General features: G+C 50.6%; 63 protein-coding genes (2 of these 63 cut by a window edge). 23 read left to right on the top strand and 40 right to left on the bottom strand.

The window, feature by feature from the left end:
- The 4 genes from ACTL32_RS11520 to ACTL32_RS11505 form a co-directional block, all read right to left on the bottom strand.
- Positions 1-324, bottom strand: the 5' portion of a protein-coding gene (locus tag ACTL32_RS11520) for a hypothetical protein (RefSeq protein ID WP_441341622.1). It extends 54 nt beyond the left edge of the window; the window shows 324 of its 378 coding nt (coding positions 1-324); its start codon is at positions 322-324; its stop codon lies off the left edge, out of view.
- A 254-nt stretch (positions 325-578) separates the two neighbouring features.
- On the bottom strand, positions 579-1535 hold the full coding sequence (locus ACTL32_RS11515; RefSeq protein WP_441341621.1) for a phosphoglycerate dehydrogenase: 957 nt from the start codon (positions 1533-1535) through the stop codon (positions 579-581).
- Between the two features lie 84 nt (positions 1536-1619).
- Positions 1620-1979 carry a hypothetical protein gene (locus tag ACTL32_RS11510; RefSeq protein ID WP_441341620.1) on the bottom strand — a complete coding sequence of 120 codons (360 nt, stop codon included), beginning with the start codon at positions 1977-1979 and terminating at the stop codon, positions 1620-1622.
- 159 nt (positions 1980-2138) lie between these two features.
- A complete protein-coding gene (locus ACTL32_RS11505; protein ID WP_441341619.1) occupies positions 2139-2570 on the bottom strand; it encodes an Hsp20/alpha crystallin family protein in 432 nt (143 codons plus the stop codon).
- 394 nt (positions 2571-2964) lie between these two features.
- Between ACTL32_RS11505 and ACTL32_RS11500 the strand changes: the two genes are divergently transcribed.
- Positions 2965-3705, top strand: a complete 741-nt coding sequence (locus ACTL32_RS11500) for a hypothetical protein (RefSeq protein WP_441341618.1) — start codon at positions 2965-2967, stop codon at positions 3703-3705.
- A gap of 488 nt (positions 3706-4193) precedes the next feature.
- Here ACTL32_RS11500 and ACTL32_RS11495 read toward each other — a convergent pair whose 3' ends face one another.
- From ACTL32_RS11495 to ACTL32_RS11460, 8 genes are all read right to left on the bottom strand, one after another.
- Positions 4194-5792: an FMN-binding glutamate synthase family protein gene (locus tag ACTL32_RS11495; RefSeq protein ID WP_441341617.1), complete on the bottom strand. Its 1599-nt coding sequence runs from the start codon at positions 5790-5792 to the stop codon at positions 4194-4196.
- A gap of 35 nt (positions 5793-5827) precedes the next feature.
- Positions 5828-6454: an NAD(P)H-binding protein gene (locus ACTL32_RS11490; RefSeq protein WP_441341616.1), complete on the bottom strand. Its 627-nt coding sequence runs from the start codon at positions 6452-6454 to the stop codon at positions 5828-5830.
- A gap of 74 nt (positions 6455-6528) precedes the next feature.
- Positions 6529-7965 (bottom strand): amidase, encoded by a 1437-nt coding sequence (locus ACTL32_RS11485; protein ID WP_441341615.1) that lies wholly within the window; start codon positions 7963-7965, stop codon positions 6529-6531.
- Positions 7966-8190: 225 nt separating this feature from the next.
- Positions 8191-8529, bottom strand: a complete 339-nt coding sequence (locus ACTL32_RS11480; RefSeq protein ID WP_441341614.1) for a hypothetical protein — start codon at positions 8527-8529, stop codon at positions 8191-8193.
- A 180-nt stretch (positions 8530-8709) separates the two neighbouring features.
- Positions 8710-9267: a hypothetical protein gene (locus ACTL32_RS11475; protein ID WP_441341613.1), complete on the bottom strand. Its 558-nt coding sequence runs from the start codon at positions 9265-9267 to the stop codon at positions 8710-8712.
- The gene (locus ACTL32_RS11470; RefSeq protein WP_441341612.1) at positions 9171-9458 is read right to left on the bottom strand and encodes a helix-turn-helix domain-containing protein; all 288 of its coding nucleotides are present in this window, start codon (positions 9456-9458) and stop codon (positions 9171-9173) included. Before ACTL32_RS11470 ends, ACTL32_RS11475 begins: the two co-directional genes overlap by 97 nt.
- A gap of 145 nt (positions 9459-9603) precedes the next feature.
- The gene (locus ACTL32_RS11465; protein WP_441341611.1) at positions 9604-9792 is read right to left on the bottom strand and encodes a hypothetical protein; all 189 of its coding nucleotides are present in this window, start codon (positions 9790-9792) and stop codon (positions 9604-9606) included.
- A 252-nt stretch (positions 9793-10044) separates the two neighbouring features.
- Complete coding sequence (locus ACTL32_RS11460; protein ID WP_441341610.1) at positions 10045-10518, bottom strand: DinB family protein; 474 nt, start codon at positions 10516-10518, stop codon at positions 10045-10047.
- Positions 10519-10675: 157 nt separating this feature from the next.
- Here ACTL32_RS11460 and ACTL32_RS11455 point away from each other — a divergent pair, with 157 nt between their 5' ends.
- The 3 genes from ACTL32_RS11455 (at position 10676) to ACTL32_RS11445 (ending at position 13763) form a co-directional block, all read left to right on the top strand.
- The gene (locus tag ACTL32_RS11455; protein WP_441341609.1) at positions 10676-11392 is read left to right on the top strand and encodes a 3-ketoacyl-ACP reductase; all 717 of its coding nucleotides are present in this window, start codon (positions 10676-10678) and stop codon (positions 11390-11392) included.
- Positions 11393-11523: 131 nt separating this feature from the next.
- Positions 11524-12426: an alpha/beta fold hydrolase gene (locus ACTL32_RS11450; protein WP_441341608.1), complete on the top strand. Its 903-nt coding sequence runs from the start codon at positions 11524-11526 to the stop codon at positions 12424-12426.
- Between the two features lie 194 nt (positions 12427-12620).
- Positions 12621-13763 (top strand): CapA family protein, encoded by a 1143-nt coding sequence (locus ACTL32_RS11445; protein ID WP_441341607.1) that lies wholly within the window; start codon positions 12621-12623, stop codon positions 13761-13763.
- A gap of 81 nt (positions 13764-13844) precedes the next feature.
- Here the strand turns inward: ACTL32_RS11445 and ACTL32_RS11440 are convergent, their stop codons facing one another.
- Genes ACTL32_RS11440 through ACTL32_RS11430 form a run of 3 tightly spaced genes read right to left on the bottom strand, consistent with a single transcriptional unit; the run spans position 13845 to position 17257 of the window.
- Positions 13845-15230 carry a dihydrolipoamide acetyltransferase family protein gene (locus ACTL32_RS11440; protein WP_441341606.1) on the bottom strand — a complete coding sequence of 462 codons (1386 nt, stop codon included), beginning with the start codon at positions 15228-15230 and terminating at the stop codon, positions 13845-13847.
- A 25-nt stretch (positions 15231-15255) separates the two neighbouring features.
- Positions 15256-16275, bottom strand: a complete 1020-nt coding sequence (locus ACTL32_RS11435; RefSeq protein ID WP_441341605.1) for an alpha-ketoacid dehydrogenase subunit beta — start codon at positions 16273-16275, stop codon at positions 15256-15258.
- 22 nt (positions 16276-16297) lie between these two features.
- Positions 16298-17257 (bottom strand): thiamine pyrophosphate-dependent dehydrogenase E1 component subunit alpha, encoded by a 960-nt coding sequence (locus ACTL32_RS11430; protein WP_441341669.1) that lies wholly within the window; start codon positions 17255-17257, stop codon positions 16298-16300.
- A 292-nt stretch (positions 17258-17549) separates the two neighbouring features.
- Here ACTL32_RS11430 and ACTL32_RS11425 point away from each other — a divergent pair, with 292 nt between their 5' ends.
- Positions 17550-18086: a hypothetical protein gene (locus ACTL32_RS11425; RefSeq protein WP_441341604.1), complete on the top strand. Its 537-nt coding sequence runs from the start codon at positions 17550-17552 to the stop codon at positions 18084-18086.
- Positions 18087-18134: 48 nt separating this feature from the next.
- Here the strand turns inward: ACTL32_RS11425 and ACTL32_RS11420 are convergent, their stop codons facing one another.
- From ACTL32_RS11420 to ACTL32_RS11400, 5 genes are all read right to left on the bottom strand, one after another.
- Positions 18135-19259, bottom strand: a complete 1125-nt coding sequence (locus tag ACTL32_RS11420) for a zinc-dependent alcohol dehydrogenase family protein (protein ID WP_441341603.1) — start codon at positions 19257-19259, stop codon at positions 18135-18137.
- Positions 19260-19284: 25 nt separating this feature from the next.
- On the bottom strand, positions 19285-20733 hold the full coding sequence (locus ACTL32_RS11415; RefSeq protein ID WP_441341602.1) for an aldehyde dehydrogenase family protein: 1449 nt from the start codon (positions 20731-20733) through the stop codon (positions 19285-19287).
- Positions 20734-20758: 25 nt separating this feature from the next.
- Positions 20759-21868 carry a zinc-binding dehydrogenase gene (locus ACTL32_RS11410; RefSeq protein WP_441341601.1) on the bottom strand — a complete coding sequence of 370 codons (1110 nt, stop codon included), beginning with the start codon at positions 21866-21868 and terminating at the stop codon, positions 20759-20761.
- A gap of 153 nt (positions 21869-22021) precedes the next feature.
- On the bottom strand, positions 22022-22882 hold the full coding sequence (locus ACTL32_RS11405; RefSeq protein WP_441341600.1) for a PPK2 family polyphosphate kinase: 861 nt from the start codon (positions 22880-22882) through the stop codon (positions 22022-22024).
- A gap of 118 nt (positions 22883-23000) precedes the next feature.
- Positions 23001-23453, bottom strand: coding sequence for an MEDS domain-containing protein (locus tag ACTL32_RS11400; protein WP_441341668.1), 453 nt, complete (start codon positions 23451-23453; stop codon positions 23001-23003).
- A gap of 354 nt (positions 23454-23807) precedes the next feature.
- On the opposite strand from ACTL32_RS11400, the gene ACTL32_RS11395 reads away from it, so the two are divergent.
- Genes ACTL32_RS11395 through ACTL32_RS11380 form a run of 4 tightly spaced genes read left to right on the top strand, consistent with a single transcriptional unit; the run spans position 23808 to position 26095 of the window.
- A complete protein-coding gene (locus ACTL32_RS11395; protein WP_441341599.1) occupies positions 23808-24230 on the top strand; it encodes an SRPBCC family protein in 423 nt (140 codons plus the stop codon).
- Between the two features lie 23 nt (positions 24231-24253).
- Positions 24254-24484, top strand: coding sequence for a helix-hairpin-helix domain-containing protein (locus ACTL32_RS11390; protein ID WP_441341598.1), 231 nt, complete (start codon positions 24254-24256; stop codon positions 24482-24484).
- Positions 24484-24861: a YidH family protein gene (locus tag ACTL32_RS11385; RefSeq protein WP_441341597.1), complete on the top strand. Its 378-nt coding sequence runs from the start codon at positions 24484-24486 to the stop codon at positions 24859-24861. The genes ACTL32_RS11390 and ACTL32_RS11385 overlap by 1 nt, the downstream gene beginning before the upstream one ends.
- 16 nt (positions 24862-24877) lie before the next feature.
- Positions 24878-26095, top strand: coding sequence for an EAL-associated domain-containing protein (locus ACTL32_RS11380; protein ID WP_441341596.1), 1218 nt, complete (start codon positions 24878-24880; stop codon positions 26093-26095).
- 48 nt (positions 26096-26143) lie between these two features.
- Here the strand turns inward: ACTL32_RS11380 and ACTL32_RS11375 are convergent, their stop codons facing one another.
- On the bottom strand, positions 26144-26608 hold the full coding sequence (locus tag ACTL32_RS11375) for a putative immunity protein (protein ID WP_441341595.1): 465 nt from the start codon (positions 26606-26608) through the stop codon (positions 26144-26146).
- Positions 26609-26652: 44 nt separating this feature from the next.
- On the bottom strand, positions 26653-27402 hold the full coding sequence (locus ACTL32_RS11370) for a phosphatase PAP2 family protein (RefSeq protein ID WP_441341594.1): 750 nt from the start codon (positions 27400-27402) through the stop codon (positions 26653-26655).
- 138 nt (positions 27403-27540) lie between these two features.
- Between ACTL32_RS11370 and ACTL32_RS11365 the strand changes: the two genes are divergently transcribed.
- Positions 27541-28086 (top strand): hypothetical protein, encoded by a 546-nt coding sequence (locus tag ACTL32_RS11365; protein ID WP_441341593.1) that lies wholly within the window; start codon positions 27541-27543, stop codon positions 28084-28086.
- Positions 28087-28090: 4 nt separating this feature from the next.
- On the opposite strand, the gene ACTL32_RS11360 is transcribed toward ACTL32_RS11365, so the two are convergent.
- The 3 genes from ACTL32_RS11360 to ACTL32_RS11350 form a co-directional block, all read right to left on the bottom strand.
- Positions 28091-28642: an MFS transporter gene (locus ACTL32_RS11360; protein WP_441341591.1), complete on the bottom strand. Its 552-nt coding sequence runs from the start codon at positions 28640-28642 to the stop codon at positions 28091-28093.
- Positions 28639-30069, bottom strand: coding sequence for an FAD-binding oxidoreductase (locus ACTL32_RS11355; protein ID WP_441341590.1), 1431 nt, complete (start codon positions 30067-30069; stop codon positions 28639-28641). Before ACTL32_RS11355 ends, ACTL32_RS11360 begins: the two co-directional genes overlap by 4 nt.
- 104 nt (positions 30070-30173) lie before the next feature.
- Positions 30174-31118, bottom strand: a complete 945-nt coding sequence (locus ACTL32_RS11350; RefSeq protein WP_441341589.1) for a hypothetical protein — start codon at positions 31116-31118, stop codon at positions 30174-30176.
- 252 nt (positions 31119-31370) lie between these two features.
- Here ACTL32_RS11350 and ACTL32_RS11345 point away from each other — a divergent pair, with 252 nt between their 5' ends.
- Positions 31371-33188, top strand: a complete 1818-nt coding sequence (locus ACTL32_RS11345; RefSeq protein WP_441341588.1) for an LTA synthase family protein — start codon at positions 31371-31373, stop codon at positions 33186-33188.
- A 232-nt stretch (positions 33189-33420) separates the two neighbouring features.
- Here ACTL32_RS11345 and ACTL32_RS11340 read toward each other — a convergent pair whose 3' ends face one another.
- The 3 genes from ACTL32_RS11340 to ACTL32_RS11330 form a co-directional block, all read right to left on the bottom strand.
- Entirely contained in the window at positions 33421-34053 is a 633-nt protein-coding gene (locus ACTL32_RS11340) for a CPBP family intramembrane glutamic endopeptidase (protein WP_441341587.1), read from the bottom strand.
- The gene (locus tag ACTL32_RS11335; protein WP_441341586.1) at positions 34050-34844 is read right to left on the bottom strand and encodes an alpha/beta fold hydrolase; all 795 of its coding nucleotides are present in this window, start codon (positions 34842-34844) and stop codon (positions 34050-34052) included. Before ACTL32_RS11335 ends, ACTL32_RS11340 begins: the two co-directional genes overlap by 4 nt.
- Positions 34845-35060: 216 nt before the next feature.
- Positions 35061-35330, bottom strand: coding sequence for an RNA polymerase sigma factor (locus ACTL32_RS11330; protein ID WP_441341585.1), 270 nt, complete (start codon positions 35328-35330; stop codon positions 35061-35063).
- Positions 35331-35581: 251 nt separating this feature from the next.
- Between ACTL32_RS11330 and ACTL32_RS11325 the strand changes: the two genes are divergently transcribed.
- A complete protein-coding gene (locus ACTL32_RS11325) occupies positions 35582-36118 on the top strand; it encodes a DinB family protein (protein ID WP_441341584.1) in 537 nt (178 codons plus the stop codon).
- A 47-nt stretch (positions 36119-36165) separates the two neighbouring features.
- Here the strand turns inward: ACTL32_RS11325 and ACTL32_RS11320 are convergent, their stop codons facing one another.
- From ACTL32_RS11320 to ACTL32_RS11295, 6 genes are all read right to left on the bottom strand, one after another.
- Positions 36166-36603: a DMP19 family protein gene (locus tag ACTL32_RS11320; protein WP_441341583.1), complete on the bottom strand. Its 438-nt coding sequence runs from the start codon at positions 36601-36603 to the stop codon at positions 36166-36168.
- A gap of 211 nt (positions 36604-36814) precedes the next feature.
- Positions 36815-37873 carry a Gfo/Idh/MocA family protein gene (locus ACTL32_RS11315; protein ID WP_441341582.1) on the bottom strand — a complete coding sequence of 353 codons (1059 nt, stop codon included), beginning with the start codon at positions 37871-37873 and terminating at the stop codon, positions 36815-36817.
- An 11-nt stretch (positions 37874-37884) separates the two neighbouring features.
- On the bottom strand, positions 37885-38859 hold the full coding sequence (locus ACTL32_RS11310) for an ABC transporter permease (protein ID WP_441341581.1): 975 nt from the start codon (positions 38857-38859) through the stop codon (positions 37885-37887).
- Complete coding sequence (locus tag ACTL32_RS11305) at positions 38852-40366, bottom strand: sugar ABC transporter ATP-binding protein (RefSeq protein ID WP_441341580.1); 1515 nt, start codon at positions 40364-40366, stop codon at positions 38852-38854. The genes ACTL32_RS11310 and ACTL32_RS11305 overlap by 8 nt, the downstream gene beginning before the upstream one ends.
- Positions 40367-40431: 65 nt before the next feature.
- The gene (locus ACTL32_RS11300; protein ID WP_441341579.1) at positions 40432-41412 is read right to left on the bottom strand and encodes a substrate-binding domain-containing protein; all 981 of its coding nucleotides are present in this window, start codon (positions 41410-41412) and stop codon (positions 40432-40434) included.
- A gap of 109 nt (positions 41413-41521) precedes the next feature.
- On the bottom strand, positions 41522-42511 hold the full coding sequence (locus ACTL32_RS11295; protein ID WP_441341578.1) for a LacI family DNA-binding transcriptional regulator: 990 nt from the start codon (positions 42509-42511) through the stop codon (positions 41522-41524).
- 199 nt (positions 42512-42710) lie between these two features.
- Here ACTL32_RS11295 and ACTL32_RS11290 point away from each other — a divergent pair, with 199 nt between their 5' ends.
- The 3 genes from ACTL32_RS11290 (at position 42711) to ACTL32_RS11280 (ending at position 45756) form a co-directional block, all read left to right on the top strand.
- Positions 42711-43679, top strand: coding sequence for a sugar phosphate isomerase/epimerase family protein (locus tag ACTL32_RS11290; protein ID WP_441341577.1), 969 nt, complete (start codon positions 42711-42713; stop codon positions 43677-43679).
- A 124-nt stretch (positions 43680-43803) separates the two neighbouring features.
- Complete coding sequence (locus tag ACTL32_RS11285; RefSeq protein WP_441341576.1) at positions 43804-44715, top strand: GNAT family N-acetyltransferase; 912 nt, start codon at positions 43804-43806, stop codon at positions 44713-44715.
- Between the two features lie 216 nt (positions 44716-44931).
- Positions 44932-45756, top strand: coding sequence for an STAS domain-containing protein (locus tag ACTL32_RS11280; RefSeq protein WP_441341575.1), 825 nt, complete (start codon positions 44932-44934; stop codon positions 45754-45756).
- Between the two features lie 43 nt (positions 45757-45799).
- On the opposite strand, the gene ACTL32_RS11275 is transcribed toward ACTL32_RS11280, so the two are convergent.
- Together ACTL32_RS11275 and ACTL32_RS11270 are read right to left on the bottom strand one after the other, a co-directional pair.
- Positions 45800-46597: an SDR family NAD(P)-dependent oxidoreductase gene (locus ACTL32_RS11275; protein WP_441341574.1), complete on the bottom strand. Its 798-nt coding sequence runs from the start codon at positions 46595-46597 to the stop codon at positions 45800-45802.
- 142 nt (positions 46598-46739) lie between these two features.
- Complete coding sequence (locus ACTL32_RS11270) at positions 46740-47198, bottom strand: SRPBCC family protein (RefSeq protein WP_441341573.1); 459 nt, start codon at positions 47196-47198, stop codon at positions 46740-46742.
- A 316-nt stretch (positions 47199-47514) separates the two neighbouring features.
- On the opposite strand from ACTL32_RS11270, the gene ACTL32_RS11265 reads away from it, so the two are divergent.
- Positions 47515-48426 (top strand): DMT family transporter, encoded by a 912-nt coding sequence (locus ACTL32_RS11265; RefSeq protein WP_441341572.1) that lies wholly within the window; start codon positions 47515-47517, stop codon positions 48424-48426.
- Between the two features lie 48 nt (positions 48427-48474).
- Here ACTL32_RS11265 and ACTL32_RS11260 read toward each other — a convergent pair whose 3' ends face one another.
- From ACTL32_RS11260 to ACTL32_RS11250, 3 genes are all read right to left on the bottom strand, one after another.
- The gene (locus ACTL32_RS11260; RefSeq protein ID WP_441341571.1) at positions 48475-48627 is read right to left on the bottom strand and encodes a hypothetical protein; all 153 of its coding nucleotides are present in this window, start codon (positions 48625-48627) and stop codon (positions 48475-48477) included.
- A 145-nt stretch (positions 48628-48772) separates the two neighbouring features.
- Positions 48773-49204: a VOC family protein gene (locus tag ACTL32_RS11255; protein WP_441341570.1), complete on the bottom strand. Its 432-nt coding sequence runs from the start codon at positions 49202-49204 to the stop codon at positions 48773-48775.
- Between the two features lie 224 nt (positions 49205-49428).
- Entirely contained in the window at positions 49429-50031 is a 603-nt protein-coding gene (locus tag ACTL32_RS11250) for a YdcF family protein (protein WP_441341569.1), read from the bottom strand.
- A 276-nt stretch (positions 50032-50307) separates the two neighbouring features.
- Between ACTL32_RS11250 and ACTL32_RS11245 the strand changes: the two genes are divergently transcribed.
- The 3 genes from ACTL32_RS11245 to ACTL32_RS11235 all read left to right on the top strand — a co-directional run bounded on the left by ACTL32_RS11245 (position 50308) and on the right by ACTL32_RS11235 (position 52189).
- Positions 50308-51072 carry an SDR family NAD(P)-dependent oxidoreductase gene (locus ACTL32_RS11245; protein WP_441341568.1) on the top strand — a complete coding sequence of 255 codons (765 nt, stop codon included), beginning with the start codon at positions 50308-50310 and terminating at the stop codon, positions 51070-51072.
- An 87-nt stretch (positions 51073-51159) separates the two neighbouring features.
- On the top strand, positions 51160-51684 hold the full coding sequence (locus tag ACTL32_RS11240) for an NUDIX hydrolase (protein ID WP_441341567.1): 525 nt from the start codon (positions 51160-51162) through the stop codon (positions 51682-51684).
- On the top strand, positions 51674-52189 hold the full coding sequence (locus ACTL32_RS11235) for an NUDIX domain-containing protein (protein ID WP_441341566.1): 516 nt from the start codon (positions 51674-51676) through the stop codon (positions 52187-52189). The genes ACTL32_RS11240 and ACTL32_RS11235 overlap by 11 nt, the downstream gene beginning before the upstream one ends.
- 43 nt (positions 52190-52232) lie before the next feature.
- Here the strand turns inward: ACTL32_RS11235 and ACTL32_RS11230 are convergent, their stop codons facing one another.
- Positions 52233-52679, bottom strand: a complete 447-nt coding sequence (locus tag ACTL32_RS11230; RefSeq protein WP_441341565.1) for an SRPBCC family protein — start codon at positions 52677-52679, stop codon at positions 52233-52235.
- A gap of 381 nt (positions 52680-53060) precedes the next feature.
- Between ACTL32_RS11230 and ACTL32_RS11225 the strand changes: the two genes are divergently transcribed.
- The 4 genes from ACTL32_RS11225 to msrB all read left to right on the top strand — a co-directional run.
- A complete protein-coding gene (locus tag ACTL32_RS11225; RefSeq protein WP_441341564.1) occupies positions 53061-53900 on the top strand; it encodes a DUF4097 family beta strand repeat-containing protein in 840 nt (279 codons plus the stop codon).
- Positions 53901-53915: 15 nt separating this feature from the next.
- Positions 53916-54755, top strand: a complete 840-nt coding sequence (locus tag ACTL32_RS11220; RefSeq protein ID WP_441341563.1) for an alpha/beta fold hydrolase — start codon at positions 53916-53918, stop codon at positions 54753-54755.
- A gap of 244 nt (positions 54756-54999) precedes the next feature.
- Positions 55000-55506: a TlpA family protein disulfide reductase gene (locus ACTL32_RS11215; protein WP_441341562.1), complete on the top strand. Its 507-nt coding sequence runs from the start codon at positions 55000-55002 to the stop codon at positions 55504-55506.
- 18 nt (positions 55507-55524) lie between these two features.
- Positions 55525-55908, top strand: the 5' end (the start) of a protein-coding gene (gene msrB, locus ACTL32_RS11210; protein WP_441341561.1) for a peptide-methionine (R)-S-oxide reductase MsrB. It continues 735 nt past the right edge of the window; 384 of the gene's 1119 nt are visible here — the first part of the coding sequence; its start codon is at positions 55525-55527; the stop codon falls past the right edge of the window.

Genomic DNA, 55908 nt, shown 5'->3' with positions numbered 1-55908 from the left:
CCGGCGCGGCCTTTTTTCCCGAGGCAGGACCCGGTATGCTCTTTCCAGCAGCAAGAGCCGTTCCTCTTCAAGCGCCGCATCCTCCTGCCAGCAGTGTTCATCCAGGAAATAGCGAGTCAACCGAATCGCTTCGAGGCACCCCTCCAGGTTCGGCGGCAGAAGAAGGGCAATGTCGAGCATCAGGATTGCCGCGTCATCATCTTCTTCCATATCTTCTCTTTGCGGACCGTAGGTTAAACAGAATGCTTTCATTTCATTGAGAAGCGTTTGCAATTCTTCTAAAACCAAGGCAGCAGCATGGTCGTGATTCGGACTGATCAACATTACCCTTCCCCCTTTATCGAATTCGGCATGTGCAACTCGGATAGGCATTTCGAACTTGGTCCATACAAAACCTAAGCTCTTTTGCCTAATGTTAATAAATAAATTCGCTAAAATTTTTAAAACTCCTTTTATATTTATTACTCCTTTCGAATATTTATTATTTATTTTTCTCTTTTTAAAAATCGTTGGATAAACAGGCATAACGGAAAAAAAGACGCAAGGAAGCTCTCCCTCGCGCCTTTTCCGCCTGCCTTCTATTTTGTCACCGGTTTTATTTCATGTTCCAATTCTTTGCCGGTTAGCAGCCTTTCGATATTCAGGACCGATAAATCGCTGATCCGCTCGACCGCCTCAAAAGTAGCGCCTGCGATATGCGGCGTGGCAACCACCTTTTCCATTGTCGGCAGCCGGTTCACCGGCGGTTCGTTTTCAAAGACGTCCAATGCCGCTCCTTGGATTTTTCCTTGTTCAAGAGCTGCCATCAAATCTTCTTCATTCACCAAACCGCCCCTTGAGGTATTGATAAGAAAAGCGCTTGGCTTCATCATTCCGAGAGTTGCCTTATTGATCATATGCCGGTTTTCCGGGGTCAATGATGTGGCCACTATGATGAAATCGGCTTCTTTGAACAATTGCTCTTGTTCGACAAATTGCGCGTGGAGCTGCTGGGCAGCGGCATGATCTTTGTGATTGCCGAAAACCAGTGTCCGCATACTGAATCCTGTCGCCCGCTTCGCAAGTTCTTTGCCGATGGCGCCGAAACCGATAATGCCTAAGGTCTTGTTTGACACTTCAACGCCCATTGCGGTCGTCCAGCGGCCGGCCTTCAAGTCATTGTCCCTGGCAGGGATGTGCCTTGCAGCCGCAAGCATCAAGGCAAAAGCGTGATCCGCTACTGCAGGTGCGTTGAGCCCCGGCGCGCTTGTGACGCGGATGCCTTTCTCATGGGCATAGGCGATGTCGATGTTGTCGACACCGGCGCCGTATTTGACGATGAGCTTCAGATTCGGAGCTGCGTCCATCACCTCCCGGTCAAGTTTCACGATATTGACTACGATAATATCGGCGTTTGCGACTTCCTCCTTCAGCTGCTCTTTTTCAATGCCTTGGTCTGTATGGAGGGCGGACACCGCTCCGAACTCCTTCAATTTATCGATCAGATGCGGATCCGCTTCATAGAACGCTTCCTTCAACATCAATACGATATTCATAAAATCCCTCCTTAGTTTTATGCAAAAAATAGGTGAAGTACGGCGTATCAATAAAGGGCCATTGCTGCCTTTCTTACCGGTCCTTCACCGCGCTATAAATTTCCGATGCTCATGAATCACAAGCTGAGTGAATTCAGCTTGTGATTCCGGCAGTTTTAGGAGCAGCGAGATATTTTCGTCATCCGCCAGGTATTTCCCCACTTTGCCATTGTTCCATATAATATAGCCATACCGATAGTCTGCTTCGAGTTCGTTAAACCACTGTTCCCCCTGGAGTTTATTAATTTGCTGTTCCAATTTCTTTTTGGGATCGAGAGACTCTTCCAAAACACTGCCAAGCTTCTCTTCAAAAAATGAGCCAAGGAGCCACGCGGCCAGCCTTGACAGAATGCCCAAAACAAACGCCGCCGCTTGGTAAAGCAAACCGAAAATCGCCTCTGCCATCTCTAGCACCTCTTCTCTCCTTCTTGCCGATTCTGCTGTTTCTACTATATCCATATGCCGGCGATATTTTCAATCCCAAAAAGCCCGAGGTTCCACGGCAAAACGAAAAAAGCCATCCAGGCTGTGCACTACCTGAATGGCTTTTCCCTATTTGAAGATTTACTGAAGTTCGATCCGTTTAACTTTCTCCGTTTTCTCTTCTTTCGCTTTCGGGACCTGCAGCATCAGCATGCCGTCCTTGAAAGAACCTGAGATGCTGTTTTCATCGATATCCCCTACATAGAAACTGCGTTTGAACGATCCGTAAGAGCGCTCTTTGCGGATGTAATGGCCATCCTCTTCCTTCGTTTCCTTCTTTTCTTCGTGCTTGCCCTCCACTTCCAGATAGCCGTCCCGGTATTCGACTTTCACATCTTCCTTCGAGAATCCGGGAACATCCATATCCAGTTCATACCGGTCTCCTATGTCCTTGATGTCGACTTTCGGATAGTTGCTTTCTTTGAAAAAGCGATCGAACAGATCCGTTTCAAAACCGCTTCCGAATAGATTCGGGAAAAAATCATCACGTCCGCCCGGCAACATTTTTTTCATTTTTAAAACTCCTCCTCTTTGAATTTTGGCATTCACACCGGCAGGCAAATGGAACGGCAAGGCAAAAAAGCGCTCGTAAGGTTCCCCTCCCTCCATTGCAGGAACCTGAAAGCAAGTATGATAGAATAAACTGAATACTTGCTTAATTCATCCAAATTATAGCTCTCCATCACTCCTTTGTCAATAAAGCGTCATCCATAATATCTATTTGACACACCGGTGTTTAAGCCAATGGTTCCCCCTTTACTGTTTAAAGCCTGCGTTTTCCAGTCACTTCCTTCGCAACCCGTCTTTAATAAAATAAGAAGCTCCATGCCCGAACAGGAATTACGCAGTGCTTGATATGGGTATACAAAGTTAATCGCTGCAGTAGGCAAACAAAAGGAGTGATTCCATGTTCATCGTCAGCTTGCTTGTCATTTCCGGTTTCATGTTGGTCCATATCTTCACAGATAAAATAAAATATTTCCATGAAAAGCTGACCAATCGGATCATCTCTCTGGTCTCTGGCGGTTCCATCGCCTATGTACTCCTGCACCTTGTCCCTGAATTGACCCATTACCAGGAAGTGGCGGAAAAAGCCTATCTGGGCACCCGACTTGAAAATATAGACTATATAACTTATATGTCAGCGTTGTTGGGCATCGCCGTGTTTTACGGCATCAACCAGCTAAGCGAAAAATCCGAGCGGGAGAACAGAAAACGGGAGAACCTCACCCGGCCATCCAAACCTATATTCATTATGGAAATAACCGTTTTTGCTATGTATAACGGTTTGATCGGTTACCTCCTGAATGAACTGACGGGTGACAATATCGGAGCGTACGTCGTTTATTTCATCGTTTTTTCTTTCCATTTCATCGCCAACAACCGGATTCTTCACTTGACGCACGAAGATTTGTATACGCAGGCCGGCAGATGGATTTTGGCGCTATCGGTACTGGTTGGCTGGATTTTATATGAGACCACCCATGCCAGCGAATTAACGCTTGCCTTCCTCTCTTCATTCCTGACAGGCGGCGTTGTGCTCAATATTCTCAACGATGAATTGCCGGAAGAAAAAAAGAGCAGCTTCCCATTTTTCTTGATCGGCATGGCATTCATCGCCATCTTGCTGCAGATCATTACCACATAGAAAAAAGGACCTCAAGGGTCCTTTGAGCTTGTAGACAAAAGAATTATTTTTCAAGTAGATGAATAAAACTAGCGAAAGCTGTGTTGGATCCTCCACTTCAGGCGGACGCTTTCCGCGGGCTCGCGCCGAACTAACTCGGACTGGCGTCCGAGTGGATTTCGGCACTTCGCTATCCCGCAGGAGACGCCGCCTTCCGTTCCAGATCCTGAAGCCAGCAGCTTACACCCAGTTGGTCAAAGCATGATTAGCGCCCCAACCTTATCCTTTTGATACAGGTGACACGCCCGACCGGTCTGGCCACGAGACTCCTGTGGGAGCAGCGAAGCGACTCGAGCTGAAGACCCTGGACTGAGCGAAGCGAGGGAAGCGGCTGAGGCCGAGCCCACGGAAAGCGAAGTGGCCAGCCCGGTCGGGCTTATACATCTCTATTCATTCAAATAAAACTTTGTCTACAGTATGAAAGGACCTCAAAGGTCCTTTTTAAGTGTTTATTTTTCTAGAGCACCAGTAATTTTTCCGAGCATGTTTTCGACATCCGAAATCCGGCCGTTGCCGTCTTTGAACAGGATATGCTTGCGTTCAAGTTTTGTCGGCGAATCGACGCCTGCTGCCGCAGCGATGTTGAAGAGGCCAGCGCGCAGCGACGTGACGTAATTGGTCGTGCGGTACATTTTCTCTTCTACTACCAGGCCGCTCTGCAGGTCCGGATCCGTTGTCGCTACTCCGGCCGGGCAAGTGTTCGTATGGCAGATTTCAGCCATGATGCAGCCGACGCTGATCATGAAGCCACGCGCAATCTGTACCAGGTCCGCGCCCATAGCAAGAGCAATCGCCGCTTTGTCCGGCGTGATAAGTTTGCCCGAAGCGATCAGCTTCACTTGATCACGGACGCCGTATTCACGGAGCACTTCATCGACAATCGGGAGTGCCGTCATGATTGGAAGACCGACCGAGTCGGCAAGTTCCTGATATGTAGCACCTGTTCCGCCTTCTCCACCATCGATGGAGATGAAATCCGGGCCGCTCTGCGGGCCTCGCTCTTTCAAGATCTGGGCCATTTCACGCAAACCTTCGATATCGCCGACCACAATTTTCATGCCGACCGGCTTGCCGCCCACTTCGCGCAGCTCGTCAATGAAATCGAACAGTTTCGGAAACGTATCGTATTCCACAAAACGGTTCGGGCTATTGACTGTCTTGCCGGGTTCGATCAGACGGATGCGTGCAATCTCTTCCGTCACTTTCTTTCCTTCCAAATGTCCGCCTCGGGTCTTCGCGCCTTGGGCAAGCTTCACTTCAAATGCTTTCACTTGGTCAATCGCCGCTTTTTCCTTGAATGCATCAATCGAAAACTCGCCAGCCGGTGTCCGGACACCAAAAAGGCCTGGGCCAATCTGCATGATGATGTCGGCGCCGCCCTTGAGATGATAATCCGACAATCCGCCTTCCCCGGTGTTCATCCACGTGCCTCCAGCCAGCGCCAAGCCTTTCGATAAGGCGGAAATGGCATGATCGCCAAGAGCGCCATAGCTCATGCCGGCTTGGCCGACAAGCCCTTTCAGGCGAAATGGCTGGCGCACACGACCCTCGCCAAGGACCACAGCATCTTCATCCCGGAGGTAGTACGGGTCGATCTGCACTTCCTCGCGGTGCTCTTTGCGCGTCATCAGCCCTTCTTTGTCGATGACGTATTTATACGTATTGACTTTCTTCGAGTTGTCGACGCGGAGTTCGGTATCCAGCCGAGGAAACAGGCTGTTGCGGATATAGAAGCCTTCTTCTTCAAAATCCCGGTTCGAACCGAAGCCGATGAGACGCTGATTGTATTTTGAAGCGCGCGTCACATCTTCGAACTGCATGCGCGAAAACGGCTTCCCTTCGTTGTCATCCGAAAATAAGTACTGCCGCAGTTCCGGCCCGACAGCTTCGGTCATGTACCGCACCCGGCCCAATAGCGGGAAATTCCGGAGAATCGCATGTTGTTTCTGACGATCATCTTTTTGGTACAGGTATGCCACATACGCCAGCGGCGCGACAATCATAGAGCCTGTCAGTGCCGATGGCAAGTATTTTGAAATTTTCCCCATAAATAAACCACCTCTTTTGGATTTGTCTTCCTTCTCTACTGCAGCGAACGAAATGCTTCTTTGATCGCCGTTCCCCCGGCTGCAATCCCGAATGATCGGTTGAATGTCTCCTGGCTGTCGAGGGCTTCCACCACTACAGCTGCAACATCTTCATAGGGGATTTCTTCATCAATGCTGCTATCGGCAGGCGAAATGGCAATGGTCCCTTTGCCCGGTTTGCTGACAGAATTCGAAGGCCGGATCACGGTATAGATGAACCCAGACCGTTTGACCAGTTCTTCCGGCTGTTCTTTTCCGCCGGTTTCCTTCGATTCATCCGATTCTTCCGGATGGACCGGGCTCACATAAATGAACCGCTGGACATTTTCTTGCCGCGCAGCTTCTACAGACCGGATGACCGCTTGATGATCGACCAATATATTTTTGTTCTCCCCGGCAATCGGATTGGCTCCGGCAATATAAACGATAGCCTCGCATCCTTTCACGACACCGGAAAATTTCTTCTCTTTTGCCACAATGACTTCTGAAGCTCCTAGCATCCGAAGTTCTTCCGCCCGGTTCTGTGTTTCTGCCATCGTAATGGACTCATGCCCGCGTTCAGCAAGCTGCCTCAAAACGTGCTCACCGACGTCGCCGCCGCCCCCAAAAACAAATACTCTCATCCAACCCCTCCTCTAGTTTTCCTCGTCATTCCTTGTTTCCCCTCTCCTATGCGAATAAAACAACCTGCCGGACGTTACAGCAATTGCGCCCGCCGGTAGCCGCCGTAATGCCTTTCCAGCCATTCACCCAGGCTGAATAAAGCATCTTCGTTGCCATTCTTGCTGATCAGCTGGACCCCGACCGGCATGCCGTTCTCATCCACACCAACAGGAACCGTCAAAGCCGGCAGCCCCCAGACGTTTGCATAGGCCGTATAGGGCATGAAGACCTGATAGGTTTTCTTGATTGAAAAGATTTCACTGTACATCATTCCGTGCTTGGGAGCCCCGGAATGGTAGACGGGCATCACCAGGATATGCTGATGCAAATAGCCATCGAGGATATGGTCGCCGTGCCGGATGGCTTTATGGATTTTCTTCAGCCTCCTAGGCGTCGGCTTGAACAAGCCGGCGCCGACAAGCGCCCAGGATAAATACTTATGGATATCCGCTTTGCCTGTCAGCCGCTCTTTGACATAAGCTTGCATCGGAAGTCCGGAAGGGCCGCCGAACGCTTCCTGCCGTGGCCCTTCCGCCCCGCCGATCGACATGATTTCCTGCCATATCTGTGCCGACTCCTCGAAATAAGGCGGCACTTCCCTCTCCGCATCAAACTCCTGAAGCAAATCCGCATAGATGGAGTCCAGCAGGTGGGCAGTAGCAGGCGACAATGGATACGCGGTCTTCGGCAGGACATTGAACGTGAACTGGCCGAGCTGTTTTACCGGCGCCGGCTTTTTCGCCACAATATTGTAAAGGAGGCGTGCGTCCCGCACCGATTTCACAATCGGCCCGATGCCGAGCATGCGCGATTGGAGTTCATGGTCTACCTTTGGGTAGCTGCCTTCCGCGGAAACTTGGCCGTTTCCTGATTTAAATCCGACCACCCCATTGAAATGGCTCGGAAACCGAATGGATCCGCCAATGTCAGACCCAAGCCCCGCCGCTGCAGCACCTGCCGCAATCATTGCCGCTTCCCCGCCGCTCGATCCTCCTGCCGTACGGGTCAAGTCATGCGGATTGTTTGTCCGGCCGTAGAGTTTATTGTCCGTCTCCTGGCAAAAGCACAGTTCAGGCGTATTGGTTTTCCCGAGGACGATGGCACCTTCCACTTTCAACCTGCGCACCACTTCCGCATCCGCATGCTGCACAAACCCTTTGCGCCGCAGGAGGCCGCCGGTCGTTTGCATCTTAGCGACATCGAACGCTTCTTTGATGGTAATCGGCACTCCCAGCAACCGGCCGCCGGGTTCGTTCTGCGCGATTTTTCGGTCCGCCCCTTCCGCCTCTTCCAATGCAGCCAAAAAGCGATCTTCCACCAAGCCATTCACCAAAGGATTGACCCGTTTAATATGGGCAATATATTGCTCCACAGCTTCCCGTGAAGTCATTTTACGAGCCGCTATCAGCTCTGCAATTTGTGTCGCATCCATATCCAAAATGCTCGTTGCTGTCTGTCCATAAGTTATCAAAGTACTTCCTCCTTAAAATTTTCTTTCTATTCAGATTATATAACACTTGTAAAGAAAGGGGTTTTTATTTCTCCATGCAAAAAACCGTGTTCGATGGAGTAGATCGGACACGGTTCAATGAATAAAGTGAATCATTGTTATACTCATTTTTTTATTGGCGCATCGCCGTTGCGAAGAGAAGGATGCGCCTGTCAGCTCTTCGCAGGAAACCCGCAAAGCCTGCATTTACTTGATCAACCGGCGCACTTCCCTGTTGCGGTAGATCGGCGTCAGGAAATAAAGTTCCTGGTGCCGCTTTTTGGAAAGCTGTACCAATTCCTCGAACACCGGTTTCGATACGGTGAATCTGCGCATTGCATCCGGCATCTTCTTCATTTTTTCCGGAGCCCCGCTCCAATTCACTTCTTCAAGCTCAACCCATGCGGTTTTGGTTTCGGCATTGCAGTCAACTGACAGCCGCGCGAAAAGCGTGATGAATTTGCGTCCTTCTTCTTCATGGGTATCTTTGACCCGGGTGAAGTAATATTTCGCTTCTTCTGCACTTAAAGGATGATCCGATTGCACGAACTTCATCTCCTTCGCGTATCTCGCCTATTCTTAAGACCTCTTGCTTATACGTTTGTCCGCATGAAAAAGTTTCGGTTGAATTTGAATTTCCTTTTGAGTTGACGGCGAGTGGTGATCCTCCCGGCCTTGTCGCCTGGATTGTTTTTATATAATATCCATCCATCTGCGCAGCCGATCTCAAACTGTCGTTTTTTTCTCATGAGGTTCCTCCTGGATCAAGTTAACATACCGGCTGCCTTCGGCTCCTGCCAAAATCCGGTTGCTTGTGAGCCCCAGAAATTCCAACGCCTCCCGGCGGTTCGCTTCCGTGTCGCTGCTGAAGATATGCTTAGAGATCCCAGCGATGCCGCTTCGTTTTGCCAAGCGGTCCAACTGGTTCTTCATGAAAGTTGAGTTGTACAATACGGCCACTTTGCTCAAGTATGGCAGAAGCCACAGCTGCAGGTCTTCCCAGACATCGTAGACTTCAGGGCTAAACACGAACGGCTGCCCATCGACCACCATCGCTTCGTTGTCGATCAATAATTTAATTTCCCCCCGCTTCAGAAGCAGCGCCAGGCTTTTGATGTGCTGTGCGATCTTCTGCACATCGTTTTCACTGAGCGGCCCGGCAATCCGCCATGAAATCACCTGATCAATCAGGTTGATGTCATAGATGAACCGTTCTTCGAGCGGTTTCTTAAGCTCGCGTTTGAAAAATGCGGAACGCGGAGCAAAACTTTCGTGCTCAAACAAATACGACAGATCCACATCCAGCGCATTGGCCAGCTTTCGATATTGAGGAGCGACAAGTTCTTCTCGCCCCGTTCGATGGCGCCTACATAGGAACGGTCCAATTCGGCCCGGATTGCCAGAGACTCCTGTGTAATGCCAGCCTTCAAGCGCAGCTCTTTCACGCGCTTCCCGAAATCGGTTAATACCACCATAGAAACACCCCTTCCATGATTGTTCTAGTCTGTTTAAAAATGAAAAAGTCCGCATAATCGGATCCTCTCCAATGCGGGTTTGCCATTAACATCCGGCTTTTGGAGCGCCTCTTGAAACAGCTGGCCGCATCCGCAGCCGGGCTCCCTAGGAATGGGCTAACGGCTTTTTCTTCCCTGGATCCTGCCGGAAGCCCTGCCGGATCCCCTTCAGTTTCCGCCAAGCCTTATGCCCAAATGTCTCCTGTTCCTCCTTTTGGAACTTCCATGCAATGCGGGCATTGCATTCTACTGCTTCTTTTTGTGCCTGGGCGATCATTTCCAATTCTTTCATCATTTTAACTACCTCCGTCCGTCTCCTCTAAATTCGGCGCAATGCCTGAAGGAGTCCACCACCTCAACCATTATAGAAAGTGGCTTTACGAAACGCTACGGACGATAAATCTCTTTTATCTTATTTTATTAATAATTTTTGATTTTATTTCGAATCACAACCGCCCTATTGGCCAAAAGGTCCACTTTTTCCCGAATCCCATTCATCCAATAATCATATATTGCTTTAGCCAGCAACTTGTTCTTACGATGCCAATCAGGCTTCGGCATCGTTTTGCGGTGGCCATAAACCGATCAGGCTGCGGACGGTTACGACTTGCCCTGCATGATAGCTGTTATGGTTGACGAGCACCATCAGCAAATCGGCGCGTGTCCGTCCGGATTTCCCGTATCCCGGCTCCGAAAGATCTTTGCCTGCCTCTTCTTCAGCTGCCTTCAATCCCTGTAAAAAGCGCTCGACCCCGGATTCCCACATTTCACGGGTTTGCGGCGCCGGATCGGCCGGCCACGATTCTTCAGGATGCACGGGATCTTTCACGGTTTTGTTTTTCAAGTAGGCCAGCATAAAATCCTGCCAATAATTCATATGGAAAAGCAGTTCCCAAACAGAGTGGGGGCAATTATCGGGCTTCTTGCCCGATGCCTGCCAGTCCAACCCCTCAAAAATGCTTGCGGTGTCTACATGCGCTGAAGCCCCATGCAATCCACGGTGGAAAAAAATTTCCGTCATTGTAATTCCTCCCGCCAGTCTGCAGCTTGGTATAAGCTGCGTTATCCTTTTTAAATTCCACATCGAATTCCATAATCCTTTTTCTGTACAATGTTTAGCATTCTGCGGAACGGGTTGATATAGTATTGGAGACAATAAGAATTTAAGGAGTGTTTTCATGCAAAACCTAAAAGGCAAAACCGCCATTATCACAGGCGCCGGAAGGGGCATCGGGCGCGCAGCCGCCATCGCTTTCGCCAAAGAAGGGATCAACGTCGGACTCATTGGCAGAACTGGTGCGCATCTTGAAGAAGTTCTGAAGGAACTCGAGCAATACGGAGCCAAATCTGCCATGGCCGCTGCAGATGTTTCCAACAGCGACGCTGTAGCCGCGGCTGTCGAACATATCCGCTCGGAACTCGGTCCCATCGATATCCTCATTAACAATGCGGGCATCGGGAAATTCGGCAAGTTCCTTGAATTGTCGCCGGAAGAATTCCGCAGCATCATCGATGTCAACTTGATGGGCGTCTATAACGTGACGCGGGCCGTTCTTCCTGAAATGATCGAACGCCAAAGCGGCGATATCATCAACATCTCTTCCACTTCCGGCCAAAAAGGAGCGCCGGTCACGAGCGCATACAGCGCTTCGAAATTCGGTGTGCTTGGTTTGACCGAGTCGCTGATGCTCGAAGTCCGCAAGCACAATATCCGGGTCAGCGCGTTGATGCCAAGTACTGTGGTCACCGACTTGGCGTACTCGGAGAATTTGATCCAAGGCGATCCGGAAAACGTCATGCATCCCGAAGACTTAGCGGAAGTCATGGTGGCACAATTGAAACTGCATCCGCGGATCCTATTGAAATCCGCTGCACTTTGGTCGACCAATCCATAATATCGATGCAACCGCCCTTCATGTTCATGCATGAAGGGTTTTTACTTGTTCACGGCATTTCTTTAAATCGCCCAATCAGGTATACTAAAATCAATAAAAGACTGAATTTTTAGATAAAAGGAGGAATTCCATTGAAGAAATATCTGCAAGCGGCTGCTGCGGTTGCCGCTGTAACGGTTCCGCTCCTCTACGTTTCGGATATGCGGAGCGCCTATAAGCGGCTTGAAGAATACGGCGTGGCGCGTTTCAAATCCGAATTTGGCCAAATGACCTACATTGACGAAGGCGCCGGTGAAGCGATCCTCATCAGCCATGGCATATTCGGCGGCTACGACCAGGGCATCGCTTCCCTCAAGGCAATTGTCGGCGAAAACTGCCGGAAAATCGCCCCTTCCCGTTTCGGTTATCCCGGCTCCAAGCTGCCGGCCCATCCGACGCCTCAAAATCAGGCCCGGGTGTTTGCGGAGTTGCTCGACGAGTTGAAAATCGAAAAAACTTTCGTCTTGGCCACTTCTGCCGGCGGCGCAGCCGCGCTGTCATTTGCGCTTACCTACCCCGAACGGACAAAAGGGCTGATTCTTTTGTCTTCCGGTGTTCCGTCCTGCAAAATGACACCGGAACAACTAAAGCCGGCCGGCCCGCCGATCCCGTTGTTGAGCGAATTTCCGATGTGGCTGACGACCAAATCGCTGGGGCCGGTCTTTAGCGTGCTGTTCGGTTCGGATGTCGACAAGGACTTCCTCAAGACGATGCTTCCGGTGAAGCCGCGCCGCCAAGGCATTGAGACGGACGCCAACGTCACCAACCTCGACATGGACTTGAATTACGAAGAGTACCCCGTCGAGGAAATCAAAGCACCGATCCTTGTCATACACGCCAAGGACGATCCGATGGTATTGTTCGACAACACCGAAAAGTTCATTGCCCGGACCCATCCGGAAACGGCGCTTTTCGAAAGCGGAGGACATCTTTTATCCGGCCATGAAAAAGAAGGGAGCACTGCCGTACAGGAATTCATCCGCCAACATGCGTGAAAAAGAATAGTTCACAGCCAACTAAGGAACATCTGATTGTTTTCAATTTATACACGTGTATCTTTATTCCCTGTACTTTTAAAACAAGCTAGTTATTTTCTCGCAAAAACAGTACAATGTTTAAAAAGTTATTATCGACGTTTGCTTGTTTAATAAATTTTTCAACAGGTTATTTGATCGGGGGATCAACCAAATTGAAATCACGTTGCAGAATGTTCATCACCGCTTTTCTGGCCGCCGGGTTGGCACTGGCCGGCTGTGCGCCGGAACCGGCTGCCGTCTTAGAAGCCAGCTCCCGTAATTTCGGCGCCCGCCTGGCACCGTCAAGCGAAGTTCCTACCGAATTCAGCCGCACCCGCAGCGCATCGATTTCTGCAATAGGGGATGTGCTTATCCACGGCACCGTTTATCAAGACGCCAAAACCGCAGATGGCTATGATTTCCATCCGATGTTTGAAGGAGTGGCGCCGTTCCTCTCCCAGTCTGACATCACCATTGCAAATTCGGAAAGCCTCATCGGTGGCAGTGGAATCGGCGTGTCGACCTACCCTTCTTTCAATAGCCCTTTTGAGTTGGGCGACGCAATGAAAAATGCCGGCGTTGATATTGTTTCGATGGCCAATAACCATACACTCGATCGCGGCGAAACAGCCATCCGAAATGCACTTGGCCATTGGCGGTCGCTCGACATTAAGACAACCGGTGCATTTCCGGCGCAAAAGGAGAAAGACGCCGGCGTGTCGCTTACCGAGAACGGCATCACATTTTCTTTCTTGTCCTATACTTATGGCACGAACGGGCAAGAAACCCCTCGGGGAAAAGAATACCTCGTCCAACGGATCGACAAGGAAAAGATCAGACAGGACCTGGCGATAGCCCGTGCCGAATCTGATATCGTCGTGCTCAGCCTACACTTCGGGGTCGAATATGAAACCATGCCGAATGCCGAACAGCTCGAGCTCGCGCATTTTTCGGCAGAACACGGAGCCGACGTCATTCTCGGCCACCATCCGCACGTGCTGCAGCCTGCCCAGTGGATCCATGCGTCCGACGGGCGAAAAGTATTTGCCGTGTATTCACTGGGCAACTTCTTGTCGGGGCAGGACGTGCTCGAGCGGAAGGTCGGCGGCATCGTCCACATCACAGCTATAAAGACGGAAAAGGCAGGTTCTGAAACGGTCATGCTGGCAAACCCGGCTTTTACGCCGACATTTGTCGAAAACACCGATTTGAAGGATTTCCAAGTCAAACTGTTGAAAACCGTCGACCCAAAGCTTAACGAAGCAACAAAACAGCATATAGCGAGATGGATGCCGGAAATGGAATTTCAGGAATAGACCATTGCTTATAATCAAACAGCCCCTTCCTTGCCAGTATGCCGGACAAGGAAGGGGCTGTTTGGTTCACCTAATTTGCTTTCACTTTTCTTTTTTCTCCAGAAACCGTTTGGGTTTTTCCAGAAGTCGGATCAATTCATCAAGGAATTTGGCAGCCGGAGCGCCGTCAATGGCGCGGTGGTCCACCGTCAAGCTGAGCGGCACCCGGCGGCGGACACGCACTTTCCGGCCCTCCATCACCAGATAGTCTTCGATTTTGCCGATGCCGAGAATAGCCGTTTCCGGCGGATTGATGATTGGCGTGAAAAATTGCACAGAATGGCCGCCAAGGCTTGTGACCGTAAAGGAACTGCCGGAACTTTCCTCTTTGGATAGTTTTCCGCTGCGCGCTTTTTCAGCCAGTTCACCGAGTTTCTGATGAAGTTCGCTTGCAGTCCCTTCATTTGCCCGGGGCACACTGGCAACGAGCAGTCCATTTTCGGTATCGATGGCAAATCCAAGGTCAACCGTCTTTTTCAACTGGATTCCATTTTCTGAGATATGGGCATTCAATGCCGGATGGTTTTGGAGCGCATGTGCGACTGCTTTGCCAAACAGGGCAGTCCAACCGGCGCCCTCTCCCAGCTTTTCTTTTTTCGCTTCCAATTTCGTGACATCCGCCCATGCCATCTCGGTCAGCTGGGCACTTTGCTGGAGGCTCTGCGTCATCCGGCGGGCAATCACTCCGCGTGTGCCAGTCAGCGGGATGATATTCTCGGAAGGTTCAGCTCCTGCAGTTTCCTGTGCTTTGCCGCCATCCGCCTTAGCCAACCCACCCGGTGATCCGGAATCCTCAGTCGTTGCGGCGTCTTCTACTGTTGCGGATGCTTCATCTGTAGCTGATGTTTCATCTTTTGCAGACGATTTTTCTGCTGCTTCGGGCTCACCCGCTCCCGCTCCGCGAATATCTTCTTCTGTAATTTTGCCGTTCCGTCCGGTACCTTTGACGTTCTCCAAGTCGACGCCTAGCTCCCTCGCGAGCTTCCGCAGGCCGGGTGCTACCCGGGGCGTTTCTTGTACAGTTTCTTGTACAGTTTCTTGTGCCTTCTCTTCAGCTGGTTTCTCAATTTTTCCAACGATCTCCTGTTCTTCCGGCTTCTTGCCCTTTCGCTTCGCTGCGGGTTTCTTCCCGGTTTTATCCGGCTCTGCTGCAGCTTCAACCAGTTTCTGCTCTTCCGCCTCCTTTTCTTTCCCGTCTTCCCCGATCAGGACAAGGACTTCGTCCACTTTGGCGGATTCCCCGCGCTTCACTTTGATTTCTTTGATGACGCCATCCCTCTCTGATTCGATTTCCGTCACTTCTTTTTCCGTCTGCACTTCCAATAGCCGATCGCCTTTTTTTACGGTATCTCCTGCTGAAACAAACCAGATGACGACCAGGCTTTCATCAACGTCTTCCCTAATTTTCGGCAGCTTCATCTCAAACATCCAAACGCCTCCTGTACCCCAGTTGTCATTCATTCATCAGTTTTTTCACATGCTCGTAAATCTTGTCCGCATTCGGCAGGACGAATTGCTCCATTGGCCGGCTATATGGAATCGGAACATCCGGATTTGCCAGCCGGCGGATCGGCGCTTCCAAATCGTAGAATACTTCTTCAGCGACAATCGCGGCCACTTCTGCAGTCATGCCGTATGATTTATAATCTTCGTCCACGACGAACAGCCGATGGGTCTTCTTAACCGATTGGATGATCGTTTCCTTATCGATCGGCGCCACCGAACGGAGGTCGATCACTTCTGCTTCAATGCCTTCTTTTGCAAGTTTCTCAGCAGCTGCAACTGCCTCGTGCACCATCATCTGCAATCCGACGATTGTCACGTCCTTTCCTTCCCGCACAACTTTCGCTTTATCGAGCGGCACGGTATAGGATTCTTCCGGTACGTGATCCACTGCTGCATCAAGCTGTTCCATCCAGCCCAATCCTTGAAGCGATTTATGGAACATGAATAGCACCGGATTGTCATCGCGGATGGCTGAGACCATCATGCCTTTCAAGTCGTATGGATTGGAAGGCGCCACCACTTTCAAACCTGGCATGTGGCCGAATGTTGCGTAAAGCGTCTGTGAATGCTGCGCAGCATCGTTATAGCCGCCGCCGACAGCCGTCATCAGGACCATCGGCAATTTGACGTTCCCTCCGGACATGTACTGGATTTTCGCCATGTGATTGTAGATCTGATCCATGCAGACGCCGAAAAAGTCGACGAACATCAATTCAGCAACCGGACGCATGCCTTCAGCGGCCGCCCCGATAGCTGCACCGATAAAAGCTGTCTCGGAAATCGGCGTATCCAAGACCCTGGAGGCGCCGAATTTTTCAATCAGCCCTTGCGTGGAACCGAAAATGCCGCCGTATTTCCCGATATCTTCCCCTAGTACAAAAACGTTCGGATCACGTTCCATTTCCTGAGAAATGGCTTCCGCCATCGCTTTATTGCCTGTCAGCATCCTTTTTTTTGCTGTTTCCATTCTTTTATAGCCCCTTTCGTTTTTAAGATGAGAAGACATCTTTCAGCGCATCTTCCGGTGCAGGGTACTCGCTGTCACGCGCAAACTGGTATGCTTCGTCCACTTCCTGCTTCACCCGCTTTTCAATTTCCTCGAGTTCCTTGTCCGTTGCACCTTCTGATTCCACCAGACTGTTCCGCAGTTTTAAAATCGGGTCCTGCTCGCGAAGGCCCGGGACCTCCTCTTTATCACGGTACAGTTCCGGATCACCCTGGAAATGCCCGAGGAACCGGTATGTCTCGATTTCGATAATGGTCGGGCCTTGACCATTGCGGGCTCTCGCAACAGCTTCTTCCGACGCTTTGTACATCGCAATCGGATCATTGCCTTTTACATGGGCGCCTGCAATCCCGTACGCGGCAGCCCGGAGGTCATTCGTTTCCACGGCTGTCGCCGACTTTTTCGGCACGGAAATTCCGTACGAATTGTCTTCAACCACGACAATGAGCGGCAAATCCCAAACCGCCGCCAAATTCAGCGATTCGTGGAACGCTCCGGCATTCGCTGCGCCTTCGCCGATGAATGCGACGGCCACCCAGTCCTTCCCTTGCATTTTGGCTGCCAAAGCAGCTCCAACCGCATGCGGAATTCCAGCAGCCACAATCCCGCCGCAGGAAAACTTCACTTCTGGATCGAACAGGTGCATATGGCCGCCTTTCCCTTTGCCTAGCCCCGTTTTTTTCCCGAACATTTCAGCAGTCATTTTTTTCAGGTCGACGCCTTTCGCAATGGCGTGGTGATGCGGCCGGTGCGGGGCGGTTACGGTGTCGTCTTTGGTGAGATGGACGCAAATACCTGCGGCCGCCGGTTCCTGCCCTGTCGACAGATGCATCTCTCCCGGGACTGGCCCCGCACCGATATTGAATACCGGCGTCTTGCCTTCCGTATAGACTTCCACCATCTGGTCTTCAAAATATCGGCTCTTCGCCATCATTTCATACATCCACTTCAGCTTTTCCACGGACACAGCTGGCTGTTTTTCTTCGAAAATAGTCAAAATCTCTTCCTCCTTGTCTGATATATTTCCGGGTTTTATGCTACCTCAGCCTCGCGCTTTTCTACTTCTAATGGTAGGTGTTTTCTGTTAATTGTCAATATTCAATTATTAATCGTATTCTTTTCCGAATTTTCGGCCTATCTTTTGAATAAAATCTTATATTCTGGTAAATTTATGATAAGATGATATTAATCTGAATATTCCAACCGACACATATCAACTATAAGGAGGGGTTCATTTGCCAACTGACCGCGATTCCATCAGCAGCCCTGGAAAGAAATCACGTTTTGCCGGACCGAAACTCCTCTTGGCTGCTTGTTTGGCAGCAGCAGCGATGTTCCATGCCCCTCCAGTGCTTGCCCATAATGACGGCGGCAGCTGGCCGGCACATGATATGCGCACGATTGCCTGCGAAGGCGCATTTGTCAACGGCAAAGGCATCGTTAAAGCCAATACACCGCGATATGCCACCGCCTGGAACGGCCGCAGCACGGATACGGTTTTCTGGAATCCTATTTTATACAGGTATAACGGCAAGCAATACGTCCAATGGACCGGCGTCGGTTCATGGGATGCCTACGCCTACGTCACGCAGTACGGCTTGAATCCCGATGCCAAACCCGGCTGGCGCAGCACGGCGACCGGCGCTCAGATTTCGTTCCTGAGCTTCAAGGATCTGCCGACTGGTTCGTATAAAGTGCTGAATCAGCTCCACTGGGTCAGCACCGCAAAAACCCATAGCGAGTGGGGCCCGAATGCCTGCACCATCAAATAAACGCAAAAAAGCCATCCTTCCGCATAGCGCGCAGGATGGCTTTTCCAATTAAAATTTGATAATGACGCGCGATGAATCACCGGAAGCCAGTTTGTCGAAGCCTTCGTTGATTTCATCGAGTATGATAAAGTCGCTGATCAGTTTATCCACCGGGAGCCGGTCTTCCTGGAACAAATTCATATAGCGAGGAATGTCCCGGCTCGGCACACAACTGCCGAGATACGATCCTTTAAGCGTCCGCTCCTCGGCAGTCAGCGTGACATACGGAAACGAGAACTGCGCTTCCGGATGCGGCAGGCCGGTTGTCACGGTCGTCCCCCCGCGTTTGGTGATGCCGTAAGCCACTTCCATTGCAGGAGCAGCCCCGGCCGTCTCGAATGCAAAATCCAGGCCGCCTCCCGTCGCCTCACGGATTTTCGCGACCACATCCTTATCGCGCGAATCGAAGACGTCCGTCGCGCCGAGTTCTTTCGCCTGCTTCAATTTCTGCTCATTGATATCCACTGCAACGATGCGGCTGGCCCCTGCGGCCAGTGCGCCGAGAAGGGCGCTGAGTCCGATGCCGCCAAGGCCGACAATTGCTACGGTGCTCCCGAGCTTGACGCTGGCGGTATTGACGACCGCCCCGACACCCGTAATCACCGCACAGCCGAACAGCGCCGCTTTTTCAAACGGGATGTCCTTACTGAATTTCACGACCGAGTTGCGCGATACGACTACGTATTCCGAAAATGCGGACACGCCGACGTGGTGGTTCACTTCTTCGTCCCCGGCATGCAAGCGGCGTTCGCCGCCAAGCAAGGTTCCGGCTGTATTGCTGACAGCCCCAGGCTCACAAAGGGCCGGCCGGCCTTCCCGGCAAGGGCCGCACTGGCCGCAGCTCGGTACGAAGACGCACGCTACATAATCTCCGGCTTCCAGGTCCAACACACCTTCTCCGATTTCCATGACGATGCCGGCCGCTTCATGGCCAAGCGCCATCGGCATCGGCCGCGGACGGCTTCCGTTGATGACGGACAAGTCGGAATGGCAGAGGCTTGCTGCTTTGATTTGGACGAGCACCTCTCCCGGTCCCGGCGAATCCAATTCCAATGTTTCAATTTTGATTGGCTGGCTTTCTGCATAAGGCGTCTCTAAGCCCATTTCCCGCAGTACGGCTGATTTCACTTTCATTCGGCACGCTCCTTTACTTTTTCGTTCAATACAGTTTGATCCCGATAAATTTGAGGTCGGTCATGCTCTCGATGGAATATTTGACGCCTTCCTTGCCGATGCCGCTGCTTTTCACACCGCCGTAAGGGATGTGGTCATAGCGCCTTACGGAAACTTCGTTGATCCAGACGCCTCCCGTATCGATTGCATCGGCCATCCGCATCGCCCGGTTGATGTCTGCGGTAAAGACGCCGGCATGGAGGCCGAAATCGGTCTCGTTGGCGTGGGCGACGACTTCCTCTTCTGTAGAGAACGGCATGACGCTGACGATCGGCGCGAACACTTCCACGCAAACGACTTTCATTTCCGCAGTGGCGTCCGCCACGACTGTCGGCTGGAGCATCGAACCTCTCCGCTCTCCCCCTGTTAAAACGGTTGCGCCTTGCTGCTTCGCTTCCTGGATCCACGATTCTGCCCGCTCCGCCGCTTCCTCGGTGATCATCGGGCCCATATCCGTCGATTCATCCAATGGATCGCCGGTTTTCAGCGCGCTGACTTTCTCCACCAATTTATCGAGAAACGGCTGGTATACCGATTCGTGCACGTAAATGCGCTGAGCGGAGACACAAGCCTGGCCGGCATACGTAAAGCCGCCGAGCACAATCGAATTGGCTGCCAGCTCCAAATCAGCATCTTCAAAAATGATGTTGGGTGCGTTCGATCCGAGTTCAAGCGTCACTTTTTTCCGTTTCGCCATATCATGGATTTTCCAGCCGACAGCACCGCTTCCGGTAAACGTCACTTTTTTGACTTTCGGATGGGTGACAAGCGGTTCGACAAGTTCCTGGCCTGGGCCCATGACAATATTCAATGCCCCTTTCGGCAAGCCGGCTTCTTCGAATAATTGGTGAAGCAGCACCGGCGTGAACGGTGTTTTTTCTGCCGGCTTCAAGACGATTGTATTGCCGACCGCCAGTGCAGGCGCCACTTTATGGAGCACCAGATTCAACGGGAAATTGAACGGGGTAATCGCCGCGACCACCCCGAGCGGCACACGTTTCGCGATGCCGACCCCTTTCTCGCCGCCGATGGCGCTATCGAGTGGAATGGTTTCCCCGTAGATCGCTTTCGCCCCTTCCGAAGCGAAACGCAGCACCTGGACCGCCCGGAGGACTTCGCCTCTCGCTTCTTTGATCGGCTTGCCCGCTTCAAGTGCGAGCACCTGGGCAAATTCATCGGAACGTCCTTCGAGCAGGTCCGCTGTTTTCCGCAGAATTTCCGAGCGCTTGTGCGCCGGCATCCCTTTCATCGATTCTTCGTAGGTCCGGTGTGCACTTTCGACCGCGGCTTTCACATCATCCGGCGTCGCGCAAGAAATCTTTCCGATCACTTCATTGTTATAAGGATTGAAGACCTCAAGATCTTTATGGCCGTCTTTTTCCAGCGGCGTTCCGTCGATGATTGAACTGAAATGGTAATTCAATGTATTCAACATCTGCTGATCCTCCTATTGGGTTTCATTATCTCTCCATGACGATGGATGCTCTTGTCACTTCCCTCGCTGCAGACTTGTCGAGCGCCAGCTTGATTTCATCAATCGAGAATTCCGCATCCATCATGTCATCAAACGGATATTTCCCTTGGGTATCAGACAAAAATTTCAACGCTTTGTACAGATACCAAGGGTTATAGCGGACAACCGGAATGATCTGGATCGATTTGCGCGTCAGGAGACCCGGATCGAAATCCACCATTTTCCCCGGTGTGATGTTCCCGATTGTCACGTATTTTCCGCCTGGCCGGATCAAGTGGATGCCTTCTGCAAAAGCTGCCGGCACGCCGGTCACTTCCATCGCCATATCGGCGCCAATGCCTCCGGTCAAATCCAGAACCGCTTGGGCACGCTCTGCCGTGGACCCGTAGTCATTCATGTTCAGCACATGATCCGCCCCGAACTGCTTCGCTTGCTTCAGGCGGCCTACAACCCCGTCAATCGCGATGACCGTCGCGCCTTTTTCCTTGGCAACCGCGATTGCATTCAGGCCGAGCCCACCGGCTCCCTGGATGACGATGGTCTGCCCGTACGTCACCCCGCTTTTATCCAGCCCGAAGTAAACCTGGGACAACGCACAGTTTGCGCTGGCTGCGGAGGCTTCCGACACATTATCCGGCACTTTATAGAAATACTGGTCTGGGTGAATGTAATAATGCGAAGCGAAGGTGCCATGGAAATGAGGGCTTTCTTCCGGAGCTTGGTTCCAAAAATCGTACGCGTGTTCACAAAGATGGAAATGCCCTTCCCGGCAGGCGGCGCATTTTCGGCAGGTAATATAGTAAGCCGATACGATTCGGTCCCCTTTTTTGATCGGTTCGCCTGCAAAATCGGTGTCCACCCCTTCGCCAAGCGAATGGACTTCCCCGATCATCTCATGTCCGAGCACGCCTTTTTTCTTTGTCGGGTGCTGCCCTCTCCAGATATGCAGTTCCGATCCGCAAATATTGGATCGCAGCACTTTTAGCAGGACCGCTCCCGGCCCGGGCTTCGGCAATTCATATTCCCGGTAGCTGAGTTTTTCAGGTTCATCCATGACAGCGACGCGCCCTTTCTCCATTGCTGGTTCGTTGGACATTGCTTCACGCTCCCTCGATCTTTTGTCAATTCTCTTTCATTATACTTAACCATATTTTTGAAAACAATCTGTTTTCTGATTTATCAGATTTCTATCGTTTTATTTCATATAAAAACCGCTATGGCATCAGCTGATTCCATAGCGGCTTTTCCTTTATTCGTTTTCAAGCTCGCGGATTGCTTCTTCAAGCTTCTTCCGCTCTTCGCCGGCGATTTCCGGGAAGCTCGGGTTGATCTTCCCAAGCACATCGGCCATCACTTCTGCAACGATATAGCGCGAATACCATTCGTTGTCTGCCGGCAATACATACCAAGGGGCATAATCCTGGGAAGTATTGTTCAGCATATCTTCAAAAATATCCTGATAGCCGTCCCAATATTCGCGCTCCCTGACGTCATTAAAGGAGAACTCCCAGTTTTTAGCCGGATCCTTCATGCGCTCGAGAAGCCGCCGTTTCTGTTCTTCTTTGGACATATTGAAAAAGAATTTGACGACAGGGAAGCCGTTTTCCACCAGATAGCGTTCGAAATCATTGATCTGGCGGTAGCGCGCTTTCCAGATGCCTTCATCGATCAGCTCATCCGGGAGCGGCGTCTCGCCAAGCAGGTCATGCACCCTCGGCGCAATCACTTCTTCATAATACGACCGGTTGAAAATGCCGATCTGGCCCCGCGCCGGCAGCCCTTCCCGGAAACGCCAGAGGTAGTCGTGCTTCAGGTCATTTTCAGACGGCTTTTTGAACTGCGATACCTTGATGCCCTGCGCAGTGAGATTCGAGAAAATATACGTAATCGCTTCGTCCTTGCCGGCCGCATCCATCGCCTGCAGGACAACAACCACTCCTTTTTCCTCTTCTGCATGGAGCTTCAGGTGCAGCTCTTTCATTTTTTCAATGGTTGCCGGAATCCGCTTTTCGCGCAGCTCTTCGTCGCTGTAGCGCTCTTCTTCGGAAGTTGGATACTTGGACAATTCCACTTTTTCATCGGGCTTCACTCTATATTTTTCAATATCCATCTTCATCCTCCTCGGATAGCTTTTGTCATATGTACAGCCTTCCTATTTAAATACCCGGCTGAGAAATAGCGAAACGAAAAAAACCATTGAATCGGCTGATTCAATGGTTTTGCTGTCTTTAATTAGCCATATTCCGCGTCTCCAGAAAAGACGCCGTTTCTGAATCCGTCATATAATAGTTATGCAATGCCAACAATTTCTTTTTCAAATTGTCGTGCATCCGGCTGGCATCGTAGGCACAGACTGAAATGCCCTTCGTTTCCGAAACCAGTTCTTCCAAAGCGGTTTCATACGCTGCAATTTCCTGTGCTATATCCTGGTCGTCTCCCCATTCGATGTGGCCCCAAGTGCGCACGTGGCCACCCGGCACTTGGAATCCACCGGTTATCTCGACGAAATGGGCCAGAATGGTTTCCGGATGGAAGCTTCTGTTTTTCCAATAGAACGTGAAGTTGTCCACATAATGGACTTTCTCCAATTGTTCAGCGGTCAGCCGTTCTTCAAGCTGTTGGCGCACCATCGGGTAGATTCTCATGTTTTCGACAAACATCACCTGGTCGCCTGCAAGAATTCCCTATTCGACAAATGCCACTGCTTTTTCGATGTATTTATCCAATTGTCTCGAGCAATAAAAGATATGCTTTCCTTCTTTTTGCTGCTGAATGGCTGTTTCCTGCCTAAGATCTCCAGTCAATGTAAATTCCTCCTAAGCGCTCGCTGTTCGAAGCCAATTACAGCGCTTCTGCTTCAAATACCTGTTATCTACTATCCCTGTAAAGGAGGATAAAATAAAATATTTGGACACGCCGAACAAAGTGAAGCACTCCCTGCTTTGCTCCAGGACGCCCTTGCATAAGGGACAGGACAATGGCACAATAATTGAAAACCTCTTCCGCCCATGCGAAAAGAATAAGGAGGCAGCGGCATGCACACCATGACGAAAATGAAAATTGAAAAACCGGCATCCGAGCTGTTCGAAGCGTTCACCGACCCGGCAAAAATCGGAGGCTTCTGGTTTTCTTCCAGCTCTGAACGCTGGGCACAAGGAAAATCCATCCTGCTCCGGTATGATGAATATGACGCAGAAGGCACGATCAACATCCGGCAGCTTGTAGCCGATCGGCTGATTGTTTTTGAAGACGATAACGGGCATACCGTCACGATCACCTTTGAGGATGCCGGCCCTTCCTCCACCATCATCGCTGTAAAAGAAGAAGGTTTCCGGGAAAAGGATGACCGCTTCCTCGATGAACTGCTCGACAATAAGGAAGGCTGGACCTACACGCTTGCCTGCCTGAAGGCATTTCTTGAATACGGCGCCAATCTGCGTGCTGCACTTGTAAAATGACAACTAACCGGGAGGGATGACAGATGAATGGCTCCAAGAGCAATTTGCCCGAAGGACTCGGTAAACCGGCAGAACGTGCACTCGCTGCCGCCGGCTACTCGCAATTGGAAGATCTTGCACAAGCCAGAAAGGAAGACCTTTTGAAACTGCACGGCTTCGGCCCGAAAGCGCTCCGCATTTTGGATGCCGCATTAATAGAGAAAGGGCTGGCCTTTGACTCTGATTTGCCAACTCCCCGAAAGGAGCAAGACTGATGGCGCGCCGTCCACCCCCCCAAAAGAAAAACCAGCTCATATACACGCAGCAGCACTTGGCCAATGAGCGCACATACCTTGCCTGGATCCGGACCGGCATCTCTATCGTCGGTGTCGGCTTTCTGGCGACCAGCCTGCATTTCACCATGGGCTCCACCCGCAATCAATTCGTGGATGTCTTCACGATCGCCCTGGGCATTTTCGCTTGCATCTTCGGGCTGGTCATCATTTTCACATCCACACAAAACTATAAGAAAAAACGGCAGCAAATCATCAATGAAACGTTCTATCCATCCAATATGCACATCACGCTTATTTCATCGATGCTTGCTGTCGTAATCGTCATGGTCATCATTTATTTCTTCATGATCATGTAGCAAAGGAGGACCTGCCATGGACCCGTTATATATTTTGGAAAATATGGACAAAGTGAAACCGGCGTTCCAGCCGATTATCAGTGCCGTCAACCATTCCATCAGCGGCTACGAGGTGCTCGGCCGGTTTGATGAAGGCGGCGAGTTGAAGAGCCTCGGGGAATTTTTCCACGACGCTGATGTACCAGATGATTTCAAAGCTGAAGTGGACCGGCACCTTCTCGAATCGGCGATTGCAACAATGATCGAAACCGGCGCAGCCGGCTCGCTCTTCATCAACCGCAACGCCAAACAACTTATGATCAACAATGGGGAAGATCTGCTCCATACCTTGAATGCATTCAAGGAGAAGGGCTTTCCGATGGAGCGGATCGTCCTGGAAATCACCGAGCATGATTTCGATGAAGACTTCGACGTCCTCAGCCACCTGCTCAGCTACTACAAGACGTACGGCATCCAAATTGCTGTCGACCATGTGGGCGCCAAAAGCTCCAATATCGATCGCATCCGCCAGCTGCAGCCGCACATTCTGAAAATCGACACTAGCATTACGCGCAACAACCAAACTGACATCTACGAGGATGTCATTTACTCACTGGCGCTTCTCGCCCGGCGGATCGGCGCGAAGCTGGCCTACGAGAACATCGAAGACAAACACCAGCTGTACTTCGCCTGGAAACACGGCGGCCATTATTACCAGGGGTTTTATTTGGCAAGACCGCAGGCCGCTCCTGTACCGTCTGATTCAGTCGCGGTCAACGTCCGGGAAAATGTCCGGGAATTTGTCCACCGCGAAAAGGTGCTTGTTGAAGGCCGCTACTCGTTCGCTCGGCTTTGCGAAGAAAAAGTGAAAAAGCTCCAGCCGACCTGGCAAGGGCCAGAGCAGGCTGATCGGTTCATCTCCACCCTTACCGGACCATTCGATGAAGAAAGTTTCCGGATGTACATATGCCGAAGCGACGGTGAACAAGTTTCCTCGAACTTCCGGAAGCGCGGTGAGCACTGGGAGGTTGAACCGCTCGTCAAAGGCGCCAATTGGTCGTTCCGTCCGTATTTTCTGGAAAACATCATGCACATGAAGACATGGCACCGGGGCATGCTTTCCGACACCTATTCCGATATCGAGACAGGCGAAACCGTCCGCACGTTCAGCTACCCGCTGTCAGATGAATATTTCCTATACATCGACATCAGCTATTCCTTCATTTTCGAAAACGACTTTCTTTTCATGCAATAGACGCAGAAAAGCAGGCCAGGGGATTTATCCTTGGCCTGCTTTTCGCTTTTATTCGTTTGGATAATTGCGTTTAATATCGTTCAGCCGTTCGAGCTGCCATTGGCGTTCCGCTTCTACAGCCGTTTCGTCGAAACTTGAAGCGATGGCCGCCGCTTTTGCCGCATAAGTGGATGCATGGATGGCATGACCCGCCAAATGGGTTGTCGATACAGCTTGCCCGGCTGCCCTTGCAGCCGCGATAGCAGATTCATCCTGCGTTTCCCTTGCTGCTGCGTGCGTAGCGAAAGCCGATTTTCTGGCATCCCTGACTCCGATGTCGCCTTTCAGCCAATTGCGTGCCGCATCGATCGCTTTTCGCGGTCGGTCATCGTTCGGATATTTTTCTTCGTACAAGGGCAATGTGTGTTCCGCACAGTCTGCTGCCCAGCGGACTGCCTGAAGATGGCCGATTGTTTCCAGCATTTCTTCGATGGTTGCTTTCGTCTCCGTGTCTGTGAAATTCTGCTCCGGCATATCCATTCCACCTTCTATTTGTAGTTTCATTCAACTCTTTAAGGCTATCTTTTTGCCGCAGGCAGCCTTTCTGCGATGGCTCTGAATACCTTGGCCACGAATCCGCGGATCTCGTGTACCGGGCGGACTTGGCTCCGGCTTTGCCACTGGATCCATTCGAGTGCGAGAATGCTGAGGATCAGCCAGATGGCTCCGGCAAAATAGCCGGCCAGCACATCGCTCGGAAAATGCGCCCCCAGATAGATGCGGCTGAGGCCGATCAGGACAACGAGCACAGCCATAAGACTGATGGCCAGGCCTTTGACGAGTTCATTCACCCGGCTCCGCATGACGAAGTAGATGATGAATCCGTAGAAGATTAGGGAACCCATCGAATGTCCGCTCGGGAAGCTGAACCCGATGGCGTCTATTTCCGGATTGATCGACGGCCGTCCGCGTTCGTACAGGTTCTTAAGGAGCGTGGTCAAAAGTCCGCCGCCCCCTACTGCCAGGATAAAGAACAGGATGCCCCATTTATCTTTGTGCTGCGTCCATAAATAAAGGATTGTAGCAATCGAGAATGCCGACAAAAACCAAACCGATCCCAATTCTGTAATGACAATCATGAGGATGTCGAGTCCATCACTGCCGATCGAATTGAAAAAACCGATGATCGAAGAATCGAAAGACCAGGCTTCCTGCTCCAGGGCTTCTTCTGCAATTTCGGTGAAGACTGCCAGAAACAGCATCGACAATCCGAGTCCGATGGCCAAAATAAGCACTGCAATGCCGACCTTTGTATTTTCTTTGATCATTGAATCGCCCCTTAATCTAAATCTAAAACTGATTAATATATACCCCGCTGAACAGAAATTACTCTCCAAATCAGACTTGACTTTATGTAGATTTGCTTCTTTAATTCTGCCACAATCAATGGAAAGGGGTGAAACGATATGGATCAGAAAATAAAAATGTTATTTGAGGATTCCCGGTCTACTGACAAAGAACGGATGTATTCATCCTATCTAGCCATTTTGGAGGCTACAGAACAGCCAGTCGATTGGGCTTACGAAGTTTGGGACGGGCTTGTTGCCGGCCTTGGCCATAAGGACAACCATCAACGTTCACGGGCTGTCCAATATTTGGCGAACTTGGCGAAAAGCGACCCTGACAAGCGGATGCTTGAAGATTTCCCGCGGATCTGGGTTGTAACGAAAGACGAGAAATTCGTCACGGCCCGCCACGCCGTCCAATCCATGTGGAAAATCGCACTCGCCGGCCCGGAACAAAACGAACTGGTCACCATTCACCTGAGCGACCGTTTCCGCAATTGCGAAGAAGAAAAAAACGGCACGCTGATCCGTTCGGATATCCAGCAGAACTTCCGGAATATCTACGATGTGCAGCAGGACGAAAATTTAAGGCAAACCGCTCTGCAACTGATTGATTCCGTCGATGACCCGAAATACAAGAAGAAATATAAGGCGATCTGGAAATAATAAATCAGTTTTTAGCCAGCGGTTTGCCGGCAATGTTCATTGCCATGATGCCGCTCCACGCAAAAGCGAGCGAAGCGATGTAGAAAATGCTGGCGATGGTCAGGAAATCGACCAGATAACCGGTCGCGATGACAGCCAGCGCTGCGGCAACCGATGTCCATATATGGTAATTGCCAATCTGCTTGCCTGCTGTGTCTTTCGAGACGTAGCGGGCAAGAACTGTTTTTTCGGAGTTTTTCTGGACCGCACCAAGGACCCCCATGACAATTTGCAGAACGTAGACATGCCATATTTCAGCAGCCAGCGGAAAGAACAGCAGCGTCGCTGCCATGCCCCACGAATACACGGCAAGCAGTGCCTTGTCGCCGATCCGGTCGGCCGCTTTGCCGATCAGCGGGTAACAGAGCGCAGACGTCAGGGCGAAGAGCCCGTATGCCCAGCCGAACTGGGCATAGCTGTTTCCCACATTTTTGAGCAGCAGGATATAGAACGGGAAAATCATCGCCGAAGCCATGCCGACAGTTCCTTGATATGCGATAAAGCGCTTATGGTTCATTGCTTGTACTCCTCATAAAACATATTCATAAAGCGGTGGTCCGGGTCAAACCGGTCTTTCAATCGGAAGAATTCTTCTGTCCGTGGATAGGACTGGGCCATCTGCTCCCTGGTCGGATAGCCGTAATATGGTAAATAATACGTGCCTCCATGGTCCAGCGTGATGTCGACCATTTCTTGCACCACGCGTTCTGTACGGGCCACCCCTTCCGCATCCGCCGTCTGGTTGATGAGAAGCACAAGTGCGAACATGTCCTCTCTTGCATAGGACAGCACGGCCTTGTCATTTTTGCCGACATAGCGGATGGTGACATTTAAAAGATTGAAATCCTTTTCTTGCTCGAGCAGTGCTTTCAGGTCTTTGATATACGCGCTAAAGCCTACGACCGGCACAAAGTACTCCTGGAGGATTTCGGTTTTGGTGCTGCTGTCGTATTCCATGAATTCGGAGTCCGAACGCATGGCATTGTTGCGGGTAATCAGCTTGCCCTCGACTGATTCGGCATACGCCTTCTGCGTCTTCCAGAACGTTTCCTTTCCCCCATCGCTTAATCGGGCAAGCCCCAGGATCATCTTCGGCGCGGCAATCAGACGGTCTTCCTTCAGCTCCTGGTACCTGGCCATTGCGGATTGATCTTTTGCCGTGCGGTAATTGATGGCGTACATTTCTTTCATAAAGGAATCGGGAGCGATTGAAATGCGTGCTAAATGCATTTTTACCGCTCTATCCCCCAAGACCCGATCCGTGAAATACGCACTGTACTCATCGTAATCAAACCGGTCGGACTCCATCTCGTACAGGGCATCATCCACCAGTTTGAACGTCACATCCAAAATGATGCCGAACAATCCGTATCCTCCGACAACGGCATGGAAAAGTTCAGTGTTTTCGGTATGGCTCAATTGGAGGATTTCCCCTTCCGCATTCAAGAGGCGCAGCGATTCAACGGTGTCGATCATCCCGTTGTTCCGGATATCGAGGCCATGCGCCTGAACGCTGAGCGAACCGCCGATTGTGAAGATGTTTTGCGATTGGCTGACTCCGAGTGCGAGCCCGTATGGATTGATATATTCCTGGAGATCGTCCCACGTCGCGCCGCTTTGGGCAGTGATGGTCTTTTTCTGTTGGTCGAAATCGAGGATTTTATTGTATGGCTTCATGTCGAGCAAAATGCCGCCGGGGTACAAAGTATGGCCGCCCTGGCTATGCTGCATGCCGGCGATGGAAAGCACATCCCCGTCCTTTTTGGCATCCAGAACCATCGCCTGCAGCTCCGATTCATCGGTTCCGGCTTTCACCGCTTTTATCTCGACGGGCAGGAGGCGGTCATGGGCTGCCGGGTCTGCGCTTTGCTGGGCTTGAAAATAGAAATAGGCAGACAAGCCGAAGAGGCACAGATAAATTCCTGCCGCTAGATATGGTTTCATGTTAATCCCCCTGATCCCCTTACTGGACGCTTTCCTCCATTTTACACAAATTCCCTTTGCATGGTTATAGGCAAAAAAATACGGCACCTTAAAGCGGCGCCGCCCTACTCTTGTTCATGCAGATAGTGTTCCAATTCGGCCAGGAAACTCCCTGCCAGTTCTTCCGTGATGCGCTGATTCACTTCCGTGAAGTCCGCTTCAAGCTTCCGGCTGATTTCTAACGGGAGTTTGGCTGCCAGCTTTTTCGGAAGCGTATAGACCTCATAGGTCAGGAATGCGGCTACAACCGGCAGCAATACATAGGCAGCCGGTATGCTGACAGCAACTGAACCGATTCCGATAATGAGAGCCAGTGCTTTGGCGACAGCTGTTTTCGCAATGGCAGCGATGCCGATTTTCGCCAGTGCGCCCAATACGATGGGTTTGACAAACGATACGATTCCTGAAGAAAAGATGGCCTTCCCCATATTCAGGATCACTGCTTTATAGGACGCTTTCCCTAAAATAGCGGCAACTTGCTTGAACGCACTCACCATCGTTTCCGATGTCAATTTCCCCAACACGGATTTGGCCGTCTTGCCTGCCTGTGTCTCCTGCTCCCGAAGCTCCATGATTTTCTGCAAATCCAGATTGTCGTATAAAAGGCGGTGCGCCTCGTATTCATCCTGGATTTCGCTGAGCCGTTTTTCAACACCGGCCAGCACTTCCTTCAAGCGCTTCTCGTCCGAATAAAAAGCGATGAATTGTTCTTCCACCACTTTCGTGATTAGCGGCGTCAAATAACTGTCGATGGCAAAGCCGTCCACCGGTTTATTGGCGATGAATGCCAGCAGCGATTTGGTGTATTCCCGGGTAGGCTTCGGCAGGAGCATCCGCTGTATATCCCCGGCCTTTCTCAATTTCAGCGTCAGCAGCTTCCGGTGATCCAACGCCGCCAGTTCTGCTTCCAGTGTTTTTTTGATGCTGCTGAACAGCAGCGGACTGTCCCGCATATACAGTTCGCTGAAAGTTTCTGCATCCAGAAGATCTGCCAAAACCGCTTTTTCCATGCCCCCACCTCCGTTCGTCTATTCCCCTTTACCCAAATTTGCGCTTCGCTAGCAGCAAAACATTGAAAAGCTGCCCTCTTGCCCCTCAAAAATCTTGTAGAACCTTCCTGCGCCAATGGTCATTGGAAATATGTACAAATTAAGGAATCGATCCTTTGCATGTTTCTGGCTTTCTGAAAACAGGTAAATATATAGAAAACGCCTGAATTCCTTCTATAAGAATTCTCCCGCGTTTAGTCCGGGGGTGCACTTATGAAATTTCTCGATTATTGGAGCTATCTGCTATTGTCGCTTGCCAAGATTTTTCTATTCAGCATCCTGACAGCGAGCGCATTCAATTTTAGCTTCCTGCTCATCAATCTAGCCGCCATCCTGGTGATGACGAGCTGGGCGCTTTTGGTGAAAACACGCATCCGGAGATGGATCTTGATGACCTCGCTGTTTCTTCATAGTACGCTCCTCATCTCAGACTTATGGTATTACCGGTATTTTGAAGACCTGCTCTCCGTCGCCCTCCTCTCAGACATCGGGCAGATGGGAGATGTCGGAGGCGGCTTTTTGACCTTGATCCAAGCAAAGGACTTCCTGTTCTTTGCAGATCTTCTCTTGTTTGCAGGAGTCCTGCTTTATCTGCGGAAGCATCCTGTGCCTGCAGATAAAAGCCGCTCGCGTTTTGCTGCGGCTGCCGGGTTTATTGTCGGCGTGGTCGGTTTCGCAGTGCCTTTGGCCTTGAGCTATGCGAACGGTGAGAATTGGATTGCGGATGAACCGATTTCAAACATGCGCGAGTATTACCAGCTCGGTTTTTGGGGCTACCACGGTGTTGATGCCGCCCGCGGAATTGGCGATACACTCAACATCGGCGGCGAAGTGACAAAAGAAGAAACCGCAGCGATCCAAGAACTGAACGGCGAAGTCATAGAAGCGGCAGCTCCAGGGACGAATGTCATCATCCTCCAGCTTGAATCGTTTCAGACCTCTGTGATCGGCCAGGAAATCAACGGCCAGGAGCTGACACCGAACTTGAACCGGCTGCGCGACGAAATGCTGTATTTCCCGAACTTTTATCACCAGACCCATGAGGGCCGCACGTCCGATGCGGAATTTGTCGTGAACACTTCCCTGCATCCCGTGAAATCCGGTTCCGTCTATACACAATATGCGGACAATGAATTCGATGCCCTGCCGGAGCTCCTCAAAGAAGCCGGCTACGACACGGCAGCGATGCATGCCTTCGAGAAGGATTTCTGGAACCGCAACGATTTCTACAAAAAAATCGGCTTCAATCAATTTTTCAGCAAAGAAGATTTCCCGGAAAAAGAAGATATCGGCATGGCGTTGAACGACAAAGATTTTTCCACGACTTCCGTCCAATTGATGGAAGAGTTGGATGAACCGTTCTATGCCTTCATGGTCGCGTTGACCAGCCACATCCCGTACGAGATCCCGGAAGAGGAAAAGCGGCTCGACTTGTCGGGTTACAGCGACCCCTTATTGCAGAACTACTACCACACCGTCCATTATGTCGATGCGGCAGTCGGACTGATGATTGAACAATTGAAAGAGAACGGCAAATGGGACGATTCGCTCGTGGTTTTCTATGGCGACCACGACAGCGGATTGACGGCCCCGCAGGATGAAATGGCACAAAAAGCAAGCGCTGATTCCCCAGTGGAATTGTTCGCTCTTGACCGCTCTGTGCCGCTCTTCATCAAGCCCGCCAACTTGGAGTCGGGCCGGACCGTTGAAGAAAACGGCGGCCAGATGGATATCGCACCGACCGTACTTGAGCTGCTCGGCCTAACGCCGCCTTACATGCTCGGCGAGTCGCTTCTTGACGGCGAACCGAACTTGACGGTTTTCCGGGACGGTTCCTACCGCTACGGGAGCCTATACTATGCACCGGATTTGACCCGCCCGAGCGGCAGCGGCAAGTGTTACTCCGTTGAAACCGGCAGCGAAGTGCCGCTTGGCGATTGCCAAAACCGGATCGGCGAAGCTGCTGAACAATTGCGCTTGTCGGATACGATCATCGAAGACGATGCACTGGCTGAAATCCAAGACAACTAGACAAAGGGACTGCTGTCCATTGCGGCGCAAGCTGTCCCGCTGGAAAAACCGATGCTCCTGCATCGCTACGCTGCTTCGTCGCAAACAAGTTGGCAGAAGTACCTTCGGCCAACTTGCTCGCCGCCTCCATTCCCATCAGCCATTGTAGAATAAAGAAAAGGCCAAGGGTGGAAAAAGCAATGCTTTTTCTCCTCTGGCCTTTTTGTTTTGAGCTTTTTGGACAACCCCTTTTTCATCTGACGATAAACCAATAGACGCATATAATCCCGAAGTCCGACAACATGTGGCTGATGATCGCCGCGGTGATGGAACCGGTTTTCTCCCGGATCAGCGCCCAGAACAGGCCGGCGGCAAATACAGGAATAACAGCTACCAGACTGAATGTCAGGGAGAAAATCGGGATGATGGTGATGAGGTGGTACAGCGTATAAAAGGCAGCGGTTGTCAGGATGGTGAGATTCGCCGACATCTTTGGACGGAGTTTTGTGAACATATAGCCTCGCCAATAAAACTCTTCAAGGATGGGATTGGCCACCAGCAGGACCAGGATCAGCAGAACCTCTCCCGAACCGGTAAAGCCCCAGTCGAGCAAAAGCCGGCGCAGGGCCTCCAGGTCGAGCAGGTAAACATGGAGCCAGCTCAATCCTCCGAAGATGAATACGAAAAACAGCAGCCCGCTTCCGATGCCGACCAGCAGTGCCTTTTTGGTCAGCTTGAAGCGCTCTTTCGGCGGCAGCATATCAATCAGCGGCACACCAAGGAGCCAGCTGTAGAACAATAGAAACGTAATCGCCACGTTCTCGAACAACTGGAGCCCGACAAAAATCATCAGCGCCGGCCCGATCAAACGGCTGAATGTCTTCATACGGCTTCCCCTGCCTCCTTTTCAGACATAGATGCCAAAAACCGGTGAACAGCTTCATTGAATTTTTCGAAGGACTGCGGAGGCACTTGGTGGGTGCCTTTCTCGATGAATACGACCTGTGTCTGCGGCGCAGCCCTTTTAAACGGGATGCAATAATGGTGCATCGGCGTTTCGAGGGAACCGTAGACGAGCAGGATCGGCATCTTCAATCGGTAAAGCGAATGCGTGGAATTGTAGATGAGGCCTGCCTCGCAATACTCCGCAGCACGCTGGCCGTCCGCTTTTTTGCCGTACTTATATATTCGCTGTTCGTCTTCCGGAAAGCGCTTGTTCAATTTCGCCTGGAGCTTTGCCGCCATCGGAATCTGGCCTAAACGCGCCATCCATCTTACAGAATTGACGAAGAATTTCGGAGTAAAATTATTCAATTCGGAAAAGCCGCCCGACAAGATGAGTGCATGCGTCCGTTCCGGAAAGAGCAGCGCGAATTCCTGCGCAACCAGGCCCCCTTGCGAATAGCCGCACAGCACCGCTTTTTCGATTCCCAGCCGGTCGAGTAGTTTTTTCAGGTCATTCGCCAGGAGGTCGATTGTTATCGGCAATTCGCCTTTCGAACTTTGCCCGTGCCCGCGGAGGTCATAGAAAATCGTCTGATACTTAGCGGCAAGGGGTCTCTGGTGCATAAAAACATTATGGCCCATCACAAACGGGTGGATAAAGACAATGGGCAGCCCCTCTCCTTCAATTTTATAAAACAATGAAACCGAGTCATCTATCCTGGCATAGGGCATCGCAAAACCTCTCCTAACCGAAATATATTGCTTGTTCCTCTACGATACCCTGAGCGAGCTGCCGCTAAAACCCGCTATTCACTCCGGCATTCGGGCTATGGAGTGTTCCTTCTTGTTATACGATTTGGACGTAAAGAAGATAAAATCAAAAACGGCCGCTTTTAAGCGGCCGTTGGTTTACTAAAATTTGATGGCAGCCTTGACGTCAGGACTCTTTTAACAGCATTTCTTCTCCCGCATCTCGAGGCTTTTCGAACGGCAGCATTCCAGGAGCAGAGCTGCAAAATTTCTATCACTCCGAAAATCCCCCGGCTGAAGCCACAGATGGCTAAAAACGCGGGATACCAGTTCTTCACAGGCGTTGGGGTCGACGTGGCTGCGGCTCGCGAAATTCCACACCATCCGGTGATACCGGTCATACAAGGCAGACAGCGCTTGTTTGTCGCGCTTCGCCACTCTCTCCATCAACAACTCATCTCTGCTCAAAACTGCCACCCCTTTTGTTTTCTAATTGCCTCAGCTTATGCCGGATAAACCTAAATATCTCGAATTCAGAGTTTTATTTAAAATATATATAAAATAACTGTAAAAAAGATGCGTTTATATAATTAAAAGGGACGATTTACCTAGCGTAACTGCACCTTTTTCGAATGAATAATATTCCTTAAGCTATTCTTAATTCCATCGATTTATAGTACAATGCGAGCAATAAAACCATTCTGGAGAGGAGCATGGTCATGAATTTTGATTTGAACGAAGCTGTGGAAATTCTGGAACGGACGCCCAGGACTTTGGAGGTTTTCTTATCCGGCCTGTCTGACGGCTGGTTGGAATGCAATGAAGGATCGGATACGTGGAATGCGAAGGAAGTAGTCGGCCATTTGATTGAAGCAGAGATTTCCGACTGGATGCCACGGCTGAACATCATTTTGCAGGAAGGTGAAAACCAGCCGTTCCCCCCTTTTGACCGCTTTGCGCATCTCCAGAAAAACTCACATTTGTCGATCGACGAAAAGCTGATGGAATTCCAGATGCTCAGAAAGCAGAACATCCAAAGATTGATGGAAGCCGTGGATCCCATTGAACAACTGGAACTGACCGGCCTCCATCCTGACTTTGGCACCGTCAAATTGAGAGAACTCCTTGCGACCTGGGTCGTCCATGACCTCACCCACATCTCCCAAATTGTCCGGGTCATGGCCGAGCGCTACCGGGCGGACGTCGGTCCTTGGGCAGCCTATTTGGGCATCCTGAACCGGTCGCTTCCGAAATGAAGAAAACCCTTCCTCAAAAGGAAGGGTTCTTTTTTGTACAAACGGCACTATTTTCGTGTGGCCGCTTCGTGGATTTCAAGGAAATATTCCTCCAGCAGTTCCGCCAGCTTCCCGTCGAGTGCGTAGTAGGCGTTATCCGCTTGTTCAACGGCTTCATAGAACGCTTCTTCGGATCCTTCCCCATTTTCAAGTGCTATGTACCTTTGCAGCAGCGTTGCGCCATACTCTCGTTCAATTGCCGCATAACCGGCAGCCCCGATTTTCTCTAATGCCACAATGAGGCGAAGGCCGAAATCCGTTCCTTTCATATCTCCGGAAAACCAATTCAACAAGATTTCATGGCCGCCGCTTTCCATTTCGGAATAATAATGAAACGCGAGGTATGCATCATCCAGCACTTCCTCGCTAGACGGATACTCCAGATTGCTGAGAACGCCGATGACTTCATTCCATGCTTTGTCTTTATCAATGCTGTTTTTTTTCATATTCCAAGATCCTCCTCCATATACTTTAGTATATCAATCTGTCCTCCTTTGTTTAGCAAATCGCAAACGGGGTAAAAAAACATTATCATAAACAAGGGTGGGATCAGTATGCGCATGGGTTGTATGGGAAGCATCATCATTTCCATCATTCTTTCTATTCTTCTGACGTTGATATTAAACATGATGTTCTAATAGAAAAAAGAGCTTTTCCTCATTTATGGAGGAGAGGCTCTTTTTCGATTGTGACAACGCGATTCGTCTCGGCCGCTTCCATGATGGCTAGGATGACTTTTAGCGATTTGAGCGCATCTTCGCCTGTTACAATCGGTTCCTGGTCCAATCGGATGGAGTCGATAAAAGCATCGATGACGCCGCTGCTTGTCTGGTTGTCGTTTGTTTGGATCGCTTCGAGCTCGTAATTCACTTTTTCGCCGTTGTCCATGATGATCTGGAGCTGGTACTGGTCGTTATGGTAGATTTTCAGGATGCCTTTCTCGCAATACACTATGGTGCTATTGTCTTCTTCACCGTAATAGGTCCACGAAAAAGCGGCATTGCCGATGCAGCCTTTTTCGGTCATCAAGCTGCATACCAGGTTATCGCACACTTCAATCGGTTCGCCGTTTTCATCAAGCTTATGGAGAGCTCCTTGGAATGCGCTGACCTGGACGATTTCATCACCGAGCAGGTAATGCAGCAAATCGATTTTGTGGATGCCCAAATCCCCTCCTACGCCGAAGCCCGAACGTTCCTTTTTAAAGAACCAAGTCGAGTTGGTTTTATTGATGCCCCAAGCTTCCGGCCCCGAATGCCCGAATGCCGTGCGGAACGTCAACACTTTCCCAAGTTCGCCGCTTGCGATGATTTCCCGCGCTTTCTGATGGGCCCGCGTGAAGCGCTGGTTGTGGTCGACCATCAGTTTTTTCCCGGAGTTTTTCTGCGCCTCGAGAATTTCCCGGGCATATTCCACTGTCAGCGAAATCGGTTTTTCGCACAAGACATGCTTTCCGCTCAAAAGCGCCTGGGTGGAAAACAGATGATGGTGCTCATTCGACGAACAATCGCTGATGGCGATGATGCCGGGATCGGAAAACAATTCATCCACGCTTTGCGCCACGGTTCCGCCGAACATCGCCGCCATGGCTTCCGACCGGTCGAGGTTGCGGTCATAAAAGACAATTTCGTCGACATGCGGATTCGCTTTGTATTCCGGTGCATGGCGCATTTTCGTAATGGAGCCGCAGCCGATAATGCCTACTTTGAAACCCATCCAATCCCCTCCTATTCCCTTTTTTGAAATACGACAGCAATGATGATGATCAGCCCTTTAACAAAACCTTGCAAATGGGGAGAGACATTCATCAAGTTCATCATATTGTTCAATATGCCCAGTATCAGGACCCCGAAAAGCGTACCGATGATTTTGCCGCGTCCGCCGGTCATCCGTGTGCCTCCGATGATGACAGCCGCAATCGCATCAAGCTCATATTGGGCCCCTGAACTTGAGGACGAGATGGAATTCAAGCGCGACGTTTCGATGACCGCGGCCACACCGACCAATGTGCCGATCAGCGTGTAGACCCAGATTTTCATCCGGTCCACCCGGATTGCCGACAGCATCGCCGCTTTTTCGTTCGAGCCGAGCGCATAGACATACCGGCCGAACCGGGTTTTGTGCATCAGAATATACACGAGCACTGCCATCAAGAGAAAGATGATGACCGGGTAATCGAACACCCATAAATCGCTGTTCGCAATCGCCGTGAATCCATCTACTTCCCCTGATACGCTTCCCCCTTCGGCAATATACAGCGCAATCGAACGGGCACCGGCCATCATCCCTAGCGTGGCGATGAACGACGCAATCCGCCCTTTCGCCACCATCAACCCGTTCAGGAACCCGGCAAACGAACCGACAAGCAAGGCGGTGAAGACCCCGACCAGGATGCTGCCGGATGCATTCAATGCCAGGACCGAAATGACGCCGGCGAGCGCCAGAACCGAACCGACCGATAAATCGATGCCCCCTGACAGCATGACCACGGTCATTCCGAGTGCGATAATGCCGATGATCGACACCTGCATCAGAATATTCAGCTGGTTGTTGATGTCGAGAAATCGCGGATTCATCAGCGATGATCCGATGAAAATGATGATAAAAGCAATGATGACGCTGTATTCAGCCCACAGCCAGGACAAGCGGCTTTTTGCCGTGACAGGTTCTTGTGTATATTCCTTTACATCGATGTTAGCCAATGGCTATGCCCTCCCTTTTTGAGCCAGTTGCATAATGCATGATTTCCTCTTCGCTTGCCCCTTCTCCTGTGAACCGTGCTGTGATTTCCCCGTGGTACATGACGTTGATCGTATGGCAGATGCGCAGCACTTCCGGCGCCTCCGAAGATAAGATGATGATTGCTTTCCCGAGCCTCGACAACGCGATGATCTGTTGATAGATTTCCTGTTTGGCGCCGACATCGATGCCTTGCGTCGGGTTGTCGAAAATCAGGATATCGGTTTCCGCTTCCAGCCATTTGGCGATGATCACTTTCTGCTGGTTTCCGCCGCTCAGCTTATCAATAGTGATGCGCGGATTATGGACTTTGATGTTGAGCGCCTTTTTGTAGACATCGAATTTTTCTCGTTCCTTTTTGTCCTGGATAAAGCCTGAGCGTTCAAAATTGCCCATCGATGAGAGGCTCATGTTATGGATGACGCTCAAATCCTTGATGATGGCATTTTCCTTGCGGTCTTTGGGGACATAGCCGATTCCCGCTTGGAGCGCTTTCCGCGGATGATCTATTTTCACGACTTGGCCGTTGATTTTCACTTCGCCAGCGTATTTTTTCCGAAATCCGAATAAACTCTCGAAGAGCTCTGTCCTGCCGTCTCCTGCAAGTCCCGTAAATCCAACGATTTCGCCTTTGCGGACAGTGAAATCGATATCCTTGAAATGCCCCGTACTTGTCAGGCCGCTCACTTCCATTGCCACCTCTCCGAAAGGATGCTCGTGCATAAAGCGTTCCTGTGAAATGGCTTTTCCCACCATCATTTTTGTGATGGTTTCCAAGTCTTCATTTTCCACCATTCCGGTCTTTACCAGCTGCCCGTCCCGTAAAACAGTGTAGCGGTCGCATACCGCCTGAATCTCTTTCAGCTTGTGTGAAATGTAAATGATTGAGACGCCGGTCTTCTTCAGGTTCTTCATCAATTCGAACAAACGGTTCACTTCATGTTCCGCAAGCGATGTCGTCGGCTCATCCATGATGATCAAACGGGATTTGTGGAGCAGCGCTTTCGAGATTTCGATCAATTGCTTGTAGGACGTCGCGAGATTCCGTACATATTCCTTCGGATTGATGTTGACACCGAGTTCCGCCAAAATATCGTGCGTTTGCCGGCACATTTCTTCTACAGCAAGGAAACCGAATTTATTGCGGAGTTCCGAACCGAGAAACATATTTTCATAGACCTTCAAATCAGAAACCATATTCAGTTCCTGGTGGATGAAGCTGATGCCGTGTTCTTGCGAAACGCGCGGGTCCGCCATTTTGGCTTCTTCGCCATTTATGAAGATGGTTCCGTTATCCGGCTGATGGACGCCTCCTAAGATATTCATGAGCGTCGATTTGCCGGCCCCGTTCTCGCCGAGCAGGGCATGGATTTCCCCTTCTTCCACTTCCAGCGTCACACTCTTCAAAACCAGTACGCCGTTGAACGACTTTTCGATGTTTTTCATGGCCACAAAAGGTTGTGGAGTCATGGCTTATCCTCCTTTAAATCGGAAAAGAGGAAATGCAATGAAAGCACTGCATTTCCCGGCTTTGCTCAGAATTTGGATTCCGGATCATAGTATTCTTCCACATTTTCCTTTGTGACTTGCGTCGCTTCCTTCACGACCATTTCTTCAGCCGGCTCTTCCCCTTTGGCGAGGTCTGCAGCAATCTTCACTGCATCTTCCACCATAGTCGGCGAGTAGAGGAACGTCGCTTTCATGAGCCCGTCGTTCTGAATGTCTTCAAATACTTCCTTCGCTCCGCCGGCACCAGTGACAAACTGGATATCCGTGCGGCCTGCTTCTTTGATGGCCTGCAGTACGCCTAGCGCCATCCCGTCATCCTGTGTGAAGACGGCATCGATTTCAGGGTTCGCCTGCAGGATGTTCTGCATGACTTCCAATGATTTCTCAGTGGAGAAATCCCCGCTTTGCGATGCGATGATTTCCATGCCTTCTTCGCCGTCGACCGCTTCTTTAAAGCCTGATCCTCGCTGTTCTGTCACCGAACTCGGAGGTCCGCTGATTTCAACGATTTTCCCTTTGCCGCCCAATTGCTCCACAAAATATTTGCCGGCGTTGACGCCGATCCCTTCATTGTCGCCTTTGACAACGACGGTCGCTGCATCGTTTTCGAGTTCCCGGTCAACGATGACCAGCGGGATGCCCGCATCTTTTATTTTCTGGCCGACCGGCGTCAATGCCGCAGATTCAATCGGAAGCATAACGATGACGTCCACGTCTTGTGCAATCAAGTCATCCACGTCATTGGCCTGTTTGTTCGGATCGGCTGCATTTGTCATGACATAGTCGATGCCTTCACTTTCCTTCAATGCTTTCGCTTGTTTCTCAGCGCTGTCGATCAAGGCGCCCATCCAGCCGTGTGTTGCGGAAGGAAGCGATATTCCGATCGTCAGTTTTTCATCCGTTTCGCCTTCCGCTCCCGCACCCGAATCGCCGCTTTCTGTGCTGCCGCATGCCGCTAATCCAAAAATCGTGACGAAAGACAGTAGTAAGATCAATAATCTCTTCACCTGATTCACCCCTTTGTTTTTTTGAAAAGCTCCCCTAAATGTAAACGATTACATTCACAGCTAAGGCTAGCGCTCTGCCATCAACTTTTTTAATAACAGAGCGCAGGCCTTAGCCCGACGTCGATTCCCGGATGACCAATTCATGCTCCAGAACCACACTGTCGACATGCCGCCCTTGGATTTTGTCGATCAGCATCGTTGCGGCGATTGTACCCATTTTATACATCGGCTGTGCAACGGTTGTCAGCGTCGGATTGGTCATATTGGAAAAATCGATTTTGTCGAATCCTACCACTGCCACGTCCTCGGGCACGCGAAGGCCCGCTGCATTGATTTCCTTCAGGGCACCGATGGCCAATAGATCCGATACCGCAAATACGGCGGACGGCCGTTCCTTCAGCTGAAGGATTTTCTTCATCGCCTGCTGCCCTTGTTCGAAGCCCAACTCCTTCGTATAGAAGATATACTCTTTGTTCAGCGGAATGCCGTGTTCTTCGAGCGCGCGCTGGTAGCCCATCCGCCGTTCGCGCGCATACAGGAATTTTTCGTCGGAATTCATCAAGGCGATCCGGCGGTGCCCCATCTGGATCAAGTGCTTGACGGCCCTGTAGGAAGCTTCTTCACTGTCGATGGTGACATACGGGATATCAACGCCGCCGCCGTATTCGCTGCACTGGATAATGGCATATTTCTCAGAGAGGGTTTTCAGCGTTTCGACATTCACCGCCGGGTCCATCGATATGATGCCGTCCGCCATTTTTTTCCGCACCAGATCGAAATAGATGTCTTCTTTCTGCGGGCTTGAATCGGTCTCGCACAGCAGGATGTTGTAGTTTTGGCTCAGCGCCATGTTCTCAATCCCTTTGATGATTTCGAAATAGAAAGGGTTGGAGATTGTCGGAATCAGAATCAGCACGATGCGGCTTTCGGAATTCCGCAGGTTCCGCCCGAGCATGCTAGGTTCGTAGTTTAAATGCTGGATCGCCTCCTTCACTTTCAACTTGGTTTTCACAGCGACTTTATCTTGCCCGTTCAGCACACGGGAAACCGTCGCGACTGACACGCCAGCGTATTTTGCAACTTGTTGAATATTTGCCATGGAATTTTCCTTCTTTCTGAGATTCCATTTCCTAGAAATGAAATCGATTACATTTTCATACTAATTCGTTCAGAATTATCTGTCAATAAAAACTTTTAATTAAATAAAAATGTTGATTTCATTGAATAATTTATATATGTTAAGGATGTAACGGTTTACATGACAGTATATTCTGATATTTATATTAGGGGGGATTTTATTGAAACTGGGCGTTTTTACGGTATTGTTTTCCGATAGAAGTTTCGAAGATATGCTAGATTACGTGGCTTCCAAAGGCATTGAAGCCATCGAGCTCGGAACGGGCGGCTATCCTGGCGATGCTCATTGCAAATTGGATGAATTGCTCCAAGATGAAGGAAAACGGGAAAAGCTCCTGCAGCGAGCCGGCGAAGCCGGGGTGATCATCAGCGCACTCAGCTGCCATGCCAACCCCCTCCACCCGCAAAAACCAATCGCTGCGGCCGCTGACGAGTTGCTCGTCAAGACGATGCAATTGGCTTCAAAGCTCGGCGTCCCAGTGGTCAATACCTTCTCCGGCTGCCCGGGCGACCATGAAGACGCCAAATACCCGAATTGGCCTGTGGCTGCCTGGCCGAATGATTTTCAGGAAATCCTGAAATGGCAATGGGAAGAGAAACTGATTCCTTACTGGAAAGAAAAGAACAGCTTGGCCGAATCGCTCAATGTAAAAATCGGCCTTGAACTGCACGGCGGGTTTTCAGTCCATACGCCGGCGACGATGCTCAGGCTGCGGGACGCCTGCGGCACTGCCATCGGCGCCAATCTGGATCCGAGCCATATGTGGTGGCAAGGCATCGACCCGGTGGAAGCCATCAAGATTCTGGGCAGCGAAGGGGCCATCCATCATTTCCATGCCAAAGACACCATCATCGACCAGCAGAACACCAACCGCAATGGCTTGACGGACATGACGGATTATTCCCAGATGCGCGACCGCTCCTGGTATTTCCGGACGGTTGGCTTCGGGCATAGCCAAAAGACTTGGGCTGATATCATCAGTACGCTGCGGCTCTACGATTATGACTATGTCGTCAGCATCGAGCACGAAGACGGTTTGATGTCGGTCAATGAAGGCTTCACGAAAGCGGTCGAAAACCTGAAGCCGGTTCTCGTGAAAGAATCGGTGGCTGAGATGTGGTGGACCTGAAAACTGCCCTCCCCTGGCTACCGGAAAGCTGAGGTATTATTATTGTCGGAAGTTATCAGGATATGCAATGATGAAAAGAGACAATTTAACATTACCAAGCTTAACGGATAAGGGGTATCACGATATGGAGCATACAATTAGAACATTAAAGATGGAAGACCTGCCTTACCTTGAAGCGATGCAAACCGGAATTGAAGATGATTACGTGAAGCGAATTTTCGAGCGGCTCGTGACGACTGAAAACAACCGGCTGTTCGGGCTGTTTCTCGGCGAAGGGCTCGCAAGTGTCTGCGGATATACGATTTTCGCCGGAAGCTACGCCATGATCGGCCGGATCCGCAGCGACATCCGCTACCGCGGCAAAGATCTGGCCACCAAGCTGACGGCCCATGTCTTAAAGGCGGCATTCGAATTGCCGGATATCCAATGGGTCGGCGCAAACACCCAGGAAGAAAACGCCCCTGCCCGGCGCGTCCTTGAGAAACTCGGTTTGTACGAACACCCGCCGCTTTACGGGGCCACCACAAAAGACCTTGCACAATTTGCCGGGGATGCCCCGGAGTGGTTGGAGCTTCTGGACGCCGGCCGGAAAAAAGAGTGGCTCGAGCGCCTATACATCAAACCGGGCGCTGTTTTCCCGTACGAATGCTATTATTTGTTCCCGGCATCTGAAGCATTATTTTCTGCCGAAAAAATCGCCGAATGGCAATTTTTCGAGAACGCTTCTAAAGACCGGATGCTGATCTTGAAGAAAGATTTTAAGAAGCACTATTATTTGCATGCGGTCTACCCGTGGAATGACCTGTTCGGTCAGCCAGGCCTATGGGAGACCATTTTCGCCGCTTACCGGCATTATGCCGCACAGGTTGAGGAAGAAGCTTTTGTCTGGATGGATCTCAGCAAAGAGCAGGCCGCTTCGCTTCCGGAGGGCCATTCCTTTGAATTGCCGTCTGCCTGGGTGCTGTACGGGGTGTCCCGGAATTCCTTTAACATGATGAAAAACGATTCTCTGTCCTCCGTTGGCAAACACGATTGAAAACATTAAAGATAGAACCTGTTTAGCCGGTATTATACGGCAAGCGGGTTTCTTTTTCTTTAAAGCTTAGACTGGCTAAAGCCGGCTTTGCGATTCTACCTTTCAGTTAATGCTTTCAAAAAAAAACAGAAAATTTTCACTGGAGTATGTTTAACTTTTTAGGAAGAAAGGTATAGGGAGATGTTAACCAAAAAACTGTAAAAGGGGAAAGAAACCATGGCAGAAGCCGTACAGAATTCTCTTGAGCTAAAAGCATTTTTCAAAAAGAACCGCAAGGAATTCGAAGAGCAATTATTATCAGAAGCAGTCAATGTCCGGGACAAGATCGATGAGATCCTGGCAATCGGCAATATCAACTTGGTCAAAAACGCACATGATCTGACTGTCTATATCATTGACGGACAGGAAGAAGAATTAAAATCTTTCGCAAAACAGGAAGGCATCGCTTGGGCAACGTATTCCCTTGAATTATCCTTCAAGCTGGAATGGGTCCAGGCCATCCGGCGTACCCTCTGGATTTTCATCCAAAAATTCGAAGAAGTGCACAGCACCTATTCATCCGTGGGCTTTTTCCAACTCGAACAGCAATTGAATTCACGCGTCGACACATTCCTGAACGCATTTTTCATCAATTATTCTACATACAAAGATTCGCTGATTAAAGCCCACCGGCAGCTCGTCGAGAACTTGTCGGTGCCGATTATTCCGATCACGCCATCGGTCAGCATCCTTCCGTTGATCGGTTCAGTGGATTCGTTCCGCACGAAAATCCTCGAAGAAAAGGTCCTGACAGAAATCGGCATTTCCCGGATCCAGACACTAATCATGGACATGTCGGGCATTGCGGATATGGAGCCGGAAGTCATCTTCGACCTCATGAAGATTTTGGACGGCACGAAAATGATGGGCTGCAAGACAGTCATTACCGGTCTGCGGCCGGATGTCGTAAGGAAGATGATCCACATGGACTTATCTTTCGACCAGAAAACCGAAACGCTTGGCACCCTGCAGCAAGCGCTGAAAGAATACATTGCATTGTAAAATCAAAAATCCGTATCCGGAATACACCGGATACGGATTTTTGCTACATGTAATTTCCGCCGGAAATCTTCACCGATTCCCCGACGATGTTCCGGGCTGCATCCGTCATCAGGAACGCGATCGTGTTGGCCACTTCTTCTGCGGTCGACAACCTGCCGGAAGGGATGCTCTGTTCCGCTTCCTCCAGCCCTTCTTCAAACGAAATGCCTCTCCGTTCCGCCTTTCTGCGGATGCTCGACAGCGCCATCTCCGTATCGACATAGCCCGGTGAAACCGAATTGACGCGGATGCCGTATTCGATCGCTTCCAAAGCCATCGATTGCGTCCATCCGACCACAGCGAACTTGCTGGCGGCATAGGCCGTGTTGCCATGCGTACCGCGAAGCCCCGACAGCGAAGCAAGATTGACGATGTCGCCCTCTTTTTGTTCCATCATCTTGAGATACACCGCTTGCGTCAGAAGAAACGTCGACTTGAAATTCACATTCATCAGCCTTTCGATGAACCGCTCGTCCAATTCCTCGACCGTCTTGCCGCCCGCAACGCCTGCTGAATTCACCAGCCCATTGATGAATCCATGAGCTTCCTCCGCTTTGGCTATCAATTCATCGCGGTCCAGCCCTTCAGTCAAATCCGCCGTTTTCGCAAAGACATTCGCTGGATCGGTAATTTCAGCAAGTTCCTTCTGCAAGCCTTCCAGTTTATCTTCCTTCCGTCCAGTAATGGTGATCTTCGCTCCCATCCGCGCCATCACTTTCGCCGTTTCGTACCCGATTCCGCCGGTTGCGCCTGTGATTAGTACGTGTTTATGGCTTAATGCATCATCCGAAAAGATTGTCATGTGAACGCCTCCCCCCTTTTGCTTGTCCCTCCTCTTTTCCCGGGGTTTCCTTTTGGGAAACCAGCACCGGACGATTTGGTCCATGAATATGAAAAACCAGCCAATCCCGCAACTTGCCGCTGCAGAATTGGCTGGTTTTCTATCAAGCGCTCAATTTCGAAGCTTCGCAAACATCCTTTAAATTCCGGAAAGTCTGCTCCATGGCATTGTCTAAAAGCTTGCGGATAATGAGCTTGTCTGCCATTTTTCGAAGCAGGCTGCTTGGCATTTCATATTCTTCTGTATAAGATACTTTTGTTCCGCTGCCTTCCGGACTATAAATCCAGTGCTGATGTGACTGGATCGCCCCTGTGACTTTGCCTTTCCAAGAAAATCCCATTCCCTGCTTTTCATTTTCGATGACTTCAACTGTAATTGGCATATGCATTCCCATCATCGTATAATCGAAATCCGCTCTCGTCCCTGACTCGCCCTCGCCTTGCATTTTTTTCGGTTCGGACAAGCCCACGTACCATTGATACCATAATGCCGGATTCGAGCCGTAACGATAAACTTCTTCAACTGGCCGGTCGATTACAATACTTTTCTCCAAGGTCCACATGACGGATTCCTCCTTATCAGACTTTGAAAAAGATCCAGCTGCCTTGCTGAATCCACAAGTATTATCCTCCCCTTCCTTTTTGAAGTAAACATTAAAAAATCCGCGCACAGCCGCTGTTATGTATATTCACTTTCATGTTAATACGGCGGTTCTTGAATGTAAACGAAAGGCGCTTATTATTTTGAATATTCATTTATTAATACGTTTAATTATTCAAAATGAATTTTTTGATTACAATCACTTCTTCAAGACAATCCAGGTATGAAAGAATATAATAGAAGCTGCCTGTTTTTGATTTTTCATTGGAGGAGATTTTTTGAACGCAAAAGCTTTTTCACTGGCCTTATTCTCGATCCTGATTTGGGGATCTTCGTTTGCAGCAATCCGTGTAGGCTTGCAGGGCGGCTATGACGCCGGTCAAAACGTGCTGGTCCGTTTCCTCGTCGCTTCGCTGCTTTTCATCATATACGCATTGTGGCCCGGGACGAAATTCCGGCTGCCCTATAAAAGCGACATCATCCGCATTCTCGTACTGGGCTGGATCGGCATCAGTGTCTACCATATTTTCGTGACATTCGGCATGGAGAACATCTCGGCCGGCACTGCCGGCATGCTTGTCGGGTCCGGACCGATTTTCACCGCGCTGGTCGCCCGCTTCATCTTGAAGGAACGCCTCACGGGACTTGGCTGGCTCGGACTGGCAATCGGCTTTGCCGGTATTACAGTCATCGCTTTCGGCTCTGCGGGCGCATCCCTTACCCTTAATACCGGAGCGCTGCTTGTCATCGTCGCCGCATTCGCTTCCGCCGTGTTCTTTGTATTCCAGAAACCGCTGCTGTCCCGCTACTCGGCGATTGAGCTGACCGCTTACTTCACCTGGGCCGGCACCCTGCCGTTCCTGATCTTTTCGCCAGGGCTCGTCGATACGCTTCAACACGCGACCCCGGAAGCCCATTTTGCGATGTTGTACGTCGGCATCTTCCCGGCAGCCATCGCTTACGTCACTTGGTCCACAGCCCTGTCAATGGAAAATACCAGTGCCGTTTCAAGTCTGATCTACCTGGAGCCTGCAGTGGCCATCCTTGTGGCCTGGATGTGGCTCCATGAACTGCCGACCGGCATGTCGCTTGCCGGCGGTGCCATTGCCATCAGCGGGGTATTGACCGTCAGCCTGCTTGGCCGACAGCGCCGCAAAAGCGGACGTAGCGTTGCAGAATCCTCAGCTTGATATTCAAAAAGAGGCCTGGTTCTTTTTTAAGAACCAGGCCTCTTCCCATTACCTGAAAATCCGGCTCAACAGCCGCTGCACTGCTCTGTTCGCCATGCGGCGCCCGATCCGTTTTCCGATCGTTCCGTTTCGGACTGCCCGCACATCTCCAAAAAACCGGTCGCTTTTATAAAGGATTCGTTGCAGTTTTCTTAATGCCATACCCAGCCTCCGTCCGTAAGTTTTCAAAAGGAAAAAAGGGTTCTGCATCCTTTTTACCCGCTATCCCTTCAATACGAACCTGCTGGCCGAAAGTTTCAACACAAACTAAGCGGGATAGAAAAATTCAATCCGCTTCCCTTCTGTATCAAGCCCGTTGATCTCTTCCGTCATCGTGGCTGAATTGCCAAGGAATCCCGAATTTGTCTTCCAGCATTCCGTAGCCGGAACTCCAGAACGTTTCCTGCATCTCCATCTGAATTTTCCCGTCCTTTCCGAGGCGGTTGAATTCCTCGGTCATTTTGTCCAGATCATCCGACACTACAGTGACGTTGATATTCTTGCCAAATGGAACGGTCGAGCCCGGCATGGCGTCTGAAAACATGACGGCACTGCCATGGATGTCGAGGCTGGTATGCATGACCAGGTTTTTTGCTTCTTCCGGGAGTTCCCAGCCTGGTTCAGGCGGCATATCTCCGAAGTGAGAGACTTCAGGCATCCCTGTTCCGAAAATGTTTGCATAATACTCCACAGCTTCCTGGCAGTTGCCATTGAAAATCATATACACGTTTACTGACACTTGAAAAACCCCTTTCAAATTTTATGTATGTCTTATTGAGAAAAATACGAACAAATATTCCCTTTAGGTTTTATTATACTCAATATCGTTATAAAGTAAAGTTAATTAACAGAACTTTATAACTGTTATTTATGTGTATTTTCATCTTAAAAATTCTGATGTTATCGATAGTTTTCCGGCTGCACAAAAAACGCCGTCCCTTTTGTGGACGGCGTTTCTATGTATTAGGGCGTGACTGCCAAGGTCAAGGCATACCCGACGTAACAGACGATTTCACGGATGAAGAACGGCATTTTCTCAGTGAAGGTCTGGTAGACAGAGCTTGTGGTCGGCGACGAATGCACTTGCTCCATCCCCATTTCGTGCGCCATCAGCAGCGCCCGCTTCATATGTAGAGGGTCGCTCACAACAAGAAAGCTTTCCAAACCGTTCTTCGCCGCAAGCTCGCCGGCGTATTGAAAATTCTCTTCTGTGACCAGCGATTTCAGTTCGACCAGGATGTCTTCAGCCGGCACGTCCAGCCCGAGTGCATAGTTCCTCGAAACTTCCGCTTCTGCCAAATCGGCGCCGTCGGTTTTCCCGCCGGTGAAGATAATTTTGTCGACAAAGCCGTTTTCATACAGCCACACCGAATGGTTGATGCGTTCACGCAACACAGGCGAAGGCTGATCGCCGATGACTTTCGTTCCAAGCACAATCGCCGCATCGGTTTTTACCAGCTCCGATTCTGCGGCGTAAGTCCAAATTCCATAAGCAGCAAATGCAGTAAAAGCGATGAGTGCTGCAAGCAGCATTCTCATTAATTTTCGCGCAAGGGTTTTAGGCAATATTTTTTCGTCCTTCGAATAAAGATTGATGTGTATCCGCGAGGCGGATTTTTCCTTTTTCATTATCATCCCAAACCGGCAGAAAGGAAAGAAGAAAATGAAAAATACATCAAATGCTCACAAAACAGGAAGAATGATTGAAAACCTCTCTTCTTTTCATCCGATGCAGGAGTTCCTCCCTCTCTATCGAATTCTTTGTTATTAAGGAGGATGCCCTGCGGCAGTCGCCATACCAATGGATCCATCACCAACAATTAGCTAGGAGGATGATCATTTATGGCAAGACTTGAAGGCAAAGTGGCAATCATTACAGGAGCAGGAAGCGGACAAGGGGCGGAGGAAGCACGTTTGTTTGCGAAGGAAGGCGCGAAAGTCGTGGCAACCGATATCCAGGAAGATAAGGTGAAGGCAGTCGCTGATGAGATCAATGCCCAATACGAAGGCGCCGCCATTGCAATGAAACAAGATGTGACGGATGAAAGGGTATGGCAAACAGTGGTTGAAGAAGCTGTCGCGAAATTCGGTAAAGTCGATATCCTCATCAACAATGCCGGCATCGGCGGTGCGGAAGGGTTCGGGAAAATCGATGACGTCGACTTGGCGGGTTGGGAGCGTTTCATGACCGTCAATGCAACGAGCAATTTCCTCGGCATCAAAAGCGTGGTACCGGAAATGCGAAAAAGCGGAAAAGGTTCGATCGTCAACATTTCCTCGATGGCCGGCATTGTCGGAGGTGCAGCGGGAGTCCACTACACAGCTTCCAAAGGCGCAACGCGGCTCTTGACCAAAGGAGCAGCTGTCGAACTGGGGCCTGACAATATCCGCGTCAATTCCGTCCATCCCGGATTCATTAATACACCGATGACTTCTGTAGTCCTGGACAATCCGGAAATGAAAGCCACCGCGTTGAAAGACATCCCGCTAGGCATTGTCGGAGAGCCTGAAGACGTCGCTTATCTTGTCCTCTTTCTCGCTTCGGACGAAGCCCGCTTTATTACGGGATCGGAATACATCATCGACGGCGGCCAGACAGCAAGGTGAATAAAGGATAGACATTCGCTGGATAATCTTGTAACATTTACAAGCCGCCCATGAAGGCGGCTTTTTTGATTGCGAGGAGGATGGATGATGGAACAATGGGATTTATACGACAAAAACCGGAAACCGCTTAGAAAATTGCATACCCGCGGCAGTGAATTGGCAGCCGGCGAATACCATACGGTTGTCGAGATTTTCACGGTCAATGCAGACGGACGGCTGCTCCTGACACAACGGGATCCGCTGAAAACCTATCCGTTGTTATGGGAAGGCACCGGCGGTTCGGTCACGGCAGGTGAAACCAGCTTGGAAGGAGCGCAGCGTGAACTCCAAGAAGAAACCGGTCTGTTCGCACCTGCAGAAGCGCTCGTCAAAATCGGCGGAATGCGCCATGAAACGTGTTTCAGGGATAATTACATATGGCGGAGCCTTGAGTTGATTGACCTTGCCGACCTGAAGTTGCAGCCGGGTGAAGTTTGCGGTGCGAGATGGGCCGGTCCTGATGAACTCAAAGATATGAACCGGCTGGGTTTGATCGTGCCGAGCGTCTGGAACCGCCTCCTTTTGTACCGGAAGGAAATCGAAGAATTGATGGGGTGCCGGAATGTATTTTGAAGAATCGCTGGGGTTGGAGACATTCAGCGCATCTGCTCCTCCCCGCTTCACAAGGCAGGCGGTGCGGGCAGTCATCTGCCAAGAAGAACATATGCTCATGGTCCGTTCGGAAAGCGGTGATTACAAGCTGCCGGGCGGTGGCATCGAGGGTACTGAAGGCCATGAACAAGCGCTGCGGCGTGAAGTGGCGGAAGAAACCGGTTTTCTTAATTGTGCCGTGGGGCAAAAAATTGGCACCATTACAGAACGATACCCCGACGCCTTTGTACCGGATGCCTATTTTGAAATGGTTTCCCATTATTATCTATGCGAATTGGGCGGCGCCAGCCAAGGTCCGCTCCGCCTCAGCCAGCAGGAACTTGAGCAGGGCTTCGAACCTGTCTGGATCCGCCCTGCAAAAGCGATCGTAAGGAATAGCGAGATTTTGCGCTGCAATGGAGCGAATCGGTGGATCCACCGGGAGAACTTCGTGCTTGCCCGTCTCCAGGAGGCGGCAAAAAACTGACCGGCGCTTCCCCGTCTTTTCCAGGAAGCACCGGTCCATCCCTTTAATCGCTTTCAGAGATGTCTTTTAAATTCTGCAGCGTCTGCTCCAATGAATTTCCCATCAGCTTTTTGATGTACAGCCGATTCGCCACCCGTGCCAGCAGGACACCGGGCAATTCATAATTCATTTCAACCGAGATGTCGACACCTTCTCCCTTCGGGATATACAGCCACGTCTGTTCTGCCTTGATCCCTCCGGTAATGGAAGCTCTCCAAATATAGCCGTCACCCCGATAGGAATTTTCCTCCACGAGAACGTGAATCGGCCATTCTTTCCCAAGCAGCGTGAATTCGAGATCCATGCTTGTCCCTTTCTTGCCGGTGCCGACCATGTTTTTGGCTTCGGACAAACCTGCATACCATTGATACCAATACCGCGGATCGGTTGCGAATCGGTGCACTTCCTCCGTCCGCCGGTCGATATAAATATTCTTCTTTAACGTCCACACCTTGCCCCCCTCCTTTCTTAGCCTGCTTCACTTCCTTCATTTCGCTTTGTTCTTGAAGACAAAATATACGATGAGAATAATAAGGACAAGTGCAGCTGCCATCAAAACAGGTGAAAACGGGATTATGCCTTCCATGGAATCACTCCCTTTTGTCAATCATACCGTAAGTTAAAGCTCTAATAAACTGATTTTTCTGATATCTATTAAATTTTGTGATAGAATCGGTGACATAGAAAAGATTCTACCCTTGACTCATTCGGAACGCTTTCAGCTATTCCAAGTCGACAGGTTAAGAGTGCTGCATCCTACAAGAAGGACTGGATGAACTTTGCTGCCGTTTTCGGCCTTGCCAAAGCATGTTTGAGAAAGGGGCATTCAGACATGAAAACCTTGATGAAGATTTTGATTGCCGCTGCAGTCCTTTTTCTGCTCGTTGCCGTTGCCATTCTTTTTGCCATCTACAATTCCGCTTCAGCCACCCAGGAAGTGCTCGAGGAAAAAACGTTTGGCGCAGAAATTGAAGAAATGGATATCCGGGTGGAGAATGCCCGTGTGGATCTTCTGCCCAGCAATGACAGCACGACCCGCGTCGTGCTCACAGGGAATAGCGATGAATTCACTTTGAATACTGGCATTTCAGGCAGCCGATTGACTATCGAAGTTGAGGACCGGTCCCGCTTGTTCGTATTCGGATTCCACCGCTCTTATTCGCTGCAAATCTATGTTCCGGAAAACGGGCTCGCATCCATCGCTGTTGAAAGCAATAATGGCACCATTCAAGCGGAAGAGATCCGGGTCACCAAACTATCGCTTGAAGCGGACAACGGGCGAATCGGGCTGAAAGCCATCCACAGCGAAAATATTCTAATCGAAACCGCCAATGGGGCAGTGAACCTAACAGAAATCAATGCCGACATTGCCGTCCGCTCCTCGAACGGGCGCATCGTCTTCACGGATGTAGCGGGTGCATTGCAGGCCAAGGCGAACAACGGACGGATCGAATTGAGTGTTGAGACGCTCGATTCCCCCGTTGATTTCGAAACAAACAACGGCCGCATTGAAATCCATACTGAAAACGAACCGGTCAACGCCCGCATCCAGGCCCGTGCTGAAAATGGAAGCATTGATGTGTACGGACGCGACTTAGGCCAAGTTAGTTTCGGGAATGGAGATATACTGATCAAGCTGGCTACAGAAAACGGCCGCATTGTTGTGGACTGAAAGGAGTGGGAGCTATTGCAGTTTGACTTCAAAAAAATGGTTTTGCCAAACGGCCGGGAGTTTTCCTATACTGAAACCGGGGACCCGCTCGGCATCCCGCTCATTTTGTTGCACGGCTTAGGAGATTCCTGCCGGACGTTCGAAGCGCTGTTCCCCCATTTCCCCGGCCGGATCCGCGCCATCGCTTATACGCAGCGCGGGCACGACGGCATCGACTTGCCAGATGCAACATACAGGGCCCGTGATTTTGAAGCGGATCTCTTGAAATTCATGAATGCTATGGCTCTCCAGAAAGCCTTTATCCTGGGGGCATCAAGCGGCGGTTTTATTGCGCGGAATTTCGCTGCCCGTTTTCCGAAGCGCGTGCATGGGCTCGTTCTGCTCGGGGCACCTTCAGCAATGGGCGACAAACCCGATGTCGTCGAAACTCAGGAGTCTACTTTTGCCCGCCTGAAAGATCCCATCAGCATGGATTTTATCAAAATTTTCACCGATGGCCTGCTTGTAAAGTCAATGCCTTCGAACTTTCTGGAACTGATGTATAGTGAATCGCAAAAGGTACCTGCACGCGTTTGGAAAGAAACCAGCGAAGCTTTGCTGAAAGAGAAGTTTCCAGGCATCCTTGCGCAGATAAAAGCTCCTACACTGATCATCTGCGGCGGCAAGGACACCATCGCTTCGCGAACTGACCAGGAACAACTGGCGCGCGCCATCCCGGACTCTCGCCTCACTGTTTTCCCTCAGCTCGGCCATCTGCTCTATTGGGAAGATCCCAAGAATGTCGCCAAGGAAATCACGTCATTTATTGAACAGGTCTGGTCGGGGCCGGAAGGAGCTAAATTCGAATATGAATAAGAATGCCAGCCAGCCGCTTCTAAACTCCAAGCGGACGGCTGGCTTTTTAGTGATCTAAATTCCATTCGGCTGCGTTTATAGGATATAACCACTTTTCACAGAAAAATTCACTGTTCCGCCTTAAAGCGGTTTTTTATTTCCTGTCTCTGAGAGTCTTCAATGTATTTTCTGACAATTCAGCTATATGATGAAAGTAAAATAAGAAGCTGCGTTCATCGGGCTTCCCTTCCAAAGGATGGTTGCGATGAAACTAAACATACAATTTTTGCTGGCGGCAGCGTTCGTTTTGGCATTAGCCGGCTGCTCGTCCGCGCCAAGCGCAAATAGCGGCGACGCCGCCCCCGAGTTTGAACTGGTGGACCTGAACGGCAAAAGCCATCAATTGTCGGAATATGAAGGCCAAAAAGTATACATCAAATTTTGGGCCTCCTGGTGTTCCATCTGCCTTGCGGGAATGGAAGAACTGAACACATTGGCCGGCGAGGAAAATGATTTCGCCGTCTTGTCCATTGTTTCGCCGGGTTCGAATGCTGAGAAGAACAGCGAATCGTTCAAGAAATGGTTTGGCGGCGTCGAAAACACCGAAAATATCGAAGTCCTGCTGGATGAAGGCGGTCCTGTCTTCGACGATTACGGCGTACTGGCATATCCGACTTCGGTCTATATCGGTTCGGACGGCGTGCTGGTGAAAAGCGCACCCGGCCATTTCAGCAACGAACAAATACGTGAAACATTCAAGACGATCCAATAACGAAAGGCGGAGTTCTTCATGACTACTAAACGCTTTCCAGCCTTTTTCACCTTACTGCTTTTGCTCCTGGTGCTGGCCGGCTGCTCGAATCCGCTGACCGGTGCAGCGCCTTCCGGAACTGCCGGCGATTCGGGATCTCGCTTTCCCGACAATCCGAACGAAGGCGTCACGTTCGATACGGAAAACCTCGAAGACATCTGGCTTGCGGGCGGCTGCTTCTGGGGCGTCGAAGCTTATATGGCACGGGTATACGGCGTCTATGACGTCACTTCCGGATACGCAAACGGCAACACGGAAAATCCGTCCTACGAAGATGTCACCCGCAGAGATTCTGGACATGCGGAGACGGTCCATGTACAGTACGATCCCGACCTCGTCAGCCTCGAGAAGCTGCTGTCGCAT

It is taken from the genome of Planococcus sp. FY231025, from assembly GCF_052078085.1.
Lineage (GTDB): Bacteria > Bacillota > Bacilli > Bacillales_A > Planococcaceae > Planococcus.
Note: the sequence above shows the minus strand (reverse complement) of the source record. Positions and strands in the feature narration are given on the sequence as shown.

Bases quoted from the DNA above. Each gene is read 5' to 3' on its own strand.
- ACTL32_RS11515 (WP_441341621.1), bottom strand. From the start codon at position 1,535: ATGAATATCGTATTGATGTTGAAGGAAGCGTTCTATGAAGCGGATCCG.
- ACTL32_RS11510 (WP_441341620.1), bottom strand. From the start codon at position 1,979: ATGGCAGAGGCGATTTTCGGTTTGCTTTACCAAGCGGCGGCGTTTGTT.
- ACTL32_RS11505 (WP_441341619.1), bottom strand. From the start codon at position 2,570: ATGAAAAAAATGTTGCCGGGCGGACGTGATGATTTTTTCCCGAATCTA.
- ACTL32_RS11500 (WP_441341618.1), top strand. From the start codon at position 2,965: ATGTTCATCGTCAGCTTGCTTGTCATTTCCGGTTTCATGTTGGTCCAT.
- ACTL32_RS11495 (WP_441341617.1), bottom strand. From the start codon at position 5,792: ATGGGGAAAATTTCAAAATACTTGCCATCGGCACTGACAGGCTCTATG.
- ACTL32_RS11490 (WP_441341616.1), bottom strand. From the start codon at position 6,454: ATGAGAGTATTTGTTTTTGGGGGCGGCGGCGACGTCGGTGAGCACGTT.
- ACTL32_RS11470 (WP_441341612.1), bottom strand. From the start codon at position 9,458: ATGGTGGTATTAACCGATTTCGGGAAGCGCGTGAAAGAGCTGCGCTTG.
- ACTL32_RS11465 (WP_441341611.1), bottom strand. From the start codon at position 9,792: ATGATGAAAGAATTGGAAATGATCGCCCAGGCACAAAAAGAAGCAGTA.
- ACTL32_RS11460 (WP_441341610.1), bottom strand. From the start codon at position 10,518: ATGACGGAAATTTTTTTCCACCGTGGATTGCATGGGGCTTCAGCGCAT.
- ACTL32_RS11455 (WP_441341609.1), top strand. From the start codon at position 10,676: ATGCAAAACCTAAAAGGCAAAACCGCCATTATCACAGGCGCCGGAAGG.
- ACTL32_RS11440 (WP_441341606.1), bottom strand. From the start codon at position 15,230: ATGTTTGAGATGAAGCTGCCGAAAATTAGGGAAGACGTTGATGAAAGC.
- ACTL32_RS11435 (WP_441341605.1), bottom strand. From the start codon at position 16,275: ATGGAAACAGCAAAAAAAAGGATGCTGACAGGCAATAAAGCGATGGCG.
- ACTL32_RS11430 (WP_441341669.1), bottom strand. From the start codon at position 17,257: ATGTATGAAATGATGGCGAAGAGCCGATATTTTGAAGACCAGATGGTG.
- ACTL32_RS11420 (WP_441341603.1), bottom strand. From the start codon at position 19,259: ATGAAAGTGAAATCAGCCGTACTGCGGGAAATGGGCTTAGAGACGCCT.
- ACTL32_RS11415 (WP_441341602.1), bottom strand. From the start codon at position 20,733: ATGTTGAATACATTGAATTACCATTTCAGTTCAATCATCGACGGAACG.
- ACTL32_RS11410 (WP_441341601.1), bottom strand. From the start codon at position 21,868: ATGTCCAACGAACCAGCAATGGAGAAAGGGCGCGTCGCTGTCATGGAT.
- ACTL32_RS11405 (WP_441341600.1), bottom strand. From the start codon at position 22,882: ATGGATATTGAAAAATATAGAGTGAAGCCCGATGAAAAAGTGGAATTG.
- ACTL32_RS11395 (WP_441341599.1), top strand. From the start codon at position 23,808: ATGCACACCATGACGAAAATGAAAATTGAAAAACCGGCATCCGAGCTG.
- ACTL32_RS11390 (WP_441341598.1), top strand. From the start codon at position 24,254: ATGAATGGCTCCAAGAGCAATTTGCCCGAAGGACTCGGTAAACCGGCA.
- ACTL32_RS11385 (WP_441341597.1), top strand. From the start codon at position 24,484: ATGGCGCGCCGTCCACCCCCCCAAAAGAAAAACCAGCTCATATACACG.
- ACTL32_RS11380 (WP_441341596.1), top strand. From the start codon at position 24,878: ATGGACCCGTTATATATTTTGGAAAATATGGACAAAGTGAAACCGGCG.
- ACTL32_RS11375 (WP_441341595.1), bottom strand. From the start codon at position 26,608: ATGCCGGAGCAGAATTTCACAGACACGGAGACGAAAGCAACCATCGAA.
- ACTL32_RS11370 (WP_441341594.1), bottom strand. From the start codon at position 27,402: ATGATCAAAGAAAATACAAAGGTCGGCATTGCAGTGCTTATTTTGGCC.
- ACTL32_RS11365 (WP_441341593.1), top strand. From the start codon at position 27,541: ATGGATCAGAAAATAAAAATGTTATTTGAGGATTCCCGGTCTACTGAC.
- ACTL32_RS11360 (WP_441341591.1), bottom strand. From the start codon at position 28,642: ATGAACCATAAGCGCTTTATCGCATATCAAGGAACTGTCGGCATGGCT.
- ACTL32_RS11355 (WP_441341590.1), bottom strand. From the start codon at position 30,069: ATGAAACCATATCTAGCGGCAGGAATTTATCTGTGCCTCTTCGGCTTG.
- ACTL32_RS11350 (WP_441341589.1), bottom strand. From the start codon at position 31,118: ATGGAAAAAGCGGTTTTGGCAGATCTTCTGGATGCAGAAACTTTCAGC.
- ACTL32_RS11345 (WP_441341588.1), top strand. From the start codon at position 31,371: ATGAAATTTCTCGATTATTGGAGCTATCTGCTATTGTCGCTTGCCAAG.
- ACTL32_RS11340 (WP_441341587.1), bottom strand. From the start codon at position 34,053: ATGAAGACATTCAGCCGTTTGATCGGGCCGGCGCTGATGATTTTTGTC.
- ACTL32_RS11335 (WP_441341586.1), bottom strand. From the start codon at position 34,844: ATGCCCTATGCCAGGATAGATGACTCGGTTTCATTGTTTTATAAAATT.
- ACTL32_RS11325 (WP_441341584.1), top strand. From the start codon at position 35,582: ATGAATTTTGATTTGAACGAAGCTGTGGAAATTCTGGAACGGACGCCC.
- ACTL32_RS11320 (WP_441341583.1), bottom strand. From the start codon at position 36,603: ATGAAAAAAAACAGCATTGATAAAGACAAAGCATGGAATGAAGTCATC.
- ACTL32_RS11315 (WP_441341582.1), bottom strand. From the start codon at position 37,873: ATGGGTTTCAAAGTAGGCATTATCGGCTGCGGCTCCATTACGAAAATG.
- ACTL32_RS11305 (WP_441341580.1), bottom strand. From the start codon at position 40,366: ATGACTCCACAACCTTTTGTGGCCATGAAAAACATCGAAAAGTCGTTC.
- ACTL32_RS11295 (WP_441341578.1), bottom strand. From the start codon at position 42,511: ATGGCAAATATTCAACAAGTTGCAAAATACGCTGGCGTGTCAGTCGCG.
- ACTL32_RS11285 (WP_441341576.1), top strand. From the start codon at position 43,804: ATGGAGCATACAATTAGAACATTAAAGATGGAAGACCTGCCTTACCTT.
- ACTL32_RS11280 (WP_441341575.1), top strand. From the start codon at position 44,932: ATGGCAGAAGCCGTACAGAATTCTCTTGAGCTAAAAGCATTTTTCAAA.
- ACTL32_RS11275 (WP_441341574.1), bottom strand. From the start codon at position 46,597: ATGACAATCTTTTCGGATGATGCATTAAGCCATAAACACGTACTAATC.
- ACTL32_RS11270 (WP_441341573.1), bottom strand. From the start codon at position 47,198: ATGTGGACCTTGGAGAAAAGTATTGTAATCGACCGGCCAGTTGAAGAA.
- ACTL32_RS11260 (WP_441341571.1), bottom strand. From the start codon at position 48,627: ATGGCATTAAGAAAACTGCAACGAATCCTTTATAAAAGCGACCGGTTT.
- ACTL32_RS11245 (WP_441341568.1), top strand. From the start codon at position 50,308: ATGGCAAGACTTGAAGGCAAAGTGGCAATCATTACAGGAGCAGGAAGC.
- ACTL32_RS11240 (WP_441341567.1), top strand. From the start codon at position 51,160: ATGGAACAATGGGATTTATACGACAAAAACCGGAAACCGCTTAGAAAA.
- ACTL32_RS11235 (WP_441341566.1), top strand. From the start codon at position 51,674: ATGTATTTTGAAGAATCGCTGGGGTTGGAGACATTCAGCGCATCTGCT.
- ACTL32_RS11225 (WP_441341564.1), top strand. From the start codon at position 53,061: ATGAAAACCTTGATGAAGATTTTGATTGCCGCTGCAGTCCTTTTTCTG.
- ACTL32_RS11215 (WP_441341562.1), top strand. From the start codon at position 55,000: ATGAAACTAAACATACAATTTTTGCTGGCGGCAGCGTTCGTTTTGGCA.